54 protein-coding genes and 2 tRNA genes (1 of these 56 running past the window's edge) are annotated in these 56830 nt (G+C 68.1%); 16 read left to right on the top strand and 40 right to left on the bottom strand.

Annotated elements, in window-relative coordinates; translation table 11 throughout:
* The 7 genes from A5756_RS12530 to A5756_RS12500 form a co-directional block, all read right to left on the bottom strand.
* Positions 1–1916: the 5' portion of a [protein-PII] uridylyltransferase gene (locus A5756_RS12530; protein WP_082960021.1), read on the bottom strand. The gene continues 544 nt to the left of window position 1, outside the view; the window shows 1916 of its 2460 coding nt (coding positions 1–1916); the start codon lies at positions 1914–1916; its stop codon lies off the left edge, out of view.
* Positions 1917–1962: 46 nt separating this feature from the next.
* The gene (gene glnB, locus A5756_RS12525; RefSeq protein WP_066952569.1) at positions 1963–2301 is read right to left on the bottom strand and encodes a nitrogen regulatory protein P-II; all 339 of its coding nucleotides are present in this window, start codon (positions 2299–2301) and stop codon (positions 1963–1965) included.
* Positions 2298–3689, bottom strand: coding sequence for an ammonium transporter (locus A5756_RS12520; RefSeq protein WP_066952563.1), 1392 nt, complete (start codon positions 3687–3689; stop codon positions 2298–2300). Before A5756_RS12520 ends, glnB begins: the two co-directional genes overlap by 4 nt.
* Before the next feature lie 184 nt (positions 3690–3873).
* Entirely contained in the window at positions 3874–5184 is a 1311-nt protein-coding gene (gene ftsY / locus A5756_RS12515; protein WP_066952561.1) for a signal recognition particle-docking protein FtsY, read from the bottom strand.
* A gap of 54 nt (positions 5185–5238) precedes the next feature.
* Positions 5239–8856, bottom strand: a complete 3618-nt coding sequence (smc, locus tag A5756_RS12510) for a chromosome segregation protein SMC (protein WP_066952559.1) — start codon at positions 8854–8856, stop codon at positions 5239–5241.
* A 175-nt stretch (positions 8857–9031) separates the two neighbouring features.
* The gene (locus A5756_RS12505) at positions 9032–9325 is read right to left on the bottom strand and encodes an acylphosphatase (RefSeq protein WP_066952557.1); all 294 of its coding nucleotides are present in this window, start codon (positions 9323–9325) and stop codon (positions 9032–9034) included.
* Positions 9312–9725, bottom strand: coding sequence for an OsmC family protein (locus A5756_RS12500; RefSeq protein WP_066952555.1), 414 nt, complete (start codon positions 9723–9725; stop codon positions 9312–9314). The genes A5756_RS12505 and A5756_RS12500 overlap by 14 nt, the downstream gene beginning before the upstream one ends.
* Positions 9726–9778: 53 nt before the next feature.
* On the opposite strand from A5756_RS12500, the gene A5756_RS12495 reads away from it, so the two are divergent.
* Positions 9779–10555: a PIG-L deacetylase family protein gene (locus A5756_RS12495; RefSeq protein ID WP_066952553.1), complete on the top strand. Its 777-nt coding sequence runs from the start codon at positions 9779–9781 to the stop codon at positions 10553–10555.
* A gap of 54 nt (positions 10556–10609) precedes the next feature.
* Here the strand turns inward: A5756_RS12495 and mutM are convergent, their stop codons facing one another.
* From mutM to sepIVA, 4 genes are read right to left on the bottom strand one after another with little or no spacing between them, the layout of a single operon-like run.
* The gene (gene mutM / locus A5756_RS12490) at positions 10610–11470 is read right to left on the bottom strand and encodes a DNA-formamidopyrimidine glycosylase (protein ID WP_066952551.1); all 861 of its coding nucleotides are present in this window, start codon (positions 11468–11470) and stop codon (positions 10610–10612) included.
* Complete coding sequence (rnc, locus tag A5756_RS12485) at positions 11471–12184, bottom strand: ribonuclease III (protein ID WP_066952549.1); 714 nt, start codon at positions 12182–12184, stop codon at positions 11471–11473.
* Positions 12181–12765 (bottom strand): DUF177 domain-containing protein, encoded by a 585-nt coding sequence (locus A5756_RS12480; protein WP_197505512.1) that lies wholly within the window; start codon positions 12763–12765, stop codon positions 12181–12183. The genes rnc and A5756_RS12480 overlap by 4 nt, the downstream gene beginning before the upstream one ends.
* Before the next feature lie 59 nt (positions 12766–12824).
* Positions 12825–13562 (bottom strand): cell division protein SepIVA, encoded by a 738-nt coding sequence (sepIVA, locus tag A5756_RS12475; protein WP_066952700.1) that lies wholly within the window; start codon positions 13560–13562, stop codon positions 12825–12827.
* 299 nt (positions 13563–13861) lie between these two features.
* Here sepIVA and A5756_RS12470 point away from each other — a divergent pair, with 299 nt between their 5' ends.
* Positions 13862–15037, top strand: coding sequence for a permease (locus tag A5756_RS12470; RefSeq protein ID WP_082959191.1), 1176 nt, complete (start codon positions 13862–13864; stop codon positions 15035–15037).
* 34 nt (positions 15038–15071) lie between these two features.
* Here A5756_RS12470 and coaD read toward each other — a convergent pair whose 3' ends face one another.
* From coaD to A5756_RS12445, 5 genes are all read right to left on the bottom strand, one after another.
* Positions 15072–15554: a pantetheine-phosphate adenylyltransferase gene (gene coaD, locus A5756_RS12465; protein WP_066952547.1), complete on the bottom strand. Its 483-nt coding sequence runs from the start codon at positions 15552–15554 to the stop codon at positions 15072–15074.
* Between the two features lie 125 nt (positions 15555–15679).
* Positions 15680–16234, bottom strand: coding sequence for a 16S rRNA (guanine(966)-N(2))-methyltransferase RsmD (gene rsmD, locus A5756_RS12460; RefSeq protein WP_066952543.1), 555 nt, complete (start codon positions 16232–16234; stop codon positions 15680–15682).
* 10 nt (positions 16235–16244) lie between these two features.
* Positions 16245–16868, bottom strand: a complete 624-nt coding sequence (locus A5756_RS12455) for a vitamin K epoxide reductase family protein (protein ID WP_197505511.1) — start codon at positions 16866–16868, stop codon at positions 16245–16247.
* 8 nt (positions 16869–16876) lie between these two features.
* Entirely contained in the window at positions 16877–17641 is a 765-nt protein-coding gene (locus A5756_RS12450; RefSeq protein WP_066952695.1) for a DsbA family protein, read from the bottom strand.
* A gap of 97 nt (positions 17642–17738) precedes the next feature.
* Entirely contained in the window at positions 17739–18854 is a 1116-nt protein-coding gene (locus A5756_RS12445) for an alpha/beta hydrolase (RefSeq protein ID WP_066952539.1), read from the bottom strand.
* Positions 18855–19200: 346 nt separating this feature from the next.
* Between A5756_RS12445 and A5756_RS12440 the strand changes: the two genes are divergently transcribed.
* Entirely contained in the window at positions 19201–20046 is an 846-nt protein-coding gene (locus tag A5756_RS12440; protein WP_156659475.1) for an aldo/keto reductase, read from the top strand.
* A 1-nt stretch (position 20047) separates the two neighbouring features.
* Here the strand turns inward: A5756_RS12440 and A5756_RS12435 are convergent, their stop codons facing one another.
* Genes A5756_RS12435 through A5756_RS12425 form a run of 3 tightly spaced genes read right to left on the bottom strand, consistent with a single transcriptional unit; the run spans position 20048 to position 24721 of the window.
* A complete protein-coding gene (locus tag A5756_RS12435) occupies positions 20048–20761 on the bottom strand; it encodes an HNH endonuclease family protein (RefSeq protein ID WP_066952535.1) in 714 nt (237 codons plus the stop codon).
* A gap of 52 nt (positions 20762–20813) precedes the next feature.
* Entirely contained in the window at positions 20814–23033 is a 2220-nt protein-coding gene (gene recG / locus A5756_RS12430; protein ID WP_066952532.1) for an ATP-dependent DNA helicase RecG, read from the bottom strand.
* Between the two features lie 2 nt (positions 23034–23035).
* The gene (locus A5756_RS12425) at positions 23036–24721 is read right to left on the bottom strand and encodes a DAK2 domain-containing protein (RefSeq protein WP_066952693.1); all 1686 of its coding nucleotides are present in this window, start codon (positions 24719–24721) and stop codon (positions 23036–23038) included.
* A gap of 260 nt (positions 24722–24981) precedes the next feature.
* On the opposite strand from A5756_RS12425, the gene rpmB reads away from it, so the two are divergent.
* The gene (gene rpmB / locus A5756_RS12420) at positions 24982–25176 is read left to right on the top strand and encodes a 50S ribosomal protein L28 (protein WP_046185726.1); all 195 of its coding nucleotides are present in this window, start codon (positions 24982–24984) and stop codon (positions 25174–25176) included.
* 7 nt (positions 25177–25183) lie between these two features.
* Here rpmB and A5756_RS12415 read toward each other — a convergent pair whose 3' ends face one another.
* Complete coding sequence (locus A5756_RS12415; protein ID WP_066952530.1) at positions 25184–26005, bottom strand: mycofactocin-coupled SDR family oxidoreductase; 822 nt, start codon at positions 26003–26005, stop codon at positions 25184–25186.
* 2 nt (positions 26006–26007) lie between these two features.
* Entirely contained in the window at positions 26008–26898 is an 891-nt protein-coding gene (locus A5756_RS12410; protein ID WP_066952692.1) for an SDR family NAD(P)-dependent oxidoreductase, read from the bottom strand.
* A 96-nt stretch (positions 26899–26994) separates the two neighbouring features.
* Here A5756_RS12410 and A5756_RS12405 point away from each other — a divergent pair, with 96 nt between their 5' ends.
* The 3 genes from A5756_RS12405 to A5756_RS12395 are packed head-to-tail and all read left to right on the top strand — an operon-like array spanning position 26995 to position 29564.
* A complete protein-coding gene (locus A5756_RS12405; RefSeq protein WP_066952528.1) occupies positions 26995–27438 on the top strand; it encodes a nuclear transport factor 2 family protein in 444 nt (147 codons plus the stop codon).
* A gap of 48 nt (positions 27439–27486) precedes the next feature.
* Positions 27487–28731, top strand: a complete 1245-nt coding sequence (locus A5756_RS12400) for a DUF1214 domain-containing protein (protein WP_066952526.1) — start codon at positions 27487–27489, stop codon at positions 28729–28731.
* 2 nt (positions 28732–28733) lie between these two features.
* Positions 28734–29564, top strand: coding sequence for an oxidoreductase (locus A5756_RS12395; RefSeq protein ID WP_066952524.1), 831 nt, complete (start codon positions 28734–28736; stop codon positions 29562–29564).
* A gap of 1 nt (position 29565) precedes the next feature.
* On the opposite strand, the gene A5756_RS12390 is transcribed toward A5756_RS12395, so the two are convergent.
* From A5756_RS12390 to A5756_RS12375, 4 genes are all read right to left on the bottom strand, one after another.
* The gene (locus A5756_RS12390; RefSeq protein WP_066952521.1) at positions 29566–30216 is read right to left on the bottom strand and encodes a nitroreductase; all 651 of its coding nucleotides are present in this window, start codon (positions 30214–30216) and stop codon (positions 29566–29568) included.
* Between the two features lie 108 nt (positions 30217–30324).
* Positions 30325–31251: an NADP-dependent oxidoreductase gene (locus A5756_RS12385; protein WP_066952518.1), complete on the bottom strand. Its 927-nt coding sequence runs from the start codon at positions 31249–31251 to the stop codon at positions 30325–30327.
* A 5-nt stretch (positions 31252–31256) separates the two neighbouring features.
* Complete coding sequence (locus A5756_RS12380; protein ID WP_066952516.1) at positions 31257–31970, bottom strand: uracil-DNA glycosylase; 714 nt, start codon at positions 31968–31970, stop codon at positions 31257–31259.
* Between the two features lie 9 nt (positions 31971–31979).
* Positions 31980–32942 carry a thiamine-phosphate kinase gene (locus A5756_RS12375; protein ID WP_066952514.1) on the bottom strand — a complete coding sequence of 321 codons (963 nt, stop codon included), beginning with the start codon at positions 32940–32942 and terminating at the stop codon, positions 31980–31982.
* Between the two features lie 143 nt (positions 32943–33085).
* Here A5756_RS12375 and A5756_RS12370 point away from each other — a divergent pair, with 143 nt between their 5' ends.
* Entirely contained in the window at positions 33086–33661 is a 576-nt protein-coding gene (locus A5756_RS12370) for a DUF3515 domain-containing protein (protein ID WP_066952512.1), read from the top strand.
* 106 nt (positions 33662–33767) lie between these two features.
* Here A5756_RS12370 and A5756_RS12365 read toward each other — a convergent pair whose 3' ends face one another.
* Together A5756_RS12365 and A5756_RS12360 are read right to left on the bottom strand one after the other, a co-directional pair.
* Positions 33768–34880 carry a D-alanine--D-alanine ligase family protein gene (locus tag A5756_RS12365; protein ID WP_066952510.1) on the bottom strand — a complete coding sequence of 371 codons (1113 nt, stop codon included), beginning with the start codon at positions 34878–34880 and terminating at the stop codon, positions 33768–33770.
* 80 nt (positions 34881–34960) lie between these two features.
* A complete protein-coding gene (locus A5756_RS12360; RefSeq protein WP_066952508.1) occupies positions 34961–35980 on the bottom strand; it encodes an NAD(P)H-dependent glycerol-3-phosphate dehydrogenase in 1020 nt (339 codons plus the stop codon).
* 111 nt (positions 35981–36091) lie between these two features.
* Here A5756_RS12360 and cofC point away from each other — a divergent pair, with 111 nt between their 5' ends.
* The 3 genes from cofC to A5756_RS12345 all read left to right on the top strand — a co-directional run bounded on the left by cofC (position 36092) and on the right by A5756_RS12345 (position 40051).
* On the top strand, positions 36092–36745 hold the full coding sequence (gene cofC / locus A5756_RS12355; protein WP_066952507.1) for a 2-phospho-L-lactate guanylyltransferase: 654 nt from the start codon (positions 36092–36094) through the stop codon (positions 36743–36745).
* 89 nt (positions 36746–36834) lie between these two features.
* Positions 36835–39024: an RNA degradosome polyphosphate kinase gene (locus A5756_RS12350; RefSeq protein WP_066952505.1), complete on the top strand. Its 2190-nt coding sequence runs from the start codon at positions 36835–36837 to the stop codon at positions 39022–39024.
* Between the two features lie 85 nt (positions 39025–39109).
* Positions 39110–40051, top strand: coding sequence for a bifunctional NUDIX hydrolase/histidine phosphatase family protein (locus A5756_RS12345; protein WP_066952503.1), 942 nt, complete (start codon positions 39110–39112; stop codon positions 40049–40051).
* Between the two features lie 69 nt (positions 40052–40120).
* Here the strand turns inward: A5756_RS12345 and A5756_RS12340 are convergent, their stop codons facing one another.
* The 3 genes from A5756_RS12340 to leuC form a co-directional block, all read right to left on the bottom strand.
* Positions 40121–40753 (bottom strand): HU family DNA-binding protein, encoded by a 633-nt coding sequence (locus A5756_RS12340; protein WP_066952501.1) that lies wholly within the window; start codon positions 40751–40753, stop codon positions 40121–40123.
* Between the two features lie 212 nt (positions 40754–40965).
* Positions 40966–41562: a 3-isopropylmalate dehydratase small subunit gene (leuD, locus tag A5756_RS12335; RefSeq protein ID WP_066952690.1), complete on the bottom strand. Its 597-nt coding sequence runs from the start codon at positions 41560–41562 to the stop codon at positions 40966–40968.
* Between the two features lie 24 nt (positions 41563–41586).
* Complete coding sequence (gene leuC, locus A5756_RS12330) at positions 41587–43002, bottom strand: 3-isopropylmalate dehydratase large subunit (protein WP_066952688.1); 1416 nt, start codon at positions 43000–43002, stop codon at positions 41587–41589.
* Between the two features lie 87 nt (positions 43003–43089).
* On the opposite strand from leuC, the gene A5756_RS12325 reads away from it, so the two are divergent.
* Both A5756_RS12325 and A5756_RS12320 read left to right on the top strand, forming a co-directional pair.
* Positions 43090–43791: an IclR family transcriptional regulator gene (locus tag A5756_RS12325; protein ID WP_066952499.1), complete on the top strand. Its 702-nt coding sequence runs from the start codon at positions 43090–43092 to the stop codon at positions 43789–43791.
* Between the two features lie 68 nt (positions 43792–43859).
* Entirely contained in the window at positions 43860–44372 is a 513-nt protein-coding gene (locus A5756_RS12320) for a pyridoxamine 5'-phosphate oxidase family protein (RefSeq protein ID WP_066952497.1), read from the top strand.
* A gap of 7 nt (positions 44373–44379) precedes the next feature.
* Here A5756_RS12320 and A5756_RS12315 read toward each other — a convergent pair.
* The 4 genes from A5756_RS12315 to A5756_RS12300 form a co-directional block, all read right to left on the bottom strand.
* Positions 44380–44452, bottom strand: a tRNA-Glu gene (locus A5756_RS12315).
* A 73-nt stretch (positions 44453–44525) separates the two neighbouring features.
* Positions 44526–44597 (bottom strand) — tRNA-Gln (locus A5756_RS12310).
* A gap of 147 nt (positions 44598–44744) precedes the next feature.
* The gene (gene gltX, locus A5756_RS12305) at positions 44745–46226 is read right to left on the bottom strand and encodes a glutamate--tRNA ligase (RefSeq protein ID WP_082948309.1); all 1482 of its coding nucleotides are present in this window, start codon (positions 46224–46226) and stop codon (positions 44745–44747) included.
* A complete protein-coding gene (locus tag A5756_RS12300) occupies positions 46223–47020 on the bottom strand; it encodes a fumarylacetoacetate hydrolase family protein (protein ID WP_066952493.1) in 798 nt (265 codons plus the stop codon). Before A5756_RS12300 ends, gltX begins: the two co-directional genes overlap by 4 nt.
* A 95-nt stretch (positions 47021–47115) precedes the next feature.
* Here A5756_RS12300 and A5756_RS12295 point away from each other — a divergent pair, with 95 nt between their 5' ends.
* Positions 47116–48420: an MFS transporter gene (locus tag A5756_RS12295; RefSeq protein WP_066952491.1), complete on the top strand. Its 1305-nt coding sequence runs from the start codon at positions 47116–47118 to the stop codon at positions 48418–48420.
* Here the strand turns inward: A5756_RS12295 and A5756_RS12290 are convergent.
* Both A5756_RS12290 and serA read right to left on the bottom strand, forming a co-directional pair.
* A complete protein-coding gene (locus A5756_RS12290; RefSeq protein ID WP_066952489.1) occupies positions 48320–49330 on the bottom strand; it encodes a 3-isopropylmalate dehydrogenase in 1011 nt (336 codons plus the stop codon). The genes A5756_RS12295 and A5756_RS12290 overlap by 101 nt on opposite strands.
* Positions 49327–50913, bottom strand: a complete 1587-nt coding sequence (gene serA, locus A5756_RS12285) for a phosphoglycerate dehydrogenase (protein ID WP_066952487.1) — start codon at positions 50911–50913, stop codon at positions 49327–49329. Before serA ends, A5756_RS12290 begins: the two co-directional genes overlap by 4 nt.
* 109 nt (positions 50914–51022) lie before the next feature.
* On the opposite strand from serA, the gene wrbA reads away from it, so the two are divergent.
* A complete protein-coding gene (gene wrbA, locus A5756_RS12280; RefSeq protein WP_066952485.1) occupies positions 51023–51640 on the top strand; it encodes an NAD(P)H:quinone oxidoreductase in 618 nt (205 codons plus the stop codon).
* Between the two features lie 39 nt (positions 51641–51679).
* Here the strand turns inward: wrbA and ilvC are convergent, their stop codons facing one another.
* The 3 genes from ilvC to A5756_RS12265 are packed head-to-tail and all read right to left on the bottom strand — an operon-like array spanning position 51680 to position 55083.
* Positions 51680–52681, bottom strand: a complete 1002-nt coding sequence (gene ilvC / locus A5756_RS12275) for a ketol-acid reductoisomerase (protein WP_082939807.1) — start codon at positions 52679–52681, stop codon at positions 51680–51682.
* A 33-nt stretch (positions 52682–52714) separates the two neighbouring features.
* A complete protein-coding gene (gene ilvN / locus A5756_RS12270) occupies positions 52715–53215 on the bottom strand; it encodes an acetolactate synthase small subunit (RefSeq protein WP_066952481.1) in 501 nt (166 codons plus the stop codon).
* Positions 53215–55083, bottom strand: coding sequence for an acetolactate synthase large subunit (locus tag A5756_RS12265; RefSeq protein ID WP_066952477.1), 1869 nt, complete (start codon positions 55081–55083; stop codon positions 53215–53217). Before A5756_RS12265 ends, ilvN begins: the two co-directional genes overlap by 1 nt.
* A gap of 310 nt (positions 55084–55393) precedes the next feature.
* On the opposite strand from A5756_RS12265, the gene A5756_RS12260 reads away from it, so the two are divergent.
* Positions 55394–55753, top strand: a complete 360-nt coding sequence (locus tag A5756_RS12260) for a PH domain-containing protein (RefSeq protein ID WP_197505523.1) — start codon at positions 55394–55396, stop codon at positions 55751–55753.
* A 4-nt stretch (positions 55754–55757) separates the two neighbouring features.
* On the opposite strand, the gene A5756_RS12255 is transcribed toward A5756_RS12260, so the two are convergent.
* Complete coding sequence (locus A5756_RS12255) at positions 55758–56615, bottom strand: DoxX family protein (RefSeq protein WP_066952475.1); 858 nt, start codon at positions 56613–56615, stop codon at positions 55758–55760.
* Positions 56616–56830 lie beyond the last annotated feature (215 nt).

The raw sequence follows: 56830 nt of genomic DNA, 5'->3' as shown, positions 1-56830 counted from the left end.
GCCAGCACCGCCGCTGCTTTCGAAACCAGCCCGCGCTGGTTCGGCGCGAGCATCACCGCGGTCAAGCGCTCCCGGTCACCGGGGTGCAGCTCCACGTGCACGCCGCGGCCAGCCGCCAGCGAAAGATAGTGGGGCGCAATCGGTTCGGCCTCCGGCAGCGGCTCGCCCGCCATCACCAGCCGGCAGCGACGGACCAAGTCGTCGATCAACGACGCCTTCCAGTCGCTCCACACCCCGGGACCGGTGGACTTCGAATCCGCCTCGGCCAGTGCGTGCAGGAGTTCGAGCAGTTGCGGGTCGCCGCGCAGGGCCGCGGCCACCGACTCGATGGTCTTGGGATCGTTGAGATCGCTTCGGGTGGCCGTGATCGGCAGCAGGAGGTGGTGGCGGACCATTCCCGCGAGCGTGTCGGTGTCCTGGGCCGACAGCCCCAGCCGGTTGCCGATCGGGATCGTCAATTCCGCGCCGAGCACACAGTGGTCCGTGCCGCGCCCCTTGCCGATGTCGTGCAGCAGCGCGCCGAGGGCGAGCAGGTCAGATCGCGCCACGCGGGTGGTGAGCGGGGCCGCGTTGACAGTGGTTTCGACGATGTGCCGGTCGACGGTCCACTTGTGCGAGACGTCGCGCGGCGGAAGGTCGCGCACCGCATCCCATTCCGGGAACAGTCGGCCCCACAGCCCGGTGCGGTCCAGGGACTCGATCGTGTTCACCGCCGTGGGCCCGGCCAGCAGGACGACCAGCAGGTCGTCCAGCGCCTCCCGCGGCCATGGCGAGGGTAAATCCGGGACGCTGTCGGCGAGTCGCTTGAGCGTGCCGGCGCCGATCGGCAGGCCGGTGTCCGCCGACGCGGCGGCGACTCGCAACACCAGGCCGGCATCGGTTTGGGGTTGGGCGTCGCGGGCGAGCACCACCTCGCCGTCGTACTCGACCACCCCCTCGTCCAGCGGTCGCCGCTTCGGGCGCCGCACCAGGGCGGTGAGGCCGCGTCGGGGCAGGGCGTTCTGCGCGGTCCGGAGCCCGGTTTCGGCGTGGTACGCGATGGTGCGGCTGACGCTGGAGAGCATGCGGGACAACGCAAATCGATCCCCGACGCCCAAGGCCGCACTGACCTCGTCGGCGAACTGAGCCAGCAGTTGGTCGAGTCCGCGCTTGGATACCCGGTGCAGTTCTGTGCGGACATCGAGCAGCGTGAGGTACGCGGCGTTCAGCGATCCGCCGGGCGCGTCGGGATGACCCATGCCGTGGCGGTCGATGAGCTGCGCGACGCCCAGCGCGTCGAGCAGTTGGACGTCGCGCAGGCCGCCGCGCCCCGACTTCAGATCCGGTTCGGCCCGCTGAGCGATTCGCCAACACCGTTGCCAGCGTTCATATGTCATGGCGACGAGCTCGTCCATGCGGGACCGGATTGCGCTGCGCCACTGGCGTCGAGCCCCGTCGATCAGCTCCGCCGACAGGCGCTCGTCCCCGGCGATGTGGCGGGCGTCCAGCATGCCCAGCGCGGCCACCAGGTCGCTGTTGGCGACGCCGAGGGCCCCGGACACCGATCGCACGCTGTGGTCGAGCCTGACGTTGGCGTCCCACAGCGGATACCACAATCCGTCGGCGACCCGCTGCAATTGGGTATCAGACTTGTTGTCGTGCAACAGCATTAGATCGAGATCGGAATACGGCAACAGCTCGCGGCGGCCCAGACCACCGACCCCGACGACCGCGAAACCGCTACCGTCGGCGATGCCGATCTCGCCGGCCTTGGCGACCAGCCAGGATTCATGAAGCTCCAGCCAGGCTTTCCGGAGCTCCGCGGCGCCGAGGTGAGCGCCCTCCGACAGCAGTTGGCGCCGCGAGGCAGCCAAATCGGCTGCCCCGCCGGCGCTTCCTGTCCCCGCTTCAGATGACCTGTCGGATGGGCTTGTCATACCCTCCCGGCCCGTCCGGCCTGGTTCAGCAATGTGCGGCTAGGAGTCAGAGGGCATCGGTTCCGCGTTCACCCGTGCGCACGCGCACAATGGTTTCCACGGGGGTTACCCAGACCTTGCCGTCACCGATCTTGCCGGTGCGCGCCGCCCGGACGATGCTGTCCACGACCTTGTCCACGATGGAATCGTCGACCACCACCTCGATCCGCACCTTCGGCACGAAATCCACCGAGTATTCAGCACCCCGGTAAACCTCGGTGTGGCCCTTCTGCCGCCCGTACCCCTGGATTTCGCTGACCGTCATGCCCAGGACGCCCGCGTCCTCGAGGCTGGTCTTCACGTCATCGAGGGTGAACGGCTTCACAATTGCGGTGACTAGCTTCATGCCTGCTCTGCCTCCACTTTGTCGCCCACTCGGTCCTCCTCCAGGCCGTTGCGGTCCTCCAGGGGAACCCGCGCCGCCGGAAGAACGGATCCCTGCCCACCGATCGTTCCGAAATCGTACGCGCTCTCCGCGTGCTCAGACTCGTCGATGCCGGTTGATTCTTCCTCGGCGTCGACACGCAACCCGATCGTGTACTTCAGGATCAAAGCCAAGATCAGCGTGACGATGCCGGAGTAGAAGAGGACGGCGAAGGCGCCGACCGCCTGCCGCTCCAGCTGGGCCCAGCCGCCGCCGTAGAACAACCCCTTCGACACCCCGGCCACCCCGTTGATCGCGGTGGACTCCGGCGCGGCGAGCAGGCCGACCAGCAAGGTGCCCGCCAGACCGCCGACCATGTGCACCCCGACCACGTCGAGCGAGTCGTCGAAGCCGAACCGGAATTTCAGCCCGACCGCCAGCGCGCACACCACTCCGGCCACCGCGCCGACGACGATCGCGCCCAGGATGTTGACCGACGAGCAGGACGGTGTGATGGCGACCAGTCCGGCGACGATGCCGGACGCCGCTCCCAGCGTCGTGGGTTTCCCGTCGCGGATGCGCTCGGTCAGCAGCCACGCGAGCATGCCCGTGGCCGTGGCGACCGTGGTGGTCATGAACGTCGCTCCGGCGGACCCGTTCGAACTGGTCGCCGAACCGGCGTTGAATCCGAACCAGCCGAACCACAGCAAGCCTGCGCCGAGCATCACGAACGGCAGGTTGTGCGGCCGGAACAGCGTGGTGGGCCACCCGCGGCGCTTGCCCAGGACGATCGCCAGCGCCAGGCCGGCCACACCGGAGTTGATATGGACCGCCGTCCCTCCGGCGAAGTCGATGGCGTGCAGCTTGTTGTTGATCCAGCCACCGTGCTCAGACGCGAAGCCGTCGGCGGCGAAGACCCAGTGTGCGACCGGGAAGTAGACCAGCGTCGCCCACAGCCCGGCGAACACCAGCCACGCGGTGAACTTGAGCCGATCGGCCACCGCGCCCGAGATCAGCGCGACGGTGATGATCGCGAACATCAGCTGGAAGGCCACGAACACCGTCGCGGGCATGGTGCCGGCCAACGGGATGTCCACCTGCGTGACGCCCTTGCTCGGGTCCGCCTTGACGGCGTTGCCGCCGATGAGCTTCGCCAGGCCCCAGTAATCGGTCGGATTACCCACGACGCCGCCCCGGTCGTCACCGAACGACATCGAGTAGCCGTAGAGCACCCAGAGCACCGTCACGACGCCCATGGCGCTGATGCTCATCATGATCATGTTGAGCACGCTTCTGGTGCGCACCATGCCGCCGTAGAAGAACGCAAGACCTGGCGTCATCAACAGCACTAGCGCGGAACTCGCCAACATCCAGGCGGTATCGCCGGTATCTGGTTGGCCCAATTGCGGGAATGCCACTCGCTCACCTCCGGTCGGACATGAATGGCCGGCAGGCGACGCCTGTGGCCTGCGAGAACCATGCGCAATTGTTGTTTCCGCAGTGGGGCCGCCGTGTTTCGGCGGTATTAACGTCCGGCTCGCCCTGTAAGGGGTTTCAGCCGAGCAGGGCGTCGACGAAGGCACCCGGCTCGAACGGCGCCAGATCGTCGGGACCCTCCCCGAGCCCGACCAGCTTCACCGGTACCCCGAGTTCCTGTTGGACGCGGAATACGATGCCGCCCTTGGCCGTACCGTCCAGCTTGGTCAGCACGGCGCCGGTGATCTCGACGACCTCGGCGAAGACCCGCGCCTGGGCCAGGCCGTTCTGCCCGATGGTGGCGTCGAGCACCAGCAGCACCTCGTCGACCGCGGCGCGTCGTGTTACCACGCGTTTAACCTTGTCGAGCTCGTCCATCAGCCCGACCTTGGTGTGCAGCCGGCCGGCGGTGTCGATGAGCACCACGTCGGCGCCCGAGGCGATGCCCTTGTCGACGGCGTCGAACGCCACCGATGCCGGGTCGGCGCCTTCGGGCCCGCGTACCACCTCCGCGCCCACGCGGGACGCCCAGGTTTGCAGTTGATCGGCCGCCGCGGCCCGGAAGGTGTCGGCGGCGCCGAGCACGACACGACGTCCGTCGGCCACCAGCACCCGGGCCAATTTGCCTACGGTGGTGGTCTTTCCGGTGCCGTTCACACCGACGACCAGCAGCACCGACGGGTGGTCATCGTGCGGCAGCGCGCGGATCGAGCGGTCCATGTCGGGGTGCAGCTCCCGGATCAGCACGTCGCGCAGTACGGCCTTCGCGTCGGCTTCGGTGCGCACATCGCTGCCGGCCAGGCGGGCGCGCAGCTGCGCCATCACCGACTCGGTGACCACCGGGCCGAGGTCGGCGACCAGCAGGGTGTCCTCGACGTCCTGCCAAGCGTCTTCGTCCAGGTCGCCGCCGCCGATCAGGCCCAGCACGCTGCGTCCCAACGCGTTCTGCGACCTGGCCAGCCGGCCGCGAAGGCGCTCGAGGCGGCCTTCGGGCGGCGCGATGGCCTCGATCTCGGGGGCCGCTGGTGGCGGCTCGGCGGCCGGCGGCGTGGGCGCCGGTGCTACCGGCGGTGCGGCGGGGGTCTCCAGCGTCTCCGGTTCGGGGAGCTCGACCTCCGAGATGGTGCGCCGCGGCGCGTCGCGAGGAATGGTGGCGTCGTCGCCCACCGCGGGCAGGCCCGTGGTGTCGAGCCGATCGGCGGTTGCGGTCTGGCTGAAGGTGATGCCCGACGACGCGGTGTAGCCGCCCGAGCGGTCGATCGCGCCGGGCTCCGGCTTGGCCGTGAAGGTGATCTGCCGGCGGCGGTACCGCACCAGCCCCAGGACCAGCGCCGCGACGACAACCAGGACAGCGACGACCGCGATGGCGATCCAAAGACCTTGGGACACGGTGACATTGTTTCAGGGGCGCGACGCCGCGCGGTCGGCGCGGGGTCTACGCCGCTACGAAGACTGCGAGACCAGCTGCTCCACCTGCTGCCCGCGCATCCGCTGTGAGATCACCGCGGTGATGCCGTCGCCCTGCATGGTCACGCCGTACAGCGCGTCGGCGACCTCCATCGTCGGCTTCTGGTGCGTGATGATGATCAGCTGCGACCGGGCCCTCAGCAGCTCGAACAGGCTGATCAGCCGGCGCAGGTTGGTGTCGTCGAGCGCGGCCTCCACCTCGTCCATGATGTAGAACGGCGACGGGCGGGCGCGGAAGATGGCCACCAGCATCGCCACCGCGGTCAGCGCCTTCTCGCCACCGGACAGCAACGAGAGCCGGGTGATCTTCTTGCCGGGCGGACGGGCCTCCACCTCGATGCCGGTGGTGAGCATGTCGTCCGGATCGGTGAGCCGCAGCCGGCCCTCGCCGCCGGGGAACAGCACCGTGAAGACTTCCCGGAATTCGCGTTCCACGTCGACGAAGGCATCGCTGAACACCTGCAGGATGCGGGCATCGACGTCGGCGACGACGTCCAGCAGGTCCTTGCGGGCGGCCTTGACGTCCTCGAGCTGGGTGGACAGGAAGTTGTAGCGCTCCTCCAGCGCGGCGAACTCCTCCAGCGCCAGCGGGTTGACCCGGCCCAGCTCCGCGAGTTCCCGCTCGGCGCGTTTCGCGCGCCGCTCCTGGGTGGCCCGGTCGTACGGCATCGGAGCGGGCGCGACCACTTGCTCACCGCGTTCGCGCGCCTGCTCGAATTCGGCCATCTCGAGCTCGGTGGGCGGCAGGGCCACGTCCGGCCCGTACTCGGCGATCAGGTCGGGCGGCGCCATTCCGAACTGCTCGAGCACCATCTGTTCCAGCTGCTCGATGCGCATGGCCGCCTGCGCGTTGGCCACCTCATCCCGGTGCAGCGAGTCGGTGAGGGTGGCCACCCGGGCGCTCAACACGTTCACCTCTTCGCGCACCGCCGCCATCGCCGTCGCGCGCTCCTGGCGTTCGGCCGCCAGCGCGTCGCGGATCTTCGACGCCGCCGCGACCACCCTGTCCAGCCGCTGCGCCAGCAGCCGGCCGGAGTCGGCCACCGCGGCGGCCACGGCGGCCGCGCGCAGCCGCGCCTCGCGCGCCTGTTGGGCCCGCAGCCGTGCCTCGCGTTCGGCGGCCGCGGCACGGCGCAGCGAATCCGCGCGCCCGCGCACCGCATTGGCCCGCTCCTCGGCGGTCCGCACCGCCAGCCGGGCCTCCACCTCGGCGCTGCGGGCGGCCTCCGCGGCGGCGGCGATCCGCTGGCGGACCTCCGCATGGGTGGGTTCTTCGGCGTCCGAGTGCTGCGTCTGTTGAGCGTTGCGCAGCCGGTTTTCCAGCTCGGTGACTTCCTCGAGCGTCTGCGCGCGACCGGATTCGAGCTCCTCGCGCTGCCGCAGCAGCCTGCTCCACTCGTCTTCGGTCGTGCGGGCCTCCTGCCCGAGCCGGCCCAGCTGCTCGTACATCGCCGAGATCGCGGTGTCGGACTCGTTCAGCGCGGCCAATGCCTGTTCGGCGGAGTCCTGGCGCGCGGCCTGCTCGGTCAGCGCGCCCGAGAGCGCCGCGGTCAACTGGGCGACCTGCGACTCCGCGGCGGCCAGCTCGCTGCCGGCCTTGTCGATTTCCGAAGTCACCTCGAGCGTGGACAGCTTGCGGTCGGAGCCCCCGCTCACCCAGCCCGCGCCGACCAGGTCGCCGTCGAGCGTGACCGCGCGCAACTGCGGCCGCGTCGCCACCAGTTCGAGCGCCTGATCCAGGTCGTCGACCACCGCGACCCGCGAGAGCATCGCCGTGATGGCACCGCGAAGCCGCGCGGGCGCCTCGATCAGGTCCAGCGCCCATAAGGCGGTGCCCGGCAGGGCGTCGCGCGCCGCCTGGTGGTCGGCGGGCCAGTCACCGAGCACCAGCGCCGCGCGGCCGCCATCGGCCTGTTTGAGGGCGGCGACGGCGGACCGGGCCGCCCCGAAGCTTTCGGCGGCCAGCGCGTCGGCCGCCGATCCCAGCACAGCCGCCAGCGCCGCCTCGTAGCCGGAGCGGACTTTGACCAGCTTGGCGATTGGCCCGAAAAGCCCGGCCTGAGAATGATTTTCGGTAAGCCAGGCCGCGCCGTCCTTGCGCTCCAGCCCGACCGACAGCGCGTCGATGCGGGCCCGCAGCGAGGCCACCCGGCGTTCGGCGTCGCGTTCGGCGGATTGCAGTTCGGCGACGCGTGCGTCGGCCAACCGCAACGCGGCGACGGTCCGCTCGTGGTGCTCGTCCAGACCCACCTCGCCCTGGTCGAGTTCGCCGACGCGGCTCTGCACGGTTTCGAATTCCGCCTTGGACTGCTGCGCGCGGCTGGCGGCCTGTTCGATGCGTTCGGACAGCCGGGCGACGCTGTCGTCGATCGATTCGACCCGCGCCCGCATGGTCTCCACCTGACCGGCCAGCCGCGCCAGGCCTTCCCGCCGGTCCGCCTCGGCCCGCACAGCAGCGAGGTGAGCCCGGTCGGCCTCGGCGGCCTCGCGTTCACGTTCGCCCAGTTCGGCGCGGGCGGCATCGAGCCGCTTGCGCGTCTCGGCCAATTCGGCCAGCAATTGCTGCTCGGCGACGGCCACCCGCTCGGCCTCGGCTTCCAGCTCTTCCGGCTTTCTGGGGTCGGTGTCGCTGGGCGGCGCGGGTTCGGTGTCGAGATGGTGCGTGCGTTCGCTGGCGATGCGGACCGTCGCGGCCACCCGTTCGGCCAGCGCGGACAGCCCGAACCAGGTGTGCTGCACGGATTCGGCGCGAACCGACAGTTCGGTCACCGCCGCCTCGTGCGCGGTGAGCTCCTCGGACGCCACGGCCAGGCGGGCGGCGGCCTCGTCGTGCTCGCGGCGGATGGCCGCCTCGGCCTCGAAGATGGCGTCGCGCTGCACCTGCCGGCTGACCAGGTCGTCGGCCGCCAGGCGCAACCGGGCGTCACGCAGGTCGGCCTGGATGGTCTGGGCGCGACGGGCCACCTCGGCCTGGCGGCCCAGCGGTTTGAGCTGGCGGCGCAGCTCGGTGGTCAGATCGGTGAGCCGGGCCAGGTTCGCCGACATCGCGTCGAGTTTGCGGAGGGCCTTCTCCTTGCGCTTGCGGTGCTTGAGCACGCCGGCGGCCTCTTCGATGAAGGCGCGACGGTCTTCGGGTCGCGACTGCAGGATCTCGTCGAGCTTGCCCTGCCCCACGATGACGTGCATCTCGCGGCCGATCCCGGAATCGCTCAGCAGCTCCTGCACGTCCATCAAACGGCAACTGGCGCCGTTGATTTCGTATTCGCTGGCGCCGTCACGGAACATCCGGCGGGTGATCGACACCTCCGAGTATTCGATCGGCAGCGCATTGTCGGAGTTGTCGATGGTGACCGTGACTTCGGCGCGGCCCAGTGGGGCCCGCGACGAGGTGCCGGCGAAGATGACGTCTTCCATCTTGCCGCCGCGCAGGGTCTTTGCTCCCTGCTCCCCCATCACCCAGGCCAGGGCGTCGACGACGTTGGATTTGCCGGAACCGTTGGGCCCGACGACCGCGGTGATGCCCGGCTCGAAACGCAGAGTCGTCGGCGATGCGAAGGACTTGAAGCCCTTCAGCGTCAGACTCTTGAGGTACACGGCGAGCCAGACTACCGCTCAAATCGCCCGTGCCACCCTCACCGAGGGGTGTCGCCGGGGTCGAAATACAGCCGCCGAACACAGTCGACGCACTGGCCACAGTGACCACATCAGTCACGGGAACGGAAGCGAATCCCGGAGCCGAAACGTGATAGCGCCGGCGCTATCACGTTCGTCAGCGCTCGACGAAGCCTTCGTAACGTTCCCGCGGCTGCGACCAGTCGGCGACGACCTTCTCGACGCGGCCCGGCCTGGGCGGCCACGACTCGCCACCTTCCAGCAGGGCCAGCAGCTTCTCGCCGGCCTCCCGCGGACCCTGAGCGACCACCAGGACGCGGCCGTCGGCCTGGTTGGCCGCGTAGCCGGTCAGGCCCAACTCGAGCGCCCGACAGCGCGTCCACCAGCGAAAGCCGACGCCCTGGACCGTGCCGTGCACCCAGGCGGTGAGCCGGACCTCAGGATCCGACATCGGCGACCTTGAAATTGACCTGCGTGCCGGCTTTCAGCGTGCGCCCCACGGTGCAGACCAGGTCGATCGCCCGATCGACCACCACCAGCAGCCGCTCCCTCTCCTCCGAGGAGAGTCCAGACAGGTCGAGCTCGAGCGTCTCTTCCAGCAGCGGATAGACCTCGCGTTCGCGGTCGGCGTCCCCGGACACCTTGACCACCGCTTTGTAGTCGTCGCCGAGCCGGCGGGCGAGCGGCTGGTCGCTGGACATCCCGCTGCACGCGCCGAGCGCGATCTTCAGCAGCTCGCCGGGGGTGAACACGCCCTCGACGTCCTCCGAGCCGATGAGGACCTGCGCACCGCGCGAGCTGTATCCGGTGTAACGGCGCGATCCCGTGCGCTCCACCCAGAGTTCGGTCATGCCCTACTTTTTACCGGGCGTGCTTTCACCGCGCCCTGGGCATACTGCGTTTCATGGCCACCGTGGTCGCATTCCACGCACATCCGGACGACGAGGTGATCCTCACCGGAGGCACGCTCGCGCGGGCGGCGGCGGGCGGGCATCGCGTGGTCGTCGTCACCGCGACCGATGGGCGCGTGCACAACGCGGAAAGCGATTTCCGGCTGGACGAATTGCGTTTGAGCGCAGACATTTTGGGGGCGCGGCGGGTTGAGTGCCTCGGCTATGCCGATAGCGGTTATGGCCCGCTGTTCTACCCGGACCCGCCGGGACGGGTCCGCTTCGGGCGAGCAAACGTCGAGGAGGCGGCGCAGCGGCTCGCGGCAATACTCAGCGAGGAAGACGCGGACCTCCTGCTCAGCTATCAGCCCAACGGCGGCTACGGCCACCGGGACCATGTCCAGGTGCATCACGTCGGCAAGCGGGCCGCCGAACTCGCGGCGACCCCGCGAGTGCTGGAGGCGACGATGCCGCGCGAATTGCTCTTGCGCATCGGCCATCTCGCCAGTCTGCTGCGGCTGCCGGCGCCCTACGAGCCGCACGTTGCGCGCACCGCGTACGCGCCGCGGGCGAGCATCACCCACCGCATTGACGTCTTCGGATTCGCGCGCCAGAAGCGAGACGCGTTCGCCGCCCACCGCTCGCAGATCGGTGAGTCCAGCGTGGGCGCCCGCATGTACGGGGTCCTACTTCGACTGCCACCCCAGGCGTTCGGCCTGTTGTTTCCCCGCGAGTGGTTTGTCGACCCGGCCTTGCCCGCGGGATCCGCGCGCCGGGACATCTTCGATTGATCCGCCTTCGACCCGCTCGGCGTTGGTGCACGCTGGCAAACCCTGGACGCACAGTCAAACTCGCGGTCGCGGCTGACATCTCGGGCAGAAGAACGACGACCGGTTCATGAACTTCTCCCGGCGCATCACGGCGCCACAGCGCCGGCAGTTCTGCCCCTCGCGGCCGTAGGCGTCCAGCGACCGGTCGAAATAGCCCGATTCGCCGTTGACGTTGATATACAGCGAGTCGAACGACGTCCCGCCTTGCGCGAGCGCGTCGCGCATCACGTCGGCCGCGGCGTCCAGGACGGCGGCCAGCTGACGGCGGCTCAACCCGGCGGCGATCCGGGCGCCGTTGACCTTGGCCCGCCAAAGCGCCTCGTCGGCATAGATGTTGCCGATGCCCGACACCACCGTTTGGTCGAGGAGCTGCCGCTTGATCTCGGAATGCTTGCGCCGCAAGACATTAACGACAGCATCGCGGTCGAAGAGCGGGTCCAGCGGGTCGCGGGCGAGGTGCGCGACGGGGACCGGCACGATGCTGCCGTCCACGCTCACCAGATCGGCGAGCATCCATCCGCCGAAGGTGCGTTGGTCGGCGAAGCTCAGCACCGTTCCGTCGTCGAGCAGCGCGGAGATGCGGACGTGGTCGGCGCGCGGCACTTCCCCCAGCAGCATCTGCCCGCTCATGCCGAGGTGCACCACGAGCGCGGTGTCGGGCTGGCCCGGACCGTCGAGCAGCAGCCACAGGTACTTGCCGCGCCGATCGGTGCCGGTGATCCGGGCATTGAGCAGCCGGGCGGTGAGGTCGGCGGGCCCGGCCCCGTGACGGCGCACGGCGCGCGGATGGTGCACCCGCACGGCCGTGATGGTTTTGCCCACGACGCGGGCCTGCAAGCCGCGGCGCACCACCTCGACTTCGGGCAGCTCGGGCATCTAGACGGACGTTTGTCCGGCGGTGTCCAGCACTTCCAGCGCTTTCCAGGTGGCCGCCGCGGCCTTCTGCTCGGCTTCCTTCTTGGAGCGCCCCACGCCGGAGCCGTATTCGGTGTCCATCACGACGACGACGGCGGTGAATTCCTTGTCGTGGTCCGGGCCCGTGGAGGTGACGACGTAGGACGGCGCGCCCATGCCCCGCGCCGCGGTCAGCTCCTGCAGGCTGGTTTTCCAGTCCAGCCCGGCGCCCAGGGTCGGCGCGGCGTCCAGCAGCGGGCCGAACAACCGCAGGATCACCTCGCGGGCCGTGTCGATTCCGTGCTGCAGGTAGATGGCGCCCAGCAGCGATTCCATGCCGTCGGCCAGGATGCTCGACTTGTCTGCGCCGCCGGTGTTGGCTTCCCCGCGCCCGAGGTAGAGGTGCACGCCCAGGCCGTCCGCGGACAGCTTGCGCGCGACGTCGGCCAGCGCCTGGGTGTTGACGACGCTGGCCCGCAGCTTGGCGAGGTCCCCTTCCGAACGGTCGGGATGCCGGTGGTAGAGCTCGTCGGTGATGGTCAGGCCGAGTACGGCGTCGCCGAGGAATTCCAGCCGTTCGTTGGTCGGCAGCCCGCCGTGCTCGTAGGCGTAGCTGCGGTGCGTCAACGCCAGCGAGAGCAGCTCGTCGGGCAGCTCGACCCCGAGGGCATCGAGCAGGTCTTGCCGTGACGTCACTGCTCACCCCGCGCAGCGTCGGCCTCGGGATACATTCCCGCCAGCTTGGCCCACCGCGGGTCGATGCGGTCGTGGTGATGGTCTGGCTCGGCCGCGAGGGCAACGCCGCATTCGGGGCACAAACCCGGGCAGTCGGGCGTGCACACGGGCGAGAACGGCAGCTCCAGTCCCACGGCATCGACGATCGACTGCTCGAGGTCGATGATGTCGTCGACGATGTGACCGACCTCGTCTTCCTCGGTGGTCGCCTCGGTCGTGCTGTCGGGGTAGGCGAACAGTTCGGTCAACCGGACCTGCACGTGGCCCTTGACCGGGGTCAGGCAACGGGAGCATTCGCCCACGGTGGGCGCATCCACCGTCCCCGTCACCAATACGCCCTCGGAGACCGACTGAACTTGCAGGTCGAGTTCCAACGGAGCGCCCGCCTCGATCGCGATCATGTCGAGCCCGATGCGCGACGGGGTGGGCACGGTCTTCCGCAGGGTCACCATCGCGCCGGGGCGCCGCCCGAGCCGGGCGATGTCAATCGTCATCGGCGAGCTCAGATGGCGCCGCGAGGTGGTGCTGTGCTGCCGCGTCATATCAGAAATCCTACGGCGCGGGCCGCATAATTCCAGGGCGCGGCCGCCCGGTCGACGCGCTAGCGCACCGCGTAGTCGTGCGTACCGGCCGCCGTCCGGAGTTGGTGGCGACCGCGCCCGACCGAGCGCAGGGTGCCGTTGAGGAATTCCTCGAACTCGGCGAGCTTGTTGTCGACGTAGATGTCGCATTCACCGCGCAGCCGGTCGGCCTCGGCGTGCGCCGAGTCGATCAGCCGGGTGGCCTCGGCGTTTGCCGCCTCCACCACGCTGTTCTGCGATACCAGGCGCTGCTGCTCCTTGATGCCCTCTTGCACGGCCTTCTCGTAGGAGATGTTGCCGTTCTCAAGCAGCCGGTCGGCCTCGGCCTGCGCGCGGCCGACGCTGGCCTCGTACTCGCGTTTGGCCGCCGTGGCGATGCGCATCGACTCCTCGCGGGCCTCGCCGACCATCCGCTCGCTGTGCTGGCGGGCCTCGCTCACCATGCGGTCGGCCTGCGCTTTTGCGTCGGACAACAGCCGGTCGGCCTCCGCGCGGGCGTGGTTGAGCATCGACTCCGACTCGGTGGTCGCCGAGGAGACCATGGAGTCGGCGTGCGACTTGGCGTCCTGCAGCATCGAATCGCGCGCGTCGAGCACGTCCTGGGCGTCATCCAGCTCGCCGGGGATCGCATCCTTGATGTCGTCGATCAGTTCCAGCACGTCACCGCGCGGCACCACGCAGCCGGCCGTCATCGGAACGCCGCGTGCTTCTTCAACGATGGCGCTCAGTTCGTCGAGCGCTTCAAAGACTCTGTACACGGCCATGTCCTCCTGGCGTCTGCAAAAACCCTGTTGTTACTAGTGTGCCTGGTGTTGCCTTTGTGACAGCGGTGGCGAGGTCGGTGTGTCGGACATTTGACCGCGACAACGACGCGAAACGCCGCCAAAAACCGGCTTCGGCCTCGCCGTCATCGGTGAAATGCATCGAAACGCCCGTCCGCGCCGCCAAGGTTGGCTGCACCTGTTGCGGCCATTCTAGGGATCGCGGAGGCTCCAGGCGCTTGACCTATACCCCTAGGGGGTATAGGTTTGGGGGCCCAGCCCATCGAGGGGAAGGATTGGAACTCGTGCTAGCAGCGGTCGGACACGCCCTGGCGGTGGCGGGATCGATGACGTGGGAAATCCTGTGGGCGCTGATCTTGGGGTTTGCCCTGTCGGCGGTGGTGCAGGCGGTGGTGCGGCGCTCGACCATCGTGGCGCTGCTGGGCGACGACCGGCCGCGCACCCTGGCGCTGGCCGCCGGCCTCGGTGCGGCGTCGTCGTCGTGCTCGTACGCCGCGGTGGCGTTGGCCCGATCGCTCTTCCGCAAGGGGGCCAGCTTCACCGCCGCCATGGCATTCGAGATCGGCTCCACCAACCTGGTGGTGGAACTGGGCATCATCTTGGCCCTGCTGATGGGCTGGCAGTTCACCGCCGCGGAATTCGTCGGCGGCCCGCTGATGATCGTGGTGCTCGCCGTGTTGTTCCGGTTGTTCGTGCGCTCTCGGCTTGTCGATGCCGCCCGTGAGCAGGCCGACCGCGGAATCGCCGGCTCGATGGAAGGCCATGCGGCCATGGACATGTCCATCAAGAAGCAGGGCTCGTTCGCTCAGCGCCTCTTTTCCAGGGAGGGCTTCACGTCCGTTGCCCACGTGTTCGTGATGGAGTGGCTGGCGATCCTGCGCGACCTCGTCCTGGGCTTGTTGATCGCGGGGGCCATCGCGGCGTGGGTACCCGAAAAGTTTTGGCAGGTCTTCTTTTTGACCGACCATCCGGGCTGGTCGACGATATGGGGTCCGATCGTCGGACCAATCGTGGCGATCGTGTCCTTCGTCTGCTCGATCGGCAATGTCCCGCTGGCCGCGGTGCTGTGGAACGGGGGCATCAGTTTCGGCGGTGTCATCGCGTTCATTTACGCCGACCTGCTGATCCTGCCGATCCTCAACATCTACCGCAAGTACTACGGCACGAAGATGATGCTGACGCTGCTGGGCACGTTCTACGCCGCCATGGTCACCGCGGGCTATCTGGTCGAATTGATTTTCGGCGCAGCGAGTCTCATTCCCAAGCAGCGCAACGCCACGGTCATGGAAGCGACGATTTCGTGGAACTACACGACCTGGCTCAACATCGCCTTCCTTGCCGTCGCGGCCATTCTGGTGGTCCGGTTCGTCACCACGGGCGGAGTTCCGATGGCACGGATGATGGGCGGCTCCCCCGACGGTGGGCACGACCACGATCACGAGTGCCACTAGCTAATGGCGTGAAAACTCTTGAGCGAGTGAGGATTTAGGACCGGCCGGCGAGCTTCTCGCGCAGGCGGCGATTGACCGGTTCGGGCAGAAGTTCCGAGACGTCGCCGCCCAACAGCGCAACCTCTTTGGCCAAGGACGACGACACGAACGAATACCGCGGCGTCGTCGCGACGAAAAACGTGTCGACGCCGGCGATGTGCTTGTTCATCTGCGCCATCTGCAGCTCGTATTCGAAGTCGGTGCCGGTGCGCAGGCCCTTCACGATCGCGGTCATCCCCTGCGACCTGACGAAGTCCACCACCAGGCCCTGGCCGGCCTCGACGCGCAGGTTGGGCAGATGTGTCGTCGACTCGTTGATCATCGCGATCCGCTCGTCGAGTTCGAACATGCCCTTCTTGGCGGGATTGGTCAGGATCGCCACCACCACCTCGTCGAACTGAGCCGCCGCCCGCTCGAAGACGTCGATGTGGCCCAACGTCACTGGATCAAACGACCCCGGGCATACCGCGCCACTCATGACGCGCGCCGGCGACGATGCGGAACACAGAGATGAGACGGAGGTACGCCCCCGCACGTGGGAGGTACCCCCTCCCGCTTGCGGGGGAGAGCGGCGCACATGACGACAGACGGTACACGCCCGCCTCACAGTCGTTCGGCCATCTCCAAACGGGTGTCGCCGTACACGCGCGGCGGCCAGACGGACCAGCCGCGCGGCCAGGTCAGCTCCGCGCCGAACGCCGCCCGCTCCACCACCGCCACGGTTCCGGCCTGCGTCCAGCCGTGGGTGTCCAAAGCGGCCAGCGCGGCTTCCACGTCGGCGGCCTCGACGTCGTAGGGCGGGTCGGCCAGCACGAGGTCGACCGGGCTCTGGGTTCCGGTCGCCAAGACGGTCGCGACCGCGCCGCGGCGCACCGCCGCGCCGGGAAGACCGAGCGCGTCGATGTTGCGTGCGATGACGGAAGCGCTGCGCTGATCCGATTCCACGAACAGCGCCGAGGCCGCCCCACGCGACAGCGCCTCCAATCCCAGTGCGCCGGAGCCGGCATAGAGGTCGAGCACCGCGACGCCGTTCAGGTCGCGCCGCACAGTCAAGATGTTGAAGAGCGACTCACGCACCCGATCGGTGGTCGGCCTGGTCCCTCGCGGCGGGACGGCGATGCGCCGGCCGCCTGCCACGCCGCCGATGATCCGGGTCACCTGCCACCACTTACAGCAGCGTCGACCAATAGTCCCAGAACCGCGCCATGATCAGCAGAAACACCGCGGTGAACCACAGCGCGGCAATGGACCACCGCCACTGGTACAGCACCCACGCCACACCGCGTCCCCGGCGTTGCAGCGCCGGGGAGAACACGATCGAGGCGACGACCACGAGCAGCGTCATGGTGGCCGCCCAGACCACCATGCAGTACGGGCACAACGCGCCGATGCTGTACAGGCTCTCGTAGATCAGCCAGTGCACGAACACGGCCCCGATCAGCAGCCCGATCATCAGGCCGATCCAATACCATTGCGGCAACGCCACTTTGGTCACCGCGAGCAGCCCGGTGACGACCACAACGGTGAACGCCCCCAGGCCGAGCAGCGGGTTGGGGAATCCCAGCACCGACGCCTGCGGCGTGACCATCACCGAACCGCACGACAGGATCGGGTTGAAGTTGCACGACGGCACGTACGCCGGGTTGAGCAGGAGGTCGATCTTCTCCACGGTCAGCGTCGCGGAGGCCACCAAGCCGATCACACCGGCGATCAGCACCCACCACGCGCTCGGCAAGGGCACGCGCGCTTCGGGACCCGATTCCGGTGTCAGGCCGGCGGTTTGGGCTGACACCGGGGTGGTCACGTGGCCGGGGGGGTCGCGGCGCCGTCGATGCCCGGCACGTCGCCCACGATGCTCTTGATCTTGGCGACCAGCGCATCGGGCGTGGACGGGTCGTAATCGTCGCCGTTGATCTTGATGGTCGGCGTGGCGTTGATCTTCGCGGCCGCCGCCTCACCCGTGACCTTGGCGATGTACTTGCCGCTGTTGATGCAGTCGGGCACCTTGCCCACGACGCCGGCCTCGCGCGCGAGTTCGATCAACCGGGCGTTGTCGGGAAAGCTGGTGCCGCGTTCGCTGGGCTGCAGGTCGGTAGTGAACAGCGCGGTGTGGAATCGGCGGAACGCGTCAAGGGACTCGTCGGCCACGCACAGGGCCGCGGCGCCCGCGCGCGACGAGTAGTTCTGGTTCCTGGAGTTGTCGAGGATCGACACCATGGAGTAGTCGGCCGCAATAGCGCCGACGTCGATCAGCCTGGAGACCGTCGGGCCGAAGGTGCGCTCGAAGTTGCCGCAGGCCGGGCAGAGGAAGTCCTCGTAGAAAGTGACCACGGCCTTGGGGTTGCTCGTACCGGGCTGGGTGACCAGCTTGCTCGATGTCACCCGCACGGTGTCGCCCGCGCCGATGGCCGCGGTCTTCTTGTGGTGCGTGACCACGATGTAGGAGACCAGCGCGACGAGGAAGATGACGACGACCGCGGTCCCGCCGATCTGGAGGAGTCGGCCCGATTTACCGTCGGCGGCCTTCATGTCAAAGCGCGGGGGGCGTTTGGATTTGTCGGCCACAGTTTCCGTGATCCTTCGGTGCTCGGGTTGTCGTTCGGTGGTGGACGTCACTCGTTCGTGGGCGCCTCTAGATTACCGGCGGCGACCGCGCAACAGGTCAGACCCGGCTCATGTGGGCGCGCAGCGCGGAAATCAACTCGGTGGTCGCGGCGGCGCTGCCGCCGCCGAGCTGGAACAGATTGGCGAAGCCGTGCGTCAGCGACCCCATGCACCGCAGATCGACCGCGGTCCCGGCGGCCTGCAGGGCCGCCGCGTAGCTCTCGCCTTCGTCGCGCAATGGGTCGAACCCGGCGACGGCGATCAGCGCGGGCGCCAGCCCGGCCAGCGACTCGGCCAGCAGCGGCGAGACCTGCGGGTCCGCCCGGTCGATGCCCGAACGCCTGAGGTATTGCGACTCGAACCAATCGATGTCGCGCTTGGTCAGCAGGAACCCGCGGGCGAACAGGCCCATCGAACGGGTCTGCGCGGTGAAGTCGGTCCGGGGGTAAATCAGCCACTGCAGCACGGGGGCGGGGTCACCCTCGTCGCGCGCCCGTTGGCACACGACGGCGGCCAGGTTGCCGCCCGCACTGTCGCCGCCGACCGCGACCCGCCCGGGCGCGGCGCCGAGTTCCCCGGCGTGGTCGTACGCCCACCTGAAGGCGGCGTACGCGTCCTCGACCGCGGCCGGCGCCGGGTGCTCGGGAGCCAGGCGGTAGTCGATCGACAGCACGTGGATGCCGGCGTCACGGCACGTCAACCGGCACAGCGCGTCGTAGGAGTCCAAGTCGCCGATCGACCATCCGCCGCCGTGGTAGAAGACCAGTACGGGCGCGGACGCGCCGTTGGCGGGACGGTAGTGACGCGCCGGGATCTCGCCGGCCGGCCCGGGCAGCGACAGCTCCTGGACGTCGACGTGGATCTGCGGCCCGGGAAGCTCCAGCGACAGCTGGCGCATCTGAGCGCGGGACGCGCCCGGATCGTCGTCGACGACCAGGCCGTCGATGCCGACGGCGCGCAGACCGGAGAGCATCAGCTGAAGCGTGGGGTCCAGTGTGTTGCCGTCGATGGTCACCGAGCGGCCACCGAACAGCGCGCGCTTGGCGGGGGTCGGGATCCACGGAATGACCTTGACCCCGATCGTGGAAACCGCGCCCTGCATGCGACTGGTCAGGCGCATGGGCGTGTGCTTCACGCCGAGGTGCAGGTCCGGCGCGGGCACGCTCTTGGTCATGGGTACTCCCTCGAATAAAACGTCGTAACGCTCGACGCTGCCCGCCGTCGTCTCGGAGCCCTCCGGCCCCGGCGGCCACCGGTGAGTGCCCTTGGTGCCGGGCGCGCTGCGCGGCCGACAGGGCACTTGCCGGTTCCGGTGCGCCGTGTGACCAACACTACGTGGTCACGATTATGCGAAATGCAGACCAGGGTCCGATAACACTGCGCGCCCCGCCCCGGCGTTTGACGAGGTGGTATTTTGCAGCCCGGTAATATCGCGCCGATGGAATGGCGTCGATCTCCTCGCTCGATGACGACATCCGGTTTGGTCCACGAACGTTTAATTTCATAGGCAGGTGAATACATTGGCTGGCGAGTCGGGCGTTGCCGTGCCCTCGATAGCTCTTAATGACGAAAACACGATGCCCGTCCTTGGCCTTGGCGTCGCGGATTTGTCGGAGGACGAGACCGAGCGCGCGGTCTCCGCGGCGCTGGAGATGGGCTGCCGGCTGATCGACACCGCCTCGGCCTACGGCAACGAAGCGGCCGTCGGCCGCGCGATTGCGTCCTCCGGGATTCCGCGCGCCGAACTGTTCGTCACCACCAAACTCGCCACCGCCGACCACGGGTTCCTGCGCTCCATGGAGGCCTGCAAGGAGAGCCTGGAGCGGCTGGGCCTGGATTATCTCGACCTGTACCTGATCCACTGGCCGGTCCCGGCACGAGGCGAATATGTGAATTCCTTCGGCGGGCTGATCCAGTGCCGCGGGGACGGGCTCGCGCGTTCGATCGGCGTCTCGAACTTCACCGACATACACGTGACGGACGTCATCGACCTGAGCTTTGTGACCCCGGTGGTCAACCAGGTCGAGTTGCACCCGCTGCTCAACCAGGAAGCGCTGCGCAAAACCAACGCCGAACACAACGTGGTTACCCAGGCCTACACGCCGCTGGCGCTCGGCAAGTTGAACGACAACCCGACGGTGACTTCCGTTGCCGGCGAGTACGGCAAGACGCCTGCGCAGGTGCTGCTGCGGTGGAACCTGCAGCTGGGCAACGCGGTCGTCTTCCGCTCCGCCAATCCCGAGCACATCGCCGGGAACCTCGACGTGTTCGACTTCGAGTTGGCCGCCGAGCACATGGACGCCATCAACGGGCTCAACGACGGCACCCGGCTGCGCCCGGACCCGAACACCTACGACGGCACCTGACCTAGCCCGCCGGGCAGGTGGCCGCCGCCTGACGCAATATCGGAGTCGACGGCTGGTCCACCGGTAACGAATAGCCGCGCAGCACGGCGATGAACTGCATGGCGTACTGACAGGCGAACGCGGCATTCGGCGGCATCCACAGCGCCGGCGGCGCGTCGCCCTTGTCCTGATTGGCCTGTCCTTGGACGGCCAGGAGGTTGGCCGGATCGTTGGCGAACCGCAGCCGCTCGCCCGCCGGCCAGGCATAGGCGCCCATGTCCCAGGCGTAGGCGAGCGGGACGATGTGGTCGATCTGCACCGCCTCGCCGACCTTGGCGCCGCGCTGGAACGCGATCGTGGTGTTGGTATACGGGTCGTGCAGGGTGCCGGTGGCCACCGCGTCCGGACACCGTTTGGTCGACACATAGGTCTTGTCGACGAGGTCGCGGTTGAGGATGTCGTCGCGGGTGTCGCAGCCGTTGTGCCCCAGCGGGGCGTCGTTGTCGTCGTCCCACGCGTCGCCGAAGGCCGCCCTGCGATAGTCGTACCGGTGTGCGCGCAGCGGCAGCACCGCGATGCCCGCGAGCACGTCGGTGCCGGGTTGCACGGTGGGAACGTCGGCGCGAGCCGCGTACTCGGCGGCATGCCTGGCGGTCGAGGATCCGACCGTCTGGTAGGCGATCAGCAGCGCGAGCGCCGCGACCGCGGACAACCACAGCAGCACCTTGCGATTCACCGGCGCCGTCCCCCACAAGTGGGAGGTGCCCCCACTGCATCGTCGCCGGCGGTCACGACTTGTCCAGGTATTCGATCCGGTCAGTGTTCACGAAAGGCGCTGCCAGCAAAGCCAATTCGGGGCTGGCCGGATCATCGGCGTAGGCCCGCACGCAGAAGTCGCGCGCGGCCTCGATGACGTCGCGATGGTCGGCCAACGAGAGCAAGCGCAGATTGATCGCTCGACCGGACTGGTTGCGGCCCAAGACGTCTCCCTCCCGACGCTCCTTGAGGTCCAGGTCGGCGAGCGCGAACCCGTCCAAGGTGGCGGCAACGGCGGAAAGCCGCCGGCCCGCCGGTGACTCCGGCGAAACCCAGCTGGCGAGCAGGCACAGGCTGGGATGCTGGCCGCGGCCGATGCGGCCGCGCAGTTGATGCAGCTGGCTGATCCCGAAGCGGTCGGCGTCCATCACCAGCATCACCGTGGCATTGGGAACATCCACACCCACCTCGATGACGGTGGTGCATACCAGCACATCGATCTCACCGGCCCGGAAGGCTGCCATCGCGGCGTCCTTCTCGTCGGCGGACAACCGCCCGTGCATCAGCGCCAGACGCACATCGGCCAGCTCGCCGGAACGCAGCCGGGCGTAGAGACCCTCGGCGGTTGCCGACGGTCTGACGTTCTGCTCCTGCTTCTCCGCGTCGTCGGTCTCGTCGATCCGCGGCGCCACCACGTAGGCCTGGCGCCCGGCGGCGACCTCTTCGATGACACGCCGCCAGGCCCGCTCGAGCCACGCGGGCTTGTCCTTGACGAAGATGACGTTGCTGGTGATCGGCTGGCGTCCGCGCGGAAGCTCGCGCAGCGTCGAGGTTTCCAGATCGCCGTAGACGGTCAACGCGACCGTGCGCGGTATCGGTGTCGCCGTCATCACCAGCAGGTGGGGGGTGACGCCGGGACGGGCCTTGGCGCGCAACTGGTCTCGCTGTTCGACACCGAACCGGTGTTGCTCGTCGACCACCACCATGCCCAGGTTGTGGAATTCCACCGCGTCCTGCAACAGCGCATGCGTGCCGACGACGATCCCGACCTGACCGCTTGCCACTTCGTCACGGACTTGCTTCTTCTGCGCCGCCGTCATCGAACCGGTGAGCAGGCCGACCCGGGTCGCGTTGTCCGCGCCGCCGAGCTGGCCCGCCATCGCCAACGGGCCGAGCACGTCATTGATCGACCGCAGGTGTTGGGCGGCAAGGACTTCCGTGGGCGCAAGCAGCGCACACTGATAACCGGCATCCACCAGCTGCAGCATCGCCAGCACCGCGATGATGGTCTTGCCCGAACCGACCTCACCTTGGAGCAGGCGGTTCATCGGCCGGGTTGCCGACAGCTCTTGCCCGAACACGTCGAGCACCTCGCGCTGCCCCGCGGTCAGCTCAAATGGCAACCGCCGCAGCAGTTCCGCGGCCAGACCGTCGGGGCGCGGCGGCGCCGGGGGCCCGGATTCCGACAACTCGCTGTGCCGCCGGGCGACCAGCGCCCACTGCAGCCCGACGGCTTCGTCGAAGGTCAGGCGCTCCCGCGCCCGCCTCCGTGCCGCCTCGTCTTCGGCCAAGTGGATGTCGCGCAACGCGAGGTCTTCGGAGACCAGGCCGTAACGGCCGCGCAGGTCGGCGGGCAGCGGGTCGTCCACCGGATCCAGGACGTCGAGCACTTGGCGCACGCACCTGAATATGTCCCAGCTCTGCAACTTCGTGGTGGCCGGATAAATCGGAAAGAAGGCTCGCTCGAAGGCCGCCATCTGCACCTCGCCGGTGGTGGCTTGCGAGGCGATGGCGATGTTCTTCAGGGAGCTGGTGCCGCGGTTCTTGCCGTCCGGGGAGTCGAGGATGAGGAACGCCGGGTGCGTCAGCTGCATGACGTTGTTGAAGAATCCGACCTCCCCGGAGAGCATCACCTTGGCGCCTTCGGTCAGGTCCTTCTTCAAATAGTTCGCGTTGAAGAACGTCGCGGTCACCTTGTTGCGGCCGGCGCCGAGGGTGATGCGGTGGCACAGCTTCTTCGGGGTCTTCTTCATCGGCCACGTCTTGGTTTCGGTGATCGTGTCGACGATCGTGATGTGCTCGCCGGCCGGCGGGCGTTGATCGTCGGAGCCCCAGCGGGTGGCGCCCTCGGTGTAGCTGCGCGGATAGTGGCGCAGCAGATCGTCGACGGTCCGGATGCCCAATTCCTCGTCGAGCTGGTCGGCGGCCTTGGCGCCCACCACGAAGTCCAGCCGGTCGCCCAGCGACGCCACGGCTACTCGACCCCGATCAAGAGCGCATCACCGCGATGGCCGGTGCGGTAGGTGACGAGTTCGGTTCCCGGGTGGTGGTCGTGCATGTGCTTTTCCAGGACGTCGCCCACGGCCGCCGCGTTCTCTTGCGTGTCGATGTCGGCGCCGACCAGCACCGTCACCAGGTCGCCGCCGGAGGCCAACAGCAGGTCGAGCAGGCCGATGGCAGCCGCGACCGCGTCGGCGGCCACGATCAACACCTCGTCCCCGGCGATCCCCAGGCCGTCGCCCGGCTGGCAGCGGCCCGCCCACGTCAACGCGCTCTCGGTCGCGATGCGCACCGATGCGTGCCGGGCGGCACCGGCGGCACGGGCCATCGTGTAGCCGTCGTCCACCGCCTGCCGGTCGGTTTCGTGCACGGCCAGCGCGGCCAGCCCCTGCACCATCGACCCCGTCGGGATCGGCACCACGTCGATACCCCACCCGATGGCCGCGGTGCACCCGGCCACCAGCTCCTCGGCGGGCACGTAGCCGTTGGGCAGCACCATCACCTGCGCAGCAGCGGTGTCGACCACCGCCCGCATCAGCTGGTGGGCGCTGATGTTGGGTTCGTTGGCGGCCGGATCGCGCTGCAGCACACAGGCACCTTCGCCGCCGAACAGCTCGGCGGCGCCATCGCCGTCGACCACCGCCAGCACGGCGCGTTCCCGTGTCCAGCCACCGGCCGGCAGCCCCGTGCCGCCGGAGCTCAACGCAGAAATCACGATGCGACTCAGCCGCCCAGCCGCCAGCCCCGCCTCGACCGCGGCGCCGGCGTCGTCGGTGTGCACGTGCACCGAGTACGTGCAATCGGCCGACGACGGCGCGGCGGCGATGCCCACGGAGTCCCCCAGCTCCCCGAGCCGGTCGCGCAGCGCGTCGGCCGCGGACGGATCGCATCCGTCCAGCCGGTACATCACCTCGAACTGCGGTGCCGGCCGCTCGGCGGCGCCGTCCGGTTGCGGTGCCGGCGGCGAGAGCTCGTACACCGTTCGGGCGGGCGCCTGGCCGGTGACGGTGGTGCGCAGGGCGTCCAGTAGGACCAGCAGGCCCCGCCCGCCGGCGTCCACGGCACCGGCGTCGGCGAGCACGTCGAGCTGTTCGGGCGTCTTCTCCAGCGCGACGACCGCCGCATCGCCGGCGGCGATGATCGCCGCGGCGAGCCCTTCCCCGGCCTGGGCGCACTCCCCGACGGCGTCGGCCGCGGCCCGCAGCACCGAGACGATGGTCCCCGGGATCTCGTCCCCGCCCATCGAGGTGATGACCAGGTCCACGCCGCGGCGCAACGACGCCTCGAGGATGGCCGCGTCCATGTGGGGCAGCTCACCGCCGGAATCGGTGGCCGCGAGGGCGGTGACGTCGGCGATGCCCCGCAGGATTTGGGACAAGATCACGCCGGAATTGCCGCGGGCGCCGTTCAGCGCACCGGCCGACATCGCCGCGGCCGTCCGGGCGACGCAGGCCGAGCCGCCCTCGGAATTGACGCCCGCGTTGGCCTCGGCCAGCGCCGAGCGCATGGTGAACAGCATGTTCGCGCCGGTGTCGGAATCGGCAACCGGAAAGACATTGAGCCGGTTGATCTCATCGATGTGGGTGATCAGGTCGCTGACGGCGGTGTGCGCCCAGTCCCGCAAGGTGATGGCGTCCAGCAGACGCTCCGACGCTCCCAGTGTTACCCACCTCCTCCACACCCAGCTCCCGGTGGGCGCCAGCGTAGCTCGGCGGCCCGGGCGACGGCTGCCCGTGACCACCACCCGCCGGCGGGGCGATCCGACCCATTGAGCCTAGCCAGACGGGGCGACAGCGGCGTCGATCGTTTTGGTGGTTGCCAGGACAATCGCCTATCCTGGTTGGGCCCGGTCAGCCCGGGCTGTCCCGGCCGCGTGTCAGACCGCCGAGCCGGACCCCCGAGATTTGAGGAGCTTGAACCATGGCCGCTGTGTGCGACATCTGCGGGAAAGGCCCCGGCTTCGGTAAGTCGGTGTCGCACTCCCACCGCCGCACCAGCCGTCGGTGGGACCCCAACGTTCAGACCGTGCACGTCGTCACCCGGCCGGGCGGCAACAAGCAGCGCCTGAACGTCTGCACGTCCTGCATCAAGGCCGGCAAGGTCGTCCGGGGCTAGTCCGCCGCTACATCACGATGTGCCCGGCGTCCACGGGTATCGACACGCCCGTCACGTAGCGGGCACGGGGACCGACCAGCCACAGCACCGCTTCCGTCACGTCCTGCGGCTCGACCAACGGCACGTCGGGCAGCAGCATCTGGGAGACGGCCGGGTTCGGGTTCTCCAGCATCCGGTTGACGACGAAGTCGTTGAGGATCATCGGCGTCATGACGCCGCTCGGGTGGACAGAGTTGACCCGAATCTTGTGTTGCGCATAGGCGTTGGCCGCTGACCGCATCAACCCGACCACCCCGTGCTTGGACGCGGCGTAGGCGAACATCGCCGCACTGCCGTCGCCGCCCCGGCCGGTCAGCCCCTGCGACGAGCTGACCAGGACGATCGACCCCCCCTGGCCCTTGCGGATGATCGACGGGACCGTCGCCAACAACGTGTGCCACACCCCCTTGAGGTTGGTGTCCACGATCGAGGTGAACACCGGTTCGGAATGGGCTTCCGGGTCACCGATCGCCACCACCCCGGCGTTGGCGATGACGATGTCCACCTCCCCTAGCTCGTCGATTCCGCTTTGCACCGCGGCCTCCAGTTGGGGCAGGTCGCGGACGTCGGCGACGACGGGCACCACCTTGCGGCCCGCGGCTTCGACCAGCCGCGCGGTCTCGTCGAGATCCGATTTGGTCCCCAGCGGGTAGGGAATCGCGTCGATGTCGGCGCAGATGTCCACCGCGATGATGTCGGCGCCCTGTTCGGCCAGGGCGACGGCGTGACTGCGACCCTGGCCGCGCGCCGCACCGGTGATAACGGCGACCTTGTTGTCGAGTTCACCCATGGCTATACCTCCAGCTTCGTGCCGGTTTGTTCTTCGGCGAAGGCCACCAGGCGAGCGGCCGTGTCATAGTCGCAGGCGACCGGTGACCGTCCGATCAGCACCGGCCCGCCGCGCAGGCCGAACCTGCCGCTGACCCCGACGTAGCTGCCCGGGGGCACCGGTTCGCTGATGCAGTACAGCGTGGGTGCCGCCCCCTCGTCGATGTCGTTGGCCAGCCGGTCGGCCACCACCTTGACCACTTTGTGGGCCGCCGCCAGCACCGGCGAGTCGCCGAGCTGCGACAGGTTCGAGGCCACCCAGCCCGGGTGGGTGAGCTGGGTGACGATCGGCGACCCGGCGGCGCGCAACCGGCGGTCCAGCTCCAAGCCCCACAGCATGACCGCGAGCTTGGACTGCGCGTAGGCGCCCAGCCGGGTCCACTTGTGCCGGCGCAGGTGCAGGTCGTCCATACGCAGCGTCGCCGACCGGTGTGCGTCGGAGCCGACGTTGATGATCTGCGTGCGCACCTTGGGCAGCAGCAGGTTGGTCAGGGCGAACGGCCCGAGCAGGTTGGTGCCCAGCGTCATCTCGAATCCGTCGACCGTGTCGGTGCGGCGCTCGGTCAGCGCGCCGGCGTTGTTGACCAGGATGTCGATGTCGTCGTCGACCGACTTCGCGAAGGCGCGCACCGACGACAGGTCGGCGAGGTCGACCCTGGCCACCGACGTCGAGCCACCCATCTCGGCAGCGCGTTGCTCGCCCAGTTCGATGTTGCGCACCGCCAGGATCACGTGCGCGCCGGCTTTGGCCAGGGCACGTGCGGTGCCCAGCCCGACCCCGTTGGTCGCTCCGGTCACGACGATTCGCTTGCCGGTCAGATTGCCGAGTCGGCTCGGCGTCCAAGGTAACGTCACGGCGATCAAGAGTAATGGTCGGTTCTATGTAAATTGGACCGGTTCTGCCACCATTGTTCGCGGAAGCGGAGGAGATGGGTCCAAAGGTGGTTCCACATGAGTGACAGCGCAACCGAAATCACCAACCTCATCTACACCTACGCCGAGCTTCTCGACCGCGGCGACCTGGACGGAGTGGCCCGGCTGTTCGAACACGGCCGCATCTGCGGCGTGGAGGACGGTCCACCGGAGACGGTGTTCGCCGGGGCCGCCCGGGTGCGCGAGATGTATGAGATGGCCACGCGCATCTACTCCGACGGCACCCCGAAGACCAAGCACAACACGACCAACGTGCAGCTGCACATCGACGAGGCCGAAGGGACCGCCCGCAGCACTTCCTACTACTGCGTCACGCAGGCCACCCCCGACCTGCCGCTGCAGGTGATCGTGACCGGGCACTACAAGGACACGTTTGCGCGGGTGGACGGCGCCTGGCGGTTCGACAGCCGCACCATGTTCATCGATCAGGTCGGCGACGTCAGCCAGCATTTGAAGTTCTGATCGCGTTGTGTGCCAAGCGTTTTGAGCAGTACATCGGAGGAACAGCGCATGCATGACGACCCCGTCGCGACGACATCCCAGCACGAACAGGAACTGGCCGCCCTTGACCTGATCGAGCACCCGACCGTCAAGGCCGCCTATCGGACGGTGGCCGATACCTGGCTGGGCCGCGCCAAGGCGTCCGACGCGATGCGGGAGCGGTTCGACGACGCGTTCGCCGAGGTGATGTTCTCGGCGGCGGTGTGGTCGTCCAATCAGGACAAGCTGAGGCCGAAGGTCAGCTGCATCACCCGGCTGGCGCATCCCGTCGACGGCCGGCCCATCCCCGGGTCACGTTGGGGCATCGACAATCCGGACAGCGTGTACCGGGTGATCCCGATCTCCGGTGACGAACGCTACGAAATCCACGGCCGGGTGGGCGAACACCGGATGACCGAGAACTACTTCACGTTGTGGGATGCGAACATGGGCACCGTCGACGTGCTCAACGGCCGGACAATGCAGGTCGACTCCGACGGAAGCTTCACCATCACCGTGGACGCCGACCCCGCCGGCGGGCGGCCCAACCACGTGCGGACCACACCCGCGGCACACGAGTTCTACATCCGCGACGTGCTGCTGGACTGGAGCCGCGACGACCCCAATCATCTTGAGGTGCAACGGCTCGGGGGGCCGCCCGCGACACCGGCACGCACGCTCGACGAGCAGGCCGAGGCCACCGCGGCGATGATGGACTACTTCGCCAACTTCACCGGCAAGCTCAGCCACGGCGTGTACAAAATGCCGGCCAACCATTTCAACCTGGCGTGGTCGGCCGACAAGGTCGGCGCGATGCGCAACCAGGTCTACGTCATGGGGCGTTTCGATCTCGCACCCGACGAGGCGTTCGTGGTGGACCTCAACGACGGTGGCGCCGAATACTTCACGGTGCCGCTGAGCAACATCTGGGGCACCACGCTGGACATCCTCGACCGCACCGGCAGCCTCAACAAGGCGCAATCGGTCGCCAACGAGGACGGCAGCTACACCTACGTGATCGCGCCGGCCGATCCCGGGGCGGCCAACTGGATCGACTCCGACGGCCTGCGCGAGGGGATCTTGACCCTGCGCATGGCGGAATTCGGTGAGGCGGGTCCCCGCGAAGACCTCGGCGCCCGCGGGCGGGTGGTCAAGCTGGACCGGCTCGACGCCGAGGTGCCGCACTTGCCGCGGGTGGGCTCGCAGCAACGGGCCGCCCAACTCGCGGCTCGGCGAACCGCGTATCTGCGCCGACTACCGGAAGGGCCGATCTAGCGATGTCGCGCTGGCTGATCACCGGATGCTCCACCGGCTTCGGGCGCGAAATCGCGCGCGCCGCACTGGAAGCGGGCCACAGCGCGGTGGTGACCGCGCGGCGGACCGACTCGATACGCGACTTCGTCGACGAGTTCGGCGACCGGGCGCTGGCCGTCGCGCTCGACGTGACCGACGCCGACCAGATCGCGGCGGCGGTGTCGGCGGCCGATGCGGCGTTCGGCGGCATCGACGTCCTGGTCAACAACGCCGGTCATGGCTACCTGTCCGCAGTGGAGGAGGGCGAGGACGCCGAGGTTCGAAAGCTGTTCGAGGTCAACTACTTCGGTGCGGTCAACATGATCAAGGCGGTGCTGCCGGGCATGCGGACCCGCGGATCCGGGCACATCATCAACATGTCGTCGATGACCGGTCTGGTCGCCAACCCGCCCAACGCGTATTACTCGTCGACGAAATTCGCGCTCGAAGCGATCACCGAGGCGCTGGCCACCGAGGTGCGGCCGCTCGGGATCAAGGTGACCGCCATCGAGCCGGGCGCCTTCCGCACCGACTGGGCGACGCGGTCGATGAAGGAGTCGGGCACCCCGATAGCCGATTACGTCGACGTGGCGGCCCGCAAGGACTTGATCAAGCAGTTCGCCGATCATCTCCCTGGTGACCCCAAAAAGGTTGCCGACGCGGTGCTGATGGTGACCACGCTCGACGAGCCACCGCTGCGGCTGCTGCTGGGCCGCGACGTACTCAAGGCCATGCGCGACAAGATCGCCGCGCTGTCGTCGTCGATCGAACAGTGGAAAGCCGTCACCAAGGACGTCAACTTCGAGAGCTCGTAAGTCACTCGTCGAGGAACACGGCGTGCCGGTCCACGGGGTCTCGCCCGATGTGCAGGTTGTTGGCGGGAAAATCGGGATCGGAATAACCGATCGACAGGCCGCACAGGATGTTCATCTCCGGCGGGATATCGAGCTGCTCGCGCACGACGTCGGGATAACCGGCGATGGCCACCTGCACGCAGGTGCCCAATCCGCGTGCGGTCAACGCCAGCAGCAGCGTCTGCAGGAACATGCCGACGCCCATGCTGTCGGCGTAACCGAGGTCGCGGTGCATGCACACGATGCCGCCCAGCGGTGCGCGGAAGAACTCCCAGTTGCGCAGGACGGCGATGCGCCGGGCCTCGCTGTCATGGCGGGCGATGCCCATCGAACCGTAAACGTGTGCGCCGGTGTCACTCCGGAAATGGGCGAACGCGGCGGGCAGTTGCGGGACGCGGGGCGGTTCGGCGCGCGCCTTTTCCAGCATGGCGGCGACCAACCGGTCCCGGGCCGCACCGGATACGAACACCAGGTGCCATGGCTGCACGTTCGAATTCGACGGCGCGCGCATCGCCAGCTCCAGCGATTCCTGCACCAGGTGGCGCGGTACCGGGTCGGGCAGGAAGAGCCGCGTCGAATGCCGCTGTCGAATGGTGTCTTCGAGGTCGTACATAGCTTCATGGTGTCAGGCGCCGAGCTGACGGCGCCTTCCGCTTCCAAGGGTCACCCCAGCGTGACGGTCGTCGCCGAGCGTCACGCCAGCGTGATCGCCGAGAAGGCCCTAGTCCCGAACGACGATGACCGTCTTGCCGGGCCGCCGGCCCGGGCGGCCGCCGCTCTCGAAAGCCTCGCGGCCCTGCTCGAGCGGGAACGTCTCGGCGATCTCCACCCGCAATTGTCCCCGGTCAACCAGCGCCGCTAGCTCGACCAGCTGATCCCGATTCGGCGTGACGATGAAAAAGGTTGCCCTGACGCCGTATTCATCGGCTACGCCCGCCGGCGGCGGCGCCGACAGGGTGACCAGCCGCCCACCCGGGCGGAGCGCCGGAAACGATCGGTCCAGCGTCTCACCGCCGACGGTGTCGATCACGACGTCGTAGACGGCGTCTTCGACTGTCTCGGTGCGGACGTCGATCACCCGGACGGCACCGAATCCACGGACGAGGTCACCGGCGTCGCTGCGCACGGTCGCGGTGACGCGCGCGCCCAGCGTCGCGGCGAGCTGAACCGTCAAGGCGCCCACACCACCCGCGCCGCCGTGCACCAGCACGGCCTCACCCGGGCGCACGCCCGCGTGGTCGACCAACGCCTGCAGGGCGGTCAGGCCGGCCAGCGGCAGCGCGGCGGCGACGACCTGCGACACCGTCGACGGCTTGGCGGCCAGGTCGGCCGCGGGGACGCAGACGAATTCGGCTGCGGCGCCGTCGCGGTCGAACGGGACCAGGCCGTAGACCTCGTCCCCGGGCGCGAAGTCCGTCACGCCCGCGGCGGCCTCGCGGACGACGCCCGAGACTTCGTGCGACGGGATCACCGGCGTGCGGCTGACACCGTCTCGGGTCCAGGTCTCGTCCCACGTCAGCTCATCGAACGTGATGGCGGCGGCGTGGACGGCCAGCAAGACTTCGCCCGCGGCCGGGGCCGGCACGGGCGCCGGCTCGACCACCAGCTGCTCCGGGCCGCCCCGGTGGTGCGCCCGCAAAGCCCTCATCTCGGTCAAGGCAGTCGCCAATCGATGGGATCGGCGCCCATGCCCGTGAGCAGTTCGTTGGCGCGGCTGAACGGACGCGACCCGAAGAATCCCCGAGATGCCGACAGCGGCGACGGGTGTGGCGACTCGATCGCCACACAATTGTCCTCGGCCAGAATCGGTTTCAGCGTCGAGGCGTCGCGGCCCCAGAGGATCGCCACCATCGGCTGCGAGCGCGCCGCCAGCGCACGGATCGCGCATTCGGTCACCGCCTCCCAGCCCTTCCCCCGGTGCGAGGCGGGGTTGCTCGGGCGCACGGTGAGCACCCTGTTCAGCAGCATCACCCCCCGCTCGGCCCACGGCGTCAGGTCGCCGGACGAGGGCTGCGGATGCCCGAGGTCGGCGGCGTACTCGTCGAAGATGTTGGCCAGGCTGCGTGGCAACGGGCGCACGTCCGGGGCCACCGAAAAACTCAGGCCCACCGCGTGCCCCGGCGTCGGGTACGGGTCTTGCCCGACGATCAACACCCGGACGCTGTCGAAGGGAAAGGTGAACGCGCGCAACACATTCGGCCCGGCCGGTAAGTACCTGCGCCCGGCCGCGATCTCGGCCCGCAAGAATTGGCCCATCGCGGCGACCTGATCGGCCACCGGTTGCAGCGCGGTCGCCCAACCCTGCTCGACGAGTTCGCTCAGCGGCCGCGCCGTCGTCACCGGTCCTTTCGAAGCATCAAGGCTCATCGCGCCACCCTAACGGTCATATGACTGCCAGCCGGCGTAGCCGGTCCACTGTTGCCCGTCGACAAGGACTTCGGCCTTCCCCTCGAGAACCCGTCCGATGATCCGCCATCCGGCGGGCGCGGGGCCGGCGAAACAGGCCACCAGGGCGTGGTCTTCGCCGCCGCCGAGCACCCACGACCATGGGTCGGCGCCCGCGGCGGCGGCCGCAGCGGTCAGCGAGTCGTGGTCGGCGGTCAGTGCCGCCGTGGACAAGTCCATCGCCACCTCCGACGCCTCGGCGACGTGCCGCAGGTCGGCGACCAGGCCGTCGGAGACATCGATCATCGCTTGCGCTCCTCCGGCGGCCGCCGCCACGCCCTGCCCGTAGGGCGGCTGGGGAACCAGATGTCGATGGCGCAGCGGATCGAATCCCTCGATCCCCTTGCCCAATAACGAAAGTCCAGCCGCCGAACGGCCGAGTTCACCGGCGACCGCGATCACCGAGCCCGCTTTCGCCCCGGACCGCAGCACCGGCGCGCGGCCATCGAGGTCACCCAGCACCGTCACGGAGATCACCCATTGCGGGCAGCTGACGAGATCGCCGCCGGCGATGCCCGCGCCGATACGCTGCGCCTCGTCCCACATGCCGCCGACCAGTCCGTCGACGTCGGCCGCCCGAGTGTCACCGGGCGCGCCGAACGCGACCACGAAGGCCGTCGGCCGCGCTCCCATCGCCTCGATGTCCGCGGCGTTCTGGGCGATGGCCTTGCGGCCGACGTCACGGGGGGTCGACCAGTCCAGCCGAAAATGCCGATCCTGCACGAGCATGTCGGTCGACACAGCGATGCGGCCGTCCCTGGCTTGTACCACCGCCGCGTCGTCGCCCGGCCCGACGGCCACCGCGGCCGGCTGCCGGCGGCCGCGCACCAAACGATCGATGACGGCGAACTCCCCGAGCTGCTGCAGTGTGGGTTCCGATGCGTCGTCGCGCACGCCACCTCCTCCGGCGCTGTCGTCCCCTGCGTGGGCCTCTGACGGGTCGCCGACCTGCGGTAAGTTAATTTACTGCCCGCGCGAGCGGCCCGCGCCAGTGTAGAACCCTGCACCGCTGTGCCAGAGATAGGAGGTGCGCGGCGGTGACGACCGACCCCGATACCGGCCCCGCCGTCGACACGGGGCCACCGCCCGCGGCGATCATTGCGGCGGTCGCGGTGGCCGTCGTGGCGATCGGCGTGATCCTGGTGATCGCGGCGAATCGTGAGGCGCCGCCGCAACCGGTCGCCGTGCCCGCCGCGCCGGCGCCGCAGGCCGACAGCCCCGCCTGCCGGGCATTGGCCGGGGCGCTGCCGCAGCGGCTCGGCGACTATCAGCGCGCGCCCGTCGCCCAACCGGCGCCCCATGGGGCCGCCGCGTGGCGGGCCGGCCCGGACGGCGAGCCGGTCGTGCTGCGCTGCGGACTCGACCGGCCAGCCGAGTTCGTCGTGGGATCTCCGATTCAGGTCGTCGACCGCGTGCAGTGGTTCGCGGTGCGCCCCGAACAGCAATCCGCCGGTGACGCGGGCAGGTCGACCTGGTACACCGTGGACCGGCCGGTGTATGTGGCGCTCACGTTGCCGTCGGGATCGGGCCCGACGCCGATCCAGCAACTCTCCGAGGTGGTCGACCGCACCATCGCGGCGGTGCCCATCAACCCGGGGCCGGCGGCGGGCTAGTCCGACGGTGGCGACCCGCATCGCCCGGCTACGCCGCGCTCGCGATCGCCACTAGTCCGATGGTGGCGACCCGCATCGCCCGGCTACGCCGCGCTCGCGATCGCCACTAGCGCAGGCCCACGCCCCGGGCCAACGCCGTTTCGACCATGGTCGCCAGCAGGGTCGGGTAGTCCACGCCGCTGGCAGCCCACATCCTCGGGTACATCGAAATCGTGGTGAACCCGGGCATCGTGTTGATTTCGTTGAGCACCGGCCCGTCATCGGTGAGGAAGAAGTCGACCCGGGCCAACCCCTGACAGTCGATGGCGTTGAAGGCCCGGATCGCCAAATGCCGGATGGTGTCGGCGATATCGTCGTCAACCTTGGCGGGCACGTCCAATTCCGCTGCGTCATCCAGATATTTGGTGGCGAAGTCGTAAAACGAATCCTCACGTCCCCGCACCCCGGCCACCCGGATCTCGCCCAATGTGCTGGCTTCTATTGTGCCATCGGGCATTTCGAGCACGCCGCACTCCAGCTCGCGACCGGTGATCGCCGCCTCCACGATCACTTTCGGGTCGTGCCGACGCGCCACCGCGACAGCGGCGGCGAGGTCCTCCCAGCGCGCTACCCGGGTGACGCCGATCGAGGAGCCACCCCGGGCGGGTTTGACGAACACCGGCAGACCCAGCCGCTCGCACTCATCGGGTCGCAGGGTCGACCGCGACGGGCGTAGCACCGCGTACGGGCCGACCGGCAGCCCTTCGGCGACGAACAGCTTCTTGGTGAACTCCTTGTCCATGCCCGCCGCGCTGGCCAGCACGCCGGCGCCGACATAGGGCACGCCCGCCAACTCCAGCAGGCCCTGGATCGTGCCGTCTTCTCCGTACGGACCGTGCAGCACCGGGAACACCACGTCGACCGACGCCAGGACCTCGCCGGCCCCGGACGAGAGGGAGACCAGTTGGCCGCTGCGCCGCGGATCCGCCGTCAGGGCCAGTTCGGTGCCCGACTGCGCGGTCACCTCCGGCAACTGCCGGTCGCTGATGGCCAGCGCATCCGGGTCGCCGTCGGTGAGCACCCACGACCCTTGCGGGGTGATGCCGATCGCGACCACCTCGAACCGCTCGGGGTCGAGATTGCGCAGGATGCTGCCCGCGGACACGCACGAGATGGCGTGCTCGTTGCTGCGCCCGCCGAAGACGACGGCGACGCGAACGCGGCTTCCGCTGGCACTCACAACCTGGAGAGGCTACCGGTTGTGCGGCACGCGGGCCGGGCGGCGGGCCGCTAGCTGGGGTTTCGGTCGCCGCGCGGCAGTCACTCAGGCTTGGTCCTGCGGCCCAGCAGCAGGGCCATCGCCTCGTCCACCAACAGCCCCTTGTGGCAGACCCGGTGCACGGCGTCGGTGAGCGGCATCTCGACGTCGTAACTGGACGCCAGTGCCAGCACCGACTCGCTCGATGTCACGCCCTCCACGACGTGCCCTTCCCTGGCCTGCATCGCCGATTCCATCGTCCCGCCGCGACCCAGGCGTTCACCGAAGGACCGGTTGCGCGAATACGGCGACGTGCACGTCGCGACCAGGTCACCCACCCCGGCCAGCCCGGCCAGGGTGGTGCCCTTGGCGCCGAGCGCGATGCCCAGCCGCATGATCTCCGCCAGACCGCGGGTGATGATCGCCGCCGCGGTGTTCTCCCCGAGTCCGACCCCGGCCGCCATGCCGCACGCGAGCGCGATGACGTTCTTGCACGCCCCGCCGACCTCGGTGCCGACGACATCGCTGTTGGTGTACGGGCGGAAATACCCGGTGTTCAGCATGCGCTGCAGGGCGACCGCGCGCCCGGAGTCGCTGCACGCGACGACGGTGGCGGCGGGCTGACATTCGGCGATCTCGCTGGCCAGGTTGGGCCCAGAGACGACCGCGACCTGAGCGGGATCGACACCCGTCACCGAAACGATGACCTGACTCATCCGCATCAGCGTGCCCAGCTCGATACCCTTGGCCAGGCTGACCAGGGTGGCGCCGTCGGGTATCAACGGCGCCCACGCTTCGAGGTTGGCGCGCATCGTCTGCGCGGGAACCGCCAGCAGCACCGTCGAGGCAAAGCCCAGCGCCTCCGCGGCGTCGGTGGTCGCGCGCACGTTCGCCGGCAGTGTCGCGCCGGGCAGATAGTCGGGGTTGGAGCGGGAGGCGTTGATCCGGTCGGCGACCTCGGACCGACGGGCCCACAGCATGACCTCCGCGTCGGGTTCGCCGGCCTCGACGAGCACCTTGGCCAGCGCGGTGCCCCACGCCCCGGCACCCATGACCGCGACGGCGCCCTTCGAACCGGTCATCCGCTATCCCCGTCTGTCGTCTCCCGTGTTGCAGCCGCTACACCCTAGATCAGCGGCCGTCACGCGAGCTAGGGCGTCCGCCTTCAGCGGTCGCTGGCAGGATGAGATCTCATGAGCGGCACACGAGCCGACGAAGCGGGTAGAGACGTTGCCCTGATCGTCGCGGTCAAGCGGTTGGCCGCGGCCAAGACGAGGCTGGCCCCGGTGTTCTCGGCACGCACCCGGGAGGGCGTGGTGCTGGCCATGTTGATAGACACCCTGACCGCCGCGGGCCGCGTCGGTTCACTGGGCTCGATCACCGTCATCACGCCCGACGAGGCAGCGGCCGCCGCGGCGACCGAGCTGGGCGCCGAGGTGCTCAACGACCCGACGCCCGAGGGGCACGGCGACCCCCTCAACAACGCCATCGCCACCGCGGAACGGGCGGTGGGCGGTTTTTTCCCGAATGTCGTTGTGCTGCAAGGCGATTTGCCGGCGCTTCAAACGCAGGAGCTGGCCGAGGCGATCGCCGCCGCGCGTCATCACCGGCGCAGCTTCGTCGCCGACCGGCTGGCGACGGGAACCGCCGCGCTCTTCGCCTTCGGCGCTCCGCTCGATCCGCAGTTCGGTTCCGATTCGTCGGCGCGACACCGACGTTCGGGTGCGATAGAGCTGACCGGTGCGTGGCCGGGCCTGCGCTGTGACGTCGACACTCCCGACGACCTCGCCACCGCGCGCCGGCTGGGGGTGGGTGCGGCGACCGCTCGTGCCCTCGCCCAGCAGTGACTCATCCGTCGACGCGGCGTACCTGTCCACGCGGTTAACGACGACCCAACGGCGAATGGATGTCCGTCGAGCGCTAGCAGCATCGGCGCGTGATGAGCAATGATCGCAGGGTGACTGAAATCGAAGCTGAGGCGCGCCCCGAAGAGAACTTGTGGCATCAGGGCGACTCGGCTGTGGCAGCGCCGCCCGCCGCGACGCACGCCGCACTCACTGACCTGCCGGAGGACCGCTATCTCAACCGGGAGCTGAGCTGGCTGGACTTCAATGCCCGGGTGCTGTCGCTGGCCGCCGACAACTCGTTGCCGTTGTTGGAGCGGGCCAAGTTTCTGGCGATCTTCGCCTCCAACCTCGACGAGTTCTACATGGTCCGGGTCGCCGGCCTCAAGCGTCGCGACGAGATGGGGCTGTCCGTGCGCTCCGCCGACGGCCTGACGCCGCGCGAGCAACTGGCCCTCATCGGTGAACAGACGCAGCGGATCGCGACCCGGCATGCGCGGGTGTTCCTCGATTCGGTGCGACCGGCGCTCGCCGGGGAAGGCATACATATAGTCACCTGGGCCGATTTGGATCAGGGTGAACGCGACGAACTGTCCACCTATTTCCACGAACAAGTCTTTCCCGTTCTCACGCCGCTCGCCGTCGATCCCGCTCACCCCTTCCCGTTCGTCAGTGGGCTGAGCCTGAACCTGGCGGTCATGGTGCGCCAGCCCGAGGAAGGCGGCCAACATTTCGCGCGAGTCAAGGTGCCCAACAACGTCAATCGCTTCGTGGAGCTGGGCGCACGCGATACGGAGGACAGCGAAGGCCCCACCATAATTCGCTACCTGCCAATGGAAGAGCTGATCGCGGCCTTCCTGCCGGTGCTGTTCCCCGGCATGGAGATCGTCCAGCATCACGCTTTCCGCATTACCCGCAACGCGGACTACGAGGTCGAAGAGGACCGCGACGAGGACCTGCTGCAAGCGCTGGAACGGGAATTGGCGCGCAGGCGGTTCGGGTCGCCGGTGCGACTAGAGGTCGCCAACGACATGACCGAGAGCATGCTGGAACTGCTGCTGCGCGAACTCGACGTGAACCCGGGCGACGTCATCGAGGTGCCCGGCCTGCTCGATCTGTCGTCGTTGTGGCAGGTCTACAGCCTCGACCGGCCGGCGCTCAAGGACCCGGCGTTCGTTCCGGCAACCAGTCCCGCATTCGTCGACCGCGAGACGCCCAGGAGCATCTTCGCCACGCTGCGCGAAGGCGATGTGCTGCTGCATCATCCGTATGAGTCGTTCTCCACCAGCGTGCAGCGATTCATCGAGCAGGCCGCCGCCGACCCCAATGTGCTGGCGATCAAGCAGACGCTGTACCGCACATCCGGCGATTCGCCCATCGTTCGGGCGCTCATCAACGCCGCCGAGGCCGGCAAGCAAGTGGTGGCGCTCGTGGAGATCAAGGCGCGCTTCGACGAGCAGGCCAACATCCGCTGGGCGCGCGAGCTGGAACAGGCGGGCGTGCACGTCGTTTACGGGTACGTCGGACTCAAGACGCACTGCAAGACCTGCCTGGTGGTCCGCCGCGAGGGTTCGACGATCCGGCGCTACTGCCACATCGGAACCGGCAACTACAACGGAAAGACGGCGCGACTGTACGAGGACGTCGGCCTGCTGACCGCGTCTCCCGAGATCGGGGCCGACCTGACGGACCTGTTCAATTCGCTGACCGGCTACTCCCGCAAGGTCTCCTACCGCAACCTTCTGGTCGCCCCGCACAGCATTCGCACCGGCATCATCGAACGCGTCGAGCGTGAGATCGCCGCCCACCGCGAGCACGGCGGCGGGCGGATCCGGCTCAAGATGAATGCGCTCGTCGACGAGCAGGTCATCGACGCGCTGTACCGTGCGTCGCTGGCGGACGTGCGGGTAGAGGTGGTGGTGCGCGGCATCTGCGCGCTGCGCCCCGGCGCCGAAGGATTCTCGGAGAACATCACGGTCCGTTCGATTCTCGGTCGCTTCCTGGAGCATTCCCGCATCATGCATTTCAATCGCATCAACGAGTTCTGGATCGGCAGCGCGGACATGATGCACCGCAACCTCGACCGGCGCGTCGAGGCGCTGGTTCAAGTGAAAGATCCCCGGCTGACCTCATACCTGGACGACCTGTTCGAGTCCGCGCTGGACCCGTCCACCCGGTGCTGGGAGCTGGGGGCCGACGGACAGTGGATCGCGTCACCGCAGGACGGCCACACCGTGCGCGATCACCAAGTGTCGTTGATGGAGCGACACCGCAGTCCGTAGCCCCTGCGTGGTGATTTACGGTTGTTCTCCGGCCGCATCGCAAACGTGTGCGCGGTCCCGACCGAATTGACCTGCAGGAGTTGAGTTGCCGACCAAGAGCTCATCCACCGCTCGGCGTCCGGGAAGCCGGATCGTGTACGCCGCCGGCGCGGTCTTGTGGCGGCCGACGGATTCCTCCAACCCCGGCCTCGAGCTCGCGGTGATCCACCGCCCCCGCTACGACGACTGGTCACTGCCGAAGGGCAAGGTAGACCCGGGCGAGACGGCGCCCGTCGCCGCGGTGCGGGAAGTGTGCGAGGAGACCGGGCAGCATGCGGTCCTGGGCCGGCGGCTCGACATGGTGAGTTACCCGATCGAGGCGGGCGTCAAGAAGGTCTACTACTGGGCGGCGCGCAGCACCGGCGGGGACTTCATCCCCGGCAACGAGGTCGACGAACTGGTCTGGCTGCCGATGCCCGAGGCGCTCAAGAAGCTCAGTTATTCACATGACCGAAAGATGTTGCGCCACTTCATGAAACACCCCGCCGACACGCATTCGGTGGTGGTGGTGCGGCATGGCACGGCGGGACGGAAATCACGGTTCAAGGGCGACGACACCCAGCGACCGCTGGACAAACGGGGACGCGCGCAGGCCGAGGCGCTGGTTCCGCAGCTGCTGGCCTTCGGCGCCACCGACGTGTACGCGGCCGACCGCCTGCGCTGCCACCAGACGGTGGAACCGCTGGCCGAGGAATTGGGCGTGACGGTGCACAACGAGCCGACCCTCACCGAGGAGGCCTACGGCAAGAGCCCCAAACGTGGCCGGCACCGAATGCTCGAGATCGCCGAGCAGCAAGGCACACCGGTCATTTGCACTCAGGGCAAGGTGATCCCGGACTTGATCTCCTGGTGGTGCGAACGGGACGGGATACGTCCCGACAAGTCGCGCAACCACAAAGGCAGCACCTGGGTGCTCTCACTATCGGGTGGCCGACTGGTGGCGGCCGACCACATCGGCGGCGCGCTGGCCGCCAACGTGCGGGCCTGACACACGAATACCCTTCGGGCGCACCGCTGCGGCCCGAAGGGTATTCGCGTTGAGAACTCGGCTGTTGCCTTAACGGCGACCGCGACGCGCGGTGGCCTTCTTGGCGGGAGCCTTCTTCGCCGCGGTCTTCTTGGCCGGAGCCTTGGTCGCGGCCTTCTTGGCCGGAGCCTTCTTCGCCACGACCTTCTTCGCCGCGGTCTTCTTGGCGGGAGCCTTCTTCGCCACGGTCTTCTTGGCCGGAGCCTTGGTCGCGGCCTTCTTGGCCGGAGCCTTCTTGGCGGGAGCCTTCTTCGCCGCGGCCTTCTTGGCGGGAGCCTTCTTCGCCGCGGCCTTCTTGGCGGGAGCCTTCTTGGCGGCGGTCTTCTTGGCCGCGCCGCTTGCCACTACACCACGCTTCACTGCAGGTCCTTCCGACGGGAGACGCTGTGCGCCAGAGACAACCGCTTTGAATTGAGCACCAGGACGGAACGCCGGGACGGAGGTCGGCTTCACCTTCACCGTCTCGCCGGTACGCGGGTTGCGGGCCACCCGGGCCGCGCGGCGCCGTTGCTCGAAAACACCGAACCCGGTAATGGTGACGCTGTCGCCCTTGTGCACGGCACGCACAATGGTGTCGACGACGTTCTCGACGGCGGCGGTTGCCTGCCGACGGTCGGTGTTCAATTTTTGAGTGAGCACATCTATGAGCTCTGCCTTATTCATCCAATCCCTCCGACGCTAGTGGTCCTCGATTTGAACCGACTAGTGCACACGGTAAACCCTCACCCAGCAAATTTCCAAGAGCCACGCGCAATTTCAGGGTCGGACAATCCGAGGTTTCGCAATCCGGTTGCCGCCCTTGACCGGTGGCGGGACTTGGAAATCGGCCCGGTTTAGTTAGGTGAGCGAGAAGAAATTCCGGCGTTCTCGACCGTTCAGGAGGCGGGCAGAGTGCGCGGTTTCCACCGCGGATAGGTGGCCTCGTAAGATTCGATTTTGTCGAGTTTCCGCAGCGTAAGGGCTATATCGTCGAGGCCTTCGAGCAGCCGCCAGGCGGTGTGGTCGTCAATCTTGAACGGCAACACCGTCGTTCCCGCGGTGATATTTCGATCTTGAAGATTGGCAGTGATTTCCAGTCCCGGGCTCTGCTCGATGAGCTTCCAAAGGAGTTCCACGCCGTCCTGAGAAACTTCGGCCGCCAAGAGGCCCGCCTTGCCGGCGTTGCCCCGGAAGATGTCACCGAATCGAGACGAGATGACCACCCGGAACCCGTAGTCCATGAGCGCCCACACCGCGTGCTCGCGCGACGAGCCCGTCCCGAAATCCGGGCCGGCGACCAGGACGGTCCCACGGTCAAAGGGGCTGAGGTTGAGGATGAATGAGGGATCCGAGCGCCAGCTGGCGAACAACCCGTCCTCGAAACCGGTTCGGGTGACCCGCTTCAAATACACCGCAGGAATGATCTGATCGGTGTCGACATTGGACCGCCGCAACGGCACACCGATACCGGTGTGGGAGTGAAATGCTTCCATGCTCATCTCTTCTTCTCGATTGGGTCAGGTCAAATCGGCCGGGGCAGACAATGTGCCGCGAACCGCCGTCGCGGCGGCCACGGCCGGCGACACCAGATGCGTGCGGCCGCCTTTCCCCTGGCGCCCTTCGAAGTTGCGGTTGGACGTCGCCGCGCACCGCTCCCCCGGCGCCAGCTGGTCCGGGTTCATTCCCAGGCACATCGAGCAGCCCGCCTGTCGCCATTCGGCGCCCGCTGCGGTGAAAACCTCGCCCAGCCCTTCGGCTTCGGCCTGCGCGCGCACCCGCATGGACCCGGGCACCACGAGCATCCGCACCCCGGGCGCCAGCTTGCGACCGCGCAGCACGTCGGCGACCACCCGCAGGTCTTCGATACGACCGTTGGTACAAGAGCCCACGAACACGGTGTCGACCGCGATATCGCGCATCGGAGTGCCCGGCCGAAGGTTCATGTAAGCCAAGGCTTTCTCGGCGGCCTGCCGCTCGGCGTCGCCGGTCATCAGCTCCGGGTCGGGAACGGCCGCGGCCAGCGGCACGCCCTGCCCAGGGTTGGTTCCCCACGTCACGAACGGGCTCAACGATGTTGCGTCGAGGTGCACCTCGGTGTCGAAGACGGCACCGGGGTCGGTGTGCAGCTCCTGCCAATAGCGCATCGCCGCGTCCCATTGCGGCCCCTGCGGCGCGTGCGGCTTGTCGCGCAGGAATTCGAAGGTGGTGGCGTCCGGGGCCACCATGCCCGCTCGGGCACCGGCCTCGATGCTCATGTTGCAGATCGTCATCCGGCCTTCCATCGACAGCGATTCGATGGCGCTGCCGCGGTATTCGATGACGTGCCCCTGCCCGCCGCCGGTGCCGATCTTGGCGATCAAGGCAAGAATGATGTCCTTGGCCGTCACACCGGCGGGCAATTCGCCGTCGACATTGACCGCCATCGTTTTGAACGGCCGCAGCGGCAAAGTCTGGGTGGCGAGCACGTGCTCGACCTCCGATGTGCCAATGCCCATTGCCAGTGCGCCGAATGCGCCGTGCGTCGACGTGTGACTATCACCACAGACAACGGTCATTCCCGGTTGGGTCAGCCCCAATTGCGGCCCGACGACATGCACGATGCCCTGCTCGATATCGCCCATCGGATAAAGGCGAATGCCGAATTCGGCGCAGTTGCGGCGCAACGTCTCGACCTGGATGCGCGACACCGGGTCGGCGATCGGCTTGTCGATGTCGACGGTGGGCACGTTGTGATCCTCGGTGGCCAGCGTCAGATCGGGCCGACGCACCGGCCGGCCGGCCAGCCGCAGCCCGTCGAAGGCCTGCGGGCTGGTGACCTCGTGCACCAGATGCAGATCGATGTAGATCAGGTCGGGCGCGTCATCGCTCCCTTTATCCACAACGTGGTCTTCCCAGACCTTTTCGGCCAGGGTGCGCGGCTTGCCGGATCCCATCTGAAAATTCGCCTCGATTCCCTCATCTGCGGCTCGCGGATCGACCATGGGCTGTGATCTCAGAATGCGAGACGCTAGTATCTCCTTGTGAGACAGCATAGCGGCATCGGCGTCCTCGACAAAGCCGTGGACGTCCTGCACACCATCGGCCAATCCCCGTGCGGATTGGCCGAACTGTGCGAAAGAACCGGACTGCCCAGGGCCACCGCGTATCGGCTGGCAGCGGCGCTGGAGATCCATCGCCTGCTGGCCCGCGACGACGAAGGACGCTGGGGACTCGGTCCGGCCCTCACCGAGCTCGCCGCCCATGTCAACGATCCGCTGCTGGCCGCCAGCGCCGGGGTGCTTCCCTTGTTGCGCGAGGCCACCGGCGAAAGCGTGCAGCTGTACCGCCGCGAGGGCACCGAACGAGTCTGCGTGGCCGCCCTGGAACCCGCTGCGGGCCTTCGCGATACGGTCCCCGTCGGGGCGCGATTGCCGATGACGGCGGGCTCGGGCGCCAAGGTGCTGCTGGCCCACAGCGACGCGGCGACGCAAAAAGCGGTGCTACCGGCGGCGAAATTCACCGAGCGCACCCTGGCCGAAGTGCGGCGGCGCGGCTGGGCGCAAAGCGTGGCCGAGCGCGAGCCCGGGGTGGCGAGCGTGTCGGTTCCCGTGCGCGACGGCCGCGGTGCCGTCATCGCCGCCATCTCGGTGTCGGGACCCGTCGACCGCATCGGCCGGCGCCCCGGTGCGCGCTGGGCTGCCGATCTGCTGTCCGCGGCCGGAGCGCTCACCCGCCGGCTCTGAACGTGGTGGGGCGCTTCCTCTGCCACCAGCGCACACTCGACCGCTCGCGGCCTGACAGACTGACCGCCATGGGAACCAATCAGCGCGCGAGCATCGTCATGTCCGAGGACGAAATCGCCGACTTCGTCGTCAAGAGCCGCACCGGGACGCTGGCTACCATCGGCCCCGACGGCCAGCCGCACCTGACCGCAATGTGGTACGCCGTCGTGGACGGCGAAATCTGGCTGGAGACCAAGGCCAAGTCGCAGAAGGCCGTCAACCTCAAACGCGATCCCCGGGTGAGCTTCCTGATCGAGGACGGCGATACCTACGACACCCTGCGTGGAGTTTCCTTCGAGGGCGTCGCCGAGATCGTCGACGACCCCGACGTCTCACACCGGGTCGGGGTCAGCGTGTTCGAGCGGTACACCGGGCCCTACACCGACGAGATGAAGCCGTTCGTCGAGCAGATGATGAACAAGCGCGTCTGCGTGCGCATCGTCGCCCAACGCGCCCGCTCGTGGGATCACCGCAAACTCGGCCTGCCGGCCATGCCGGTGGGTGGATCCACGGCACCGGCCGTGCTGGGCACCGGCCGATAAATTTTTGTAGCCCCGATGGGATTCGAACCCACGCTACCGCCGTGAGAGGGCGGCGTCCTAGGCCGCTAGACGACGGGGCCGGACACGATCCGGAGAGTCAGCATAGCTCACACGCAGAGGCCCACCTAATCGCTTGAGGTGGCGAGATTTTTGCTGGGGTACCAGGACTCGAACCTAGAATGGCTGAACCAGAATCAGCTGTGTTGCCAATTACACCATACCCCATTGGCTGCCTAAAACCGCTGGTCAGCGGTCATTCGGAGCCTTATCGAGCTGCTCGGAAGACCGCTGCCGCCAACAGTTGTCGGCCTTTGTGAACCGCAGTGCAGACTACCAAAGACTCCCGGCACAATTCGCATGCGAGGTCTTCGCCTATCCGGCGACCGTTTCGCGTGCGGCGCGTAGGCGCTGCAAGCTGCGGTCACGGCCGAGCAGCTCCAGCGATTCGAACAACGGCGGGCTCACCGTCGTTCCCGTGGCGGCCACCCTGATCGGGCCGAACGCCTTGCGCGGTTTGAGGCCCAGGCTTTCGATGAGCGCGCCCTTGAGGGCGGCCTCGATCTGCGCCGTGGTCCAGTCCGTCATGCCGTCCAGCGCCGCCAGTGCGGCGTCCAGCACCGCGGCCGCGTCCGGACCGAGCTCCTTGGCGGCGGCCTTCGGGTCGATGGCGTATTCGTCGTCGTTGAGGAACCTGAGCAGTTCCCACGCGTCGGCGAGCACGACGATGCGTGTCTGCACCAGGTCGGCGGCGGTGGCGAACGCCGCTTCGTAATTACCCGGATCCAATCCGATGCGATGTCCGTGGACGTCGAAGTAGTCGCGCAGCCGGCCCGCGAAATCCGCTGGCTTGAGCATGCGGATGTGCTCGCCGTTGAGCGCGTCGGCCTTCTTCTGATCGAAACGGGCCGGGTTGGAATTGACGTCGACGACGTCGAACGCGGCGACCATTTCGTCGAGACTGAACAGGTCATGGTCGTCGGCGATCGCCCAGCCGAGCAACGCGAGATAATTCAGCAGCCCCTCGGGGATGAAACCCCGGTCGCGGTGGGCGAACAGATTCGACTGCGGGTCGCGCTTGGAGAGTTTCTTGGTCCCCTCCCCCAATACCGTTGGCAGGTGCGCGAACTCCGGGATGCGCTCGGCGACGCCGACTCGGATGAGCGACTGGTACAGCGCGAGCTGCCGCGGCGTCGAGGGCAGCAGGTCCTCGCCCCGCAGCACGTGGGTGATTTTCATCAGCGCGTCGTCGCACGGGTTGACCAAGGTGTACAACGGATCTCCGTTGGCGCGGGTCAACGCGAAGTCCGGCACGCTGCCCGCGGCGAAATTGGTGGGTCCGCGCACGAGATCGTGCCAGCCGAGGTCCTCATCGGGCATCCGCAGCCGCACCACGGGCTTGCGGCCCTCCGCCAGGAACGCGGCGCGCTGGGCATCGGTGAGCTGCCGGTCGAAATTGTCGTATCCCAATTTGGGGTTGCGGCCCGCCGCGATGTGGCGCGCCTCGACTTCTTCCGGTGTCGAGAAGGCGTAGTAGGCCTCGCCCGCTTCCAGCAGCTTGCCCACCACGTCGCGGTAGATCTCTTTGCGCTGCGACTGCCGGTATGGACCGTAGGGCCCGCCGACCTCGGGCCCCTCGTCCCAGTCGAGGCCCAGCCAGCGCAGCGCGTCGAGCAGCGCCAGATAGCTTTCCTCGCTGTCGCGTTCGGCGTCGGTGTCCTCGATGCGGAAGACGAAGGTGCCGCCCGTGTGCCGCGCGTAGGCCCAGTTGAACAGCGCGGTGCGGACCATTCCGACGTGCGGGGTGCCGGTGGGCGACGGACAGAACCTGACGCGGACTTTCGTTTCGGGGGTCACGACTTTCCCTTACGGACCACGGGATTGGTGAGGGTACCGATGCCCTCGATGGTGATGGAGACGGTGTCGCCGTCCTCGATCGGACCGACCCCGGCCGGCGTTCCGGTGAGAATGAGGTCGCCGGGCAGCAGGGTCATCACGGCCGAGATCCATTCGATGATGGCGCCGACGTCGTGGATCATCAGCGAGGTACGGCTGTGTTGCTTCACCTCGCCGTTGACCTCGGTTCGGATTTCGAGATCAGCCGGATCGGCATCGGTGACGATCCACGGACCCACCGGGCAGAAGGTGTCGTGCCCCTTGGCCCGGGTCCATTGGCCGTCGGCTTTCTGTTGGTCGCGGGCCGACACGTCGTTTCCGATGGTGTAGCCCAGGATGCTGTCGGCGGCCTCGGCGGCGGAGACGTCCTTGCAGGGCCGGCCGATGACCGCGGCCAGCTCGCCCTCGAAGTGCACGGGTGATGCGTTGGCGGGCAACCGGATCGGCACGTTCGGGCCGACGATGGCCGTATTGGGCTTGAGGAAGATGATGGGATCCGGTGCCGCGGGGCCGGTGAGCTCGGTCATCTCGGCGATGTGATCGGCGTAGTTCTTGCCGATGCAGACCACCTTGCTGGCCAATATCGGAGCCAGCAGTCGCACATCGGCCAGCGGCCATGATCGGCCGGTGAAGTTCGGCGTGCCAAAGGGATGCTCGGCGATTTCGCGGGCGATCATGGCGGCGGGATCGGAGAGTTCGCCCTCGATGCTGACGAAGGCGACACCGTCCGGGCTGGCGATTCGACCAAGGCGCATTTCGTTGAGCCTAGTGACGGTCGCGAGCGAGCTGTTGGGGGCACCTCCCGCACCAGTATTACCAGCGGTTTTCGGTGCGTGTGCAAGCATTAAGGATGCAAACGGGGACGGCCACGACGCGGGAGCTGGGCGCGCGCGGGCGCTGGTCCATCATGGTCGTATCGCTGGTGGCCACGGCGAGTTCCTTCCTCTTCATCAACGGCGTCGCGTTTTTGATTCCCTCGCTCCAGACGGCGCGCGGAATCCCGCTCGATGAAGCCGGTCTGCTGTCCTCCATGCCGAGCTGGGGCATGGTGGTGACACTGGTGCTGTGGGGCTACGTGCTCGACCGCGTGGGCGAGCGGCTAGTGATGGCCGCGGGTTCGGCGCTCACCGCGGTGGCCGCCTACGCCGCGGCGTCGGCGCATTCGATGGTGTTGATCGCCGTCTATCTGTTCCTCGGGGGCATGGCGGCGGCCAGTTGCAATACCGCCGGCGGGCGGCTGGTGTCGGCGTGGTTCCCGCCGCACCAACGCGGCCTGGCCATGGGCTTTCGCCAAACCGCGCAGCCCCTGGGAATCGCCTTGGGGGCGCTGGTGATTCCCGAGCTGGCCGAACACGGGCCGGCTGCGGGGCTCAGATTCACGGCCTTGGCGTGCGCGTTCGGGGCGGCAGCGAGTGCGGTCGGCATCATCGACCCGCCGCGCAAGCCCCGGGAGAAGGCCACCGATTCCGAACTCGCCAGCCCGTACCGAGGGTCCTTGGTGCTGTGGCGAATTCACACGGTGGCGGGCCTGATGATGGTCCCGCAGACGGTGACCGTCACGTTCATGCTGGTATGGCTGATCAAGAATCTGCACTGGTCGGTCGCGGCCGCCGGCAGTCTGGTGACCCTTTCGCAGCTGCTGGGTGCGATCGGCCGCGTCATGGTGGGCCGCTGGTCCGACCGCGTCGGCTCGCGCATGCGACCGGTCCGCATCATCGCGGGCGCCGCCGCCGTCATCCTCTTCCTTCTGGCCTGGGCCGACTTCCTGAATTCGAGTTGGCAGGCGCCCTTGATGGTCGCCATTTCGGTGATTGCCGTGCTGGACAACGGTTTGGAGGCCACGGCCATCACCGAATTCGCCGGGCCGTTCTGGAGCGGACGCGCCCTCGGCATTCAGAACACCACCCAGCGGGTGTTGGCGGCGGCCGCGCCGCCGCTGTTCGGTGCGTTGATCACCGCTGCGAAATACCCGAACGCGTGGATATTGTGCGGACTGTTTCCGGTGGCCGCCGTGCCGTTGGTGCCGACGCGGTTGCTCCCGCCCGGGTTGGAAACTACAGCCCGGCGGCAATCCGTTCGCCGACTTCGGTGGTGGCGAGCCGTTCGCTCCCACGCGTTGACAGGTAGGCCGCGACAGCCCGATCCACCCGCCTAGCCGCATCGTCCTCGCCGAGATGGGCGAGCAGCAACGCCACCGACATGATCGCCGCGGTCGGGTCGGCGATGCCCTTACCGGCGATGTCCGGCGCGCTGCCGTGTACCGGCTCGAACATCGACGGGTTGGTCCGGGTGGCGTCGATATTTCCGCTGGCGGCCAAGCCAATTCCGCCGCACACCGCCGCCGCCAAGTCGGTGATGATGTCACCGAACAGGTTGTCGGTGACGATCACGTCGAAGCGACCGGGGTCGGTGACCATGAAGATGGTGGCGGCGTCGACGTGTTGGTAAGCGACCTCGACGTCGGGGTAGCCCTCCCCGACCTCGGCCACGATCCGCGACCACAGCTTCCCCGCGAAGGTCAGCACATTGGTCTTGTGCACCAGCGTCAGGTGCTTGCGGCGGCGCTGGGCCCGTTCGAAGGCGTCGGCCACCACACGGCGCACGCCGAAGGCGGTGTTCAGGCTCACCTCGGTGGCCACCTCATGCGGCGTTCCGGTGCGGATCGCGCCGCCGGTGCCGGTGTAGGGACCCTCGGTTCCCTCGCGCACCACCACGAAATCGATGTGCGGATTTCCGGCGAGCGGGCTGCTCACACCGGGATACAGCCGTCCCGGCCGCAGGTTGACGTGATGGTCCAGCTCAAAACGCAGGCGCAGCAACAGACCCCGCTCCAGCACACCGCTGGGCACAGACGGATCGCCGATCGCCCCGAGCAGGATGGCGTCGTGCTGGCGCAGCTCGGCGAGCACCGATTCCGGCAGCAACTCACCGCTGGCGTGAAAACGCCGGGCGCCCAGGTTGTAATCGGTCTTCTCGACACCGGGCAACACCGCGTCAAGGACGTTGAGCGCCTCGGCTGTCACTTCCGGCCCGATACCGTCGCCGCCGATAACCGCGAGTTTCACGACAGATCAACCACCTCAAGCTTGTTGGCGCCCACCGCCGCGCCGATCGCCGACCGCACCTCGCTCGGCACGTCGCGGTCCAGCCGCAGCAGGATCGTCGCACCCGGGCCCTCGGCATCCTCGGAGAGTTGCGCGGCTTGGATGTTCACGCCCGCCGAGCCGAGCAGGGTGCCGATCTTGCCCAGCGCCCCGGGCTGGTCGACGTAGTTGATCACCAGGTTGGTGCCCCGTGCCCGCAGGTCGAAGTTGCGGCCGTTGATCTGCACGATCTTCTCCACCAGCTGCGGGCCGGACAGGGTTCCGGCGACGTTGACGGCGGTGCCGTCGGGGGCTACTGCGCGCACGTCGACGACGCTGCGGTGGTTCGGGCTCTCCGAGGCCTTGGCGAGTTCGGCGGTGACGCCGCGCTCTTCGGCCAGCGCCGGTGCGTTGACGAACGTGACCGGCCCCTCGACCACCGCCGAGAACAGACCGCGCAGAGCCGAAAGCTTCAGCACCTCAACGTCTTCGGAGGCCAGCTCGCCGCGTACCTGGACCGAAACCGAAACCGGCGGCCCGTCGGACAGCGATGCGGCCAGCACCCCGAGCTTGCGCACCAGGTCCAGCCAGGGCGCCACCTCTTCGTTGACCGCGCCGCCGCCGACGTTGACGGCGTCGGGGACGAATTCACCGGCCAGCGCGAGCTTCACGCTTGCGGCGACGTCGGTGCCCGCCCGGTCCTGGGCCTCGGAGGTGGACGCGCCCAGGTGCGGCGTGACCACCACCTGCGGCAGCTCGAACAGCGGGCTATCGGTGCACGGCTCCTTCGCGAAGACGTCGATACCGGCCGCGCGGACGTGTCCGCTGCTCACCGCTTCGGCCAGCGCGGCCTCGTCCACCAGGCCGCCGCGGGCGGCGTTGACGATGATGACGCCCGGCTTGGTCTTCGCCAGCGCCTCCTTACCGATCAGCCCCGCCGTCTCGGGCGTCTTCGGCAGGTGCACCGAGATGAAGTCGGCGCGGCCGAGGAGGTCGTCGAGGGGCAGCAGTTCGATGCCCAGCTGAGCGGCCCGGGCCGGCGAGACGTACGGATCGTAGGCGACGAGGTGGGTGCCGAAGGCCGTCAACCGTTGAGCGACCAACTGCCCGATCCGGCCCAGCCCCACCACCCCGACCGTCTTGCCGAAAATCTCGGTGCCGTTGAACGATGACCGCTTCCAGGCGTGCTCGCGCAGCGAGGCGTCGGCCGCCGGGATCTGCCGGGCAGCGGCCAAGAGCAGCGCCAACGCGTGCTCGGCGGCGCTGTGGATGTTGGAGGTGGGGGCGTTGACCACCAGCACGCCGCGCTCAGTCGCGGCGGGCACGTCGACGTTGTCCAGCCCGACCCCGGCGCGGGCGACGATCTTCAGCTTGGGCGCGGCGGCCAGCACCTCGGCGTCGACGGTGGTGGCCGAGCGCACCAGCAGCGCGTCGGCCTCGCCCACCGCGGCCAGCAGCTTTTCCCGGTCCGGCCCGTCTACCCAGCGCACCTCGACCTGGTCTCCCAGGGCGGCGACAGTCGATTGGGCGAGTTTGTCGGCGATCAATACAACAGGCAGATTCACCCGGCCAGCCTAACGGCTGCCTTCGACGGCCATCGACGGGCTCACCACTGCCGTCACCTGCGCCGACACGCGCTTGGGGAGCGCGTCATCGCGGTCCTAGGATGCGCTCGTGACCAAACTCGCGATCATCTACTACTCGGCCACCGGTCATGGCACCGCGATGGCGCAACGCGTGGCCACCGCGGCCGAGTCGGCGGGCGCCGAAGTCCGCCTGCGTCACGTCGCCGAAACCCGCGACCCCGAGTCGTTTGCCCAGAACCCGGCCTGGACTGCGAATTACCAAGCGACCAAGGATCTTCCGGCCGCGACCGGCGAGGACATCGTCTGGGCCGACGCGGTGATCTTCGGTTCGCCGACCCGCTTCGGCTCTCCCGCTGCGCAATTGCGCAATTTCCTGGACTCGCTGGGCGGGCTGTGGGCCGAGGGCAAACTCGCGGACAAGGTGTACGCGGCTTTCACGTCTTCCAACACCGTGCACGGCGGTCAGGAGACCACGCTGCTGTCGCTCTACATCACGCTGATGCATTTCGGCGGCATCATCGTCCCGCCTGGATACACCGACCCGCTGAAGTTCGTCGACGGCAATCCGTATGGGGTGAGCCTGGTCTCCACCCACGACAACATCAACAAATGCGACGAGGCCACCGAGAACGCCCTGGATCACCTGGCCCGGCGCGTGGTGGCAATCGCCGGTCGGCTCGCGTCGCCCAGCGTCACGCCAGAGTGACTGCGGTGACCGAGCGCCACTCTGGCGCGACGCTGGCGGCTACGCCGTCTCGGTGATGGGCCGGTCGACCCAGCTCATCAGGTCGCGCAGCTTCTTGCCGGTCACCTCGATGGGGTGCTCGGCGTTCTCCTTGCGCAGCTGCTCGAGTTGCTTGTTGCCGCCCTCGACGTTGGCGACCAGCTTCTTGGTGAAGGTGCCGTCCTGGATGTCGCGCAAGATCTCTCGCATCCGCTCCTTGGTGCCGGCGTCGATGACCCGTGGGCCCGACAGATACCCGCCGAACTCGGCGGTGTCGGACACCGAATAGTTCATCCGGGCGATGCCGCCCTCATACATCAGGTCGACGATCAGCTTGAGCTCGTGCAGCACCTCGAAGTACGCCATCTCCGGCGGGTAGCCGGCCTCCACCATGACGTCGAAACCGGTCTTCACCAATTCCTCTGTGCCGCCGCACAACACGGCCTGCTCACCGAACAGGTCGGTTTCGGTCTCGTCCTTGAAGGTGGTCTTGATGACGCCGGCCCGCGTGCCGCCGATGGCCTTGGCGTAGGACAGCGCCAGCGCCTCGCCGTTGCCGGTCGGGTCCTGGTCGACCGCGATCAGGCAGGGGACGCCCTTGCCGTCGACGAACTGGCGGCGCACCAGGTGACCGGGCCCCTTCGGGGCCACCATCGCGACGGTGACGTCGGCGGGCGGCTTGATCAGACCGAAGTGGATGTTGAGGCCGTGCCCGAAGAACAGCGCGTCACCGGGCTTGAGGTTGGGCTCGATGTCGTTCTTGAAGATGTCCGCCTGCGCCGTGTCAGGCGCCAACAGCATGATGACGTCGGCCCACTTGGCCACCTCGGCGGGCGTGTCGACGTCCAGGCCCTGCTCCTCGACCTTGGCCCGCGATTTCGAACCCTCCTTGAGCCCGACGCGCACCTGCACACCGGAGTCGCGCAGGCTCAGCGAGTGCGCGTGCCCCTGGCTGCCGTAACCGATCACACCGACCTTGCGGCCCTGGATGATCGACAGGTCTGCGTCGTCGTCGTAGAACATTTCTAGTGCCACTGTTGAATATCTCCTTGTGTGTTACTTGGCCGTGGCGATGCCGCGCGGACCGCGGGACAACGACACCACTCCCGATTGGACTATCTCGCGGATGCCGAACGGTTCCAGCACCCGCAGCAGCGCCTCGATCTTGCCGCGATCACCGGTCGCCTCGATGGTCAGCGCCTCCGGCGATACGTCAATCACCTTGGCGCGGAACAGGTTCACCGCTTCGATCACCTGACTGCGGCTGCCCGCGTCGGCGCGGACCTTGATCAACGCCAATTCCCGTGACACCGCGGCCCCGTCGTCCAGCTCGACGATCTTGATGACGTTGATCAGCTTGTTCAGCTGCTTGGTGATCTGCTCGAGCGGGGTCTCCTCCGCGCTGACCACAATGGTCATGCGCGACATGTCCTTCTGCTCGGTGGCGCCGACGGCCAGCGACTCGATGTTGAAACCGCGCCGGGAGAACAGCGCCGCCACGCGGGCGAGCACACCGGGTTTGTCCTCCACCAACACCGACAGCGTGTGCGTGTGCATCAGGCGTGCCCTTCGCTCTCGTCGTCGAACAGCGGGCGAATGCCGCGGGCGGCCTGGATCTCGTCGTTGCTGGTGCCGGCGGCCACCATCGGCCACACCTGCGCGTCCGCGCCGACGATGAAGTCGATCACCACGGGACGGTCGGTGATCGCCCGAGCCGCATTGATCACGTCTTCGACGTCTTCCTCACGCTCGCAACGCAATCCGACACATCCCAACGCCTCCGCCAGCTTGACGAAGTCCGGGATGCGATGCGAATGCGTGGCCAGGTCCGTCTGCGAATACCGCTCCTCGTAGAACAGCGTCTGCCACTGGCGCACCATGCCCAGGTTGCCGTTGTTGATCAGCGCCACCTTGATCGGCACGCCCTCGATGGCGCAGGTCGCCAACTCCTGGTTGGTCATCTGGAAGCAGCCGTCGCCGTCGATGGCCCACACCTCGGTCTCCGGGCGAGCCATCTTGGCCCCCATGGCCGCCGGAATGGCGAACCCCATGGTGCCCAGCCCACCGGAGTTGATCCAGGTGCGCGGGTTCTCGTACGTGATGAACTGCGCCGCCCACATCTGGTGCTGGCCCACCCCGGCGACATACACCGCGTCCGGGCCGGCGATCTGACCCAGCTTCTCGATGACGTATTCCGGGCCCAGGCTGCCGTCGCTCTGCGGGTCGTAGCTCAGCGGGTAGGTGGACTGAACGCTGTCCAGATAGGCCCACCATTCCGTCATGTCGACGTTGCCGGGGATGTCGTAGTGCCGCAGCATCGCGATCAGGTCGGTGATGACCGCTTTGACGTCGCCGACGATCGGCACGTCGGCATGGCGGTTCTTGCCGATCTCGGCCGGGTCGATGTCGGCGTGGATGACCTTGGCCTCCGGCGCGAAGGTGTCGAGCTTGCCGGTCACCCGGTCGTCGAAGCGGGTGCCCAGGGCGATCAGCAGGTCGCTGCGCTGCAGCGCCGCCACCGCGGCGACCGTGCCGTGCATGCCGGGCATGCCCATGTGCTGTCGGTGGCTGTCGGGGAACGCCCCGCGCGCCATCAGGGTGGTGACCACCGGGATGCCGGTCAGCTCGGCCAGCTCGCGCAGCTGCTCGGTCGCCTCGCCGCGGATGACGCCACCGCCGACGTACAGCACGGGCTTGCGGGCGTCCGCGATCAGCTTGGCGGCCTCGCGGATCTGCCGGTTGTGTGGCTTGGTGTTCGGCTTGTAGCCGGGCAGGTCCATGCGCGGCGGCCAGCTGAACGTGCACTGCCCCTGCAGCACGTCTTTGGGGATGTCGACGAGCACCGCGCCAGGACGGCCCGAGGCGGCGATGTGGAAGGCCTCGGCCATCACCTGGGGGATCTCATCGCCCGAGCGGACCAGGAAGTTGTGCTTGGTGATCGGCATCGTGATGCCCGAGATGTCGGCTTCCTGGAAGGCATCGGTGCCGATCAGGGTGCGACCGACCTGGCCGGTAATCGCGACCACGGGCACCGAGTCCATTTGGGCGTCGGCCAGCGGCGTGACGAGATTGGTGGCGCCGGGGCCCGACGTGGCCATCATGACGCCGACCTTGCCGGTGGCGTGCGCGTAGCCGCTGGCGGCGTGGCCGGCGCCCTGCTCGTGGCGAACCAGCACGTGGCGCAGCTTTTTCGAGTCGAACAGCGGGTCGTAAACCGGCAATACGGCACCACCGGGAATCCCGAAGATGACCTCGACGCCGAGCTCCTCCAGCGACCGGATCACCGACTGGGCACCGGTAAGTTTCTCGGGCCCAACACGTTTCGGCTTTTTGGTGGGGGCGGCGGCAGGGGTTTCCGCCGCGTCGGAGGCGACGTCGGCGGCACGCTGTGGCTGTGTGGCGTGCTGCCTGGTGGGTGCGCTCACTGTCTTTGTTCCTTATTCACTCTGGGAGTTTCGCTGGGGGCAACAAAAAACCCCCGACAGCTCATCTGCTGCACGAGGGTTGCGCGTTGGTCTGGATAGCTTCAAATGCCGAAGAGGCTAGTCAGGCACCAACGCGCCGACTAATTACTACGAGCATCCCGGGCTGTCCGGCGGTATCCATAACGTCCGACGGTAGCCTTCGCACAGCTCAGCCGTCAAATCCGCTACGGTCCGCTCGCGCGGCGATCCGGTGTCCCGTGCCGGGTGAAATGATGGTCGGGTGGCTACCGGTTCGTCTTCCCACACGCCCGTGGTGATCAAGCTCTCCCCCATCGCGCACCTGGCCGTCGGGTTCTTGACCCTGGGGTTGCTGATACCGGTGATGCTGTGGCCGCTGTCCGTGCCGCTGCTGGTGATCCCCGTGCTGCTGTCGGCACTGATCGTCCGGCTACGCACCGTCGCCGACGACCGGGGCGTGACGGTCCGCACGCTGCTGGGCAGCCAGACGGTGCAGTGGGATGACATCGACGGGCTGCGCTTCCATCGGGGCTCCTGGGCACGCGCGCACCTCAAGAGCGGCGCGGATTTGCGGTTGCCCGCCGTGACGTTCGCGACCCTGCCCCAGCTGACCGAGGCCAGCTCCGGGCGCGTGCCCAACCCCTATCAGTGAGGGGTCAGGCGATCGGGTTGACCCCGTTGAGCAGCACCCACACCGCGATGCCGGCGGCGATGCCCACCAGCAGCGCGACGAACGACCCGATGAACGGGCGATGGGCCCAGCCCCGCCGCGCGTCGAGGCCGTAACGTCCGGGCCCGCACAGGATGACCGCGACGGCCAAGACGATCAGGGTGATCTGGTATTCGTGCCCGTCCGGCAGGAAGTACGTGAAGGTGTGCGGATGCGGGCGCGCCGTGATGGTGGCCAGCATGCCGTTGATCAGAAAGGCCAGCGCACCGGCCGCGGCCAGCGGGGTGAAGAGCCCCAGCACCAGCAGCACACCGGCGACGAGCTCGCCGCCCGCGCTGACGTAGGCGAGGATGTCGGCGTGCTGGTAGCCGACGTCGGACAGTGAGTTCTTGAACCCGCCGACTCCGGAGCCGCCCCACCAGCCGAACAGCTTCTGCAGACCGTGGGCGGCCAACACGACTCCGAGGCCGACCCTCAGTATCAGCAAACCCAGATGCTGGGTGCCGCGCCGACCGACGTCGTGCAGCCGGTCGTGGTGTTCGTCCGCGTCGATCTCGGTCGGTTCGGCGGCCGCGTGCCGGGCGGATTGCCCCTGGACGTAGGGCAGGGGTTCCTGCTGTTCGAGCAAGTTGTAACTCGTCGCCCTGGGGCCCACGCCGGCGTGGTCGCCCATGTAGGGGATGACGGTGGTGGTTCCAGTGGAGGGGTTGAAGTCGCCGGGGTAACCGACGGGCGTCAGATCATCTTCGGGGTCAACCACACGCGCCGTCGCGGGGCGTCCCGGGGTTGGCTCCGGGGATTCGCCGGGCCGCTGCCAATGTCCGTCATTCGGTTGACTGGTCACGCGTGACAGGGTAAGGGCATTTGGCGCTGAATTGGGGATTTGAGCGGCGCTTTCGCCAGGCAATCGATGGTTTGCCCGCCAAAGTGGCGCGGATTGGGCCGAAATTAGCCCGCTCGCGGCTCCAGCGGGCACCAAACCCCACATTTCGGCCCCCTGGGGCGGCCGTTGGCCGGCGCCAAAAGTGGTCGGATCGTGTGGCGCCGGGCGGGCAGCCC

It is taken from the genome of Mycobacterium sp. 852002-53434_SCH5985345, assembly GCF_001667155.1.
Lineage (GTDB): Bacteria > Actinomycetota > Actinomycetes > Mycobacteriales > Mycobacteriaceae > Mycobacterium.
The sequence above is the reverse complement of the archived record's forward strand: the minus strand, read 5'-3'. Positions and strand labels throughout refer to the sequence as shown.

Bases quoted from the DNA above. Each gene is read 5' to 3' on its own strand.
- A5756_RS12300 (WP_066952493.1), bottom strand. From the start codon at position 47,020: ATGCGCCTTGGTCGAATCGCCAGCCCGGACGGTGTCGCCTTCGTCAGC.
- A5756_RS12390 (WP_066952521.1), bottom strand. From the start codon at position 30,216: ATGTACGACCTCGAAGACACCATTCGACAGCGGCATTCGACGCGGCTC.
- ilvN (WP_066952481.1), bottom strand. From the start codon at position 53,215: ATGCACACGCACACGCTGTCGGTGTTGGTGGAGGACAAACCCGGTGTG.
- glnB (WP_066952569.1), bottom strand. From the start codon at position 2,301: ATGAAGCTAGTCACCGCAATTGTGAAGCCGTTCACCCTCGATGACGTG.
- A5756_RS12360 (WP_066952508.1), bottom strand. From the start codon at position 35,980: ATGACCGGTTCGAAGGGCGCCGTCGCGGTCATGGGTGCCGGGGCGTGG.
- rpmB (WP_046185726.1), top strand. From the start codon at position 24,982: ATGGCCGCTGTGTGCGACATCTGCGGGAAAGGCCCCGGCTTCGGTAAG.
- A5756_RS12405 (WP_066952528.1), top strand. From the start codon at position 26,995: ATGAGTGACAGCGCAACCGAAATCACCAACCTCATCTACACCTACGCC.
- A5756_RS12495 (WP_066952553.1), top strand. From the start codon at position 9,779: ATGGCCACCGTGGTCGCATTCCACGCACATCCGGACGACGAGGTGATC.
- leuC (WP_066952688.1), bottom strand. From the start codon at position 43,002: ATGGGATCCGGCAAGCCGCGCACCCTGGCCGAAAAGGTCTGGGAAGAC.
- A5756_RS12385 (WP_066952518.1), bottom strand. From the start codon at position 31,251: ATGAGGGCTTTGCGGGCGCACCACCGGGGCGGCCCGGAGCAGCTGGTG.
- A5756_RS12445 (WP_066952539.1), bottom strand. From the start codon at position 18,854: ATGACCAAGAGCGTGCCCGCGCCGGACCTGCACCTCGGCGTGAAGCAC.
- A5756_RS12340 (WP_066952501.1), bottom strand. From the start codon at position 40,753: ATGAATAAGGCAGAGCTCATAGATGTGCTCACTCAAAAATTGAACACC.
- A5756_RS12395 (WP_066952524.1), top strand. From the start codon at position 28,734: ATGTCGCGCTGGCTGATCACCGGATGCTCCACCGGCTTCGGGCGCGAA.
- A5756_RS12500 (WP_066952555.1), bottom strand. From the start codon at position 9,725: ATGACCGAACTCTGGGTGGAGCGCACGGGATCGCGCCGTTACACCGGA.
- ilvC (WP_082939807.1), bottom strand. From the start codon at position 52,681: ATGTTCTACGACGACGACGCAGACCTGTCGATCATCCAGGGCCGCAAG.
- leuD (WP_066952690.1), bottom strand. From the start codon at position 41,562: ATGGAAGCATTTCACTCCCACACCGGTATCGGTGTGCCGTTGCGGCGG.
- A5756_RS12505 (WP_066952557.1), bottom strand. From the start codon at position 9,325: ATGTCGGATCCTGAGGTCCGGCTCACCGCCTGGGTGCACGGCACGGTC.
- A5756_RS12415 (WP_066952530.1), bottom strand. From the start codon at position 26,005: ATGGGTGAACTCGACAACAAGGTCGCCGTTATCACCGGTGCGGCGCGC.
- A5756_RS12520 (WP_066952563.1), bottom strand. From the start codon at position 3,689: ATGTTGGCGAGTTCCGCGCTAGTGCTGTTGATGACGCCAGGTCTTGCG.
- mutM (WP_066952551.1), bottom strand. From the start codon at position 11,470: ATGCCCGAGCTGCCCGAAGTCGAGGTGGTGCGCCGCGGCTTGCAGGCC.
- A5756_RS12380 (WP_066952516.1), bottom strand. From the start codon at position 31,970: ATGAGCCTTGATGCTTCGAAAGGACCGGTGACGACGGCGCGGCCGCTG.
- A5756_RS12480 (WP_197505512.1), bottom strand. From the start codon at position 12,765: ATGACGCGGCAGCACAGCACCACCTCGCGGCGCCATCTGAGCTCGCCG.
- A5756_RS12400 (WP_066952526.1), top strand. From the start codon at position 27,487: ATGCATGACGACCCCGTCGCGACGACATCCCAGCACGAACAGGAACTG.
- coaD (WP_066952547.1), bottom strand. From the start codon at position 15,554: ATGAGTGGCGCGGTATGCCCGGGGTCGTTTGATCCAGTGACGTTGGGC.
- A5756_RS12295 (WP_066952491.1), top strand. From the start codon at position 47,116: ATGCAAACGGGGACGGCCACGACGCGGGAGCTGGGCGCGCGCGGGCGC.
- cofC (WP_066952507.1), top strand. From the start codon at position 36,092: ATGAGCGGCACACGAGCCGACGAAGCGGGTAGAGACGTTGCCCTGATC.
- A5756_RS12320 (WP_066952497.1), top strand. From the start codon at position 43,860: ATGGGAACCAATCAGCGCGCGAGCATCGTCATGTCCGAGGACGAAATC.